This window comes from Wolbachia endosymbiont of Trichogramma pretiosum (assembly GCF_001439985.1).
Taxonomy (GTDB): Bacteria; Pseudomonadota; Alphaproteobacteria; order Rickettsiales; family Anaplasmataceae; genus Wolbachia.
Genome location: NZ_CM003641.1, coordinates 111,441 through 167,929, shown reverse-complemented (window position 1 = coordinate 167,929; position 56,489 = coordinate 111,441). Strand labels below are relative to the sequence as shown.

General features: G+C 32.9%; 67 protein-coding genes and 6 pseudogenes (1 of these 73 only partly in view). 41 read left to right on the top strand and 32 right to left on the bottom strand.

Translation table 11 applies throughout. The features are described 5' to 3' along the window. A protein-coding gene (gene dapB, locus wTpre_RS00795) for a 4-hydroxy-tetrahydrodipicolinate reductase (protein ID WP_068651247.1) crosses the window boundary here: on the bottom strand, positions 1 to 299 show its 5' portion. It extends 490 nt beyond the left edge of the window; only the first 299 of its 789 coding nucleotides appear in the window; the start codon lies at positions 297 to 299; its stop codon lies beyond the left edge, outside the window. 99 nt (positions 300 to 398) lie between these two features. Here dapB and wTpre_RS06150 point away from each other — a divergent pair, with 99 nt between their 5' ends. The 10 genes and pseudogenes from wTpre_RS06150 to wTpre_RS00755 all read left to right on the top strand — a co-directional run bounded on the left by wTpre_RS06150 (position 399) and on the right by wTpre_RS00755 (position 7,939). Further along, the gene (locus wTpre_RS06150) at positions 399 to 719 is read left to right on the top strand and encodes a hypothetical protein (protein ID WP_245609472.1); all 321 of its coding nucleotides are present in this window, start codon (positions 399 to 401) and stop codon (positions 717 to 719) included. After that, on the top strand, positions 716 to 1,072 hold the full coding sequence (locus wTpre_RS06145; protein WP_245609471.1) for a hypothetical protein: 357 nt from the start codon (positions 716 to 718) through the stop codon (positions 1,070 to 1,072). Before wTpre_RS06150 ends, wTpre_RS06145 begins: the two co-directional genes overlap by 4 nt. 188 nt (positions 1,073 to 1,260) lie before the next feature. Beyond that, positions 1,261 to 1,941, top strand: a complete 681-nt coding sequence (gene pyrF, locus wTpre_RS00785) for an orotidine-5'-phosphate decarboxylase (RefSeq protein ID WP_068651246.1) — start codon at positions 1,261 to 1,263, stop codon at positions 1,939 to 1,941. A gap of 956 nt (positions 1,942 to 2,897) precedes the next feature. Then, positions 2,898 to 3,353: a phage major capsid protein gene (locus wTpre_RS06140; protein WP_256359298.1), complete on the top strand. Its 456-nt coding sequence runs from the start codon at positions 2,898 to 2,900 to the stop codon at positions 3,351 to 3,353. A gap of 297 nt (positions 3,354 to 3,650) precedes the next feature. Continuing rightward, positions 3,651 to 4,049, top strand: a pseudogene (locus wTpre_RS06135) (phage major capsid protein). A 146-nt stretch (positions 4,050 to 4,195) separates the two neighbouring features. Continuing rightward, positions 4,196 to 4,546, top strand: a complete 351-nt coding sequence (locus tag wTpre_RS00775) for a hypothetical protein (RefSeq protein WP_157055002.1) — start codon at positions 4,196 to 4,198, stop codon at positions 4,544 to 4,546. A 13-nt stretch (positions 4,547 to 4,559) separates the two neighbouring features. Further along, positions 4,560 to 5,316 (top strand): annotated as a pseudogene (locus wTpre_RS00770) (integrase core domain-containing protein); the annotation flags it as partial. Positions 5,317 to 5,632: 316 nt separating this feature from the next. After that, a complete protein-coding gene (locus wTpre_RS00765) occupies positions 5,633 to 6,163 on the top strand; it encodes a hypothetical protein (protein WP_068651242.1) in 531 nt (176 codons plus the stop codon). 145 nt (positions 6,164 to 6,308) lie between these two features. Beyond that, on the top strand, positions 6,309 to 7,568 hold the full coding sequence (proS, locus tag wTpre_RS00760) for a proline--tRNA ligase (protein ID WP_068651240.1): 1,260 nt from the start codon (positions 6,309 to 6,311) through the stop codon (positions 7,566 to 7,568). Beyond that, the gene (locus wTpre_RS00755) at positions 7,565 to 7,939 is read left to right on the top strand and encodes a holo-[acyl-carrier-protein] synthase (RefSeq protein WP_068651238.1); all 375 of its coding nucleotides are present in this window, start codon (positions 7,565 to 7,567) and stop codon (positions 7,937 to 7,939) included. Before proS ends, wTpre_RS00755 begins: the two co-directional genes overlap by 4 nt. Positions 7,940 to 7,992: 53 nt before the next feature. On the opposite strand, the gene wTpre_RS00750 is transcribed toward wTpre_RS00755, so the two are convergent. The 6 genes and pseudogenes from wTpre_RS00750 to wTpre_RS07355 form a co-directional block, all read right to left on the bottom strand. Continuing rightward, positions 7,993 to 8,727 (bottom strand): hypothetical protein, encoded by a 735-nt coding sequence (locus tag wTpre_RS00750; RefSeq protein ID WP_068651236.1) that lies wholly within the window; start codon positions 8,725 to 8,727, stop codon positions 7,993 to 7,995. A 57-nt stretch (positions 8,728 to 8,784) separates the two neighbouring features. Further along, a complete protein-coding gene (locus tag wTpre_RS00745) occupies positions 8,785 to 9,174 on the bottom strand; it encodes a hypothetical protein (RefSeq protein WP_068651233.1) in 390 nt (129 codons plus the stop codon). Further along, positions 9,149 to 9,319 carry a hypothetical protein gene (locus wTpre_RS06130; protein ID WP_245609470.1) on the bottom strand — a complete coding sequence of 57 codons (171 nt, stop codon included), beginning with the start codon at positions 9,317 to 9,319 and terminating at the stop codon, positions 9,149 to 9,151. Before wTpre_RS06130 ends, wTpre_RS00745 begins: the two co-directional genes overlap by 26 nt. A 410-nt stretch (positions 9,320 to 9,729) precedes the next feature. After that, the gene (locus wTpre_RS06125; RefSeq protein WP_157055001.1) at positions 9,730 to 9,915 is read right to left on the bottom strand and encodes a head-tail connector protein; all 186 of its coding nucleotides are present in this window, start codon (positions 9,913 to 9,915) and stop codon (positions 9,730 to 9,732) included. Positions 9,916 to 10,063: 148 nt separating this feature from the next. Next, complete coding sequence (locus wTpre_RS06120; RefSeq protein ID WP_157055000.1) at positions 10,064 to 10,258, bottom strand: head-tail connector protein; 195 nt, start codon at positions 10,256 to 10,258, stop codon at positions 10,064 to 10,066. A gap of 102 nt (positions 10,259 to 10,360) precedes the next feature. Beyond that, positions 10,361 to 10,655 (bottom strand): annotated as a pseudogene (locus tag wTpre_RS07355) (hypothetical protein). Positions 10,656 to 11,224: 569 nt separating this feature from the next. On the opposite strand from wTpre_RS07355, the gene dut reads away from it, so the two are divergent. From dut to wTpre_RS05570, 3 genes are all read left to right on the top strand, one after another. Continuing rightward, complete coding sequence (gene dut / locus wTpre_RS00725) at positions 11,225 to 11,686, top strand: dUTP diphosphatase (protein WP_068651231.1); 462 nt, start codon at positions 11,225 to 11,227, stop codon at positions 11,684 to 11,686. A 126-nt stretch (positions 11,687 to 11,812) separates the two neighbouring features. After that, complete coding sequence (locus wTpre_RS06115; RefSeq protein ID WP_068651229.1) at positions 11,813 to 12,118, top strand: hypothetical protein; 306 nt, start codon at positions 11,813 to 11,815, stop codon at positions 12,116 to 12,118. A 248-nt stretch (positions 12,119 to 12,366) separates the two neighbouring features. Then, positions 12,367 to 12,618 (top strand): hypothetical protein, encoded by a 252-nt coding sequence (locus wTpre_RS05570; protein ID WP_157054999.1) that lies wholly within the window; start codon positions 12,367 to 12,369, stop codon positions 12,616 to 12,618. Here the strand turns inward: wTpre_RS05570 and nusB are convergent. The 3 genes from nusB to yidC are packed head-to-tail and all read right to left on the bottom strand — an operon-like array spanning position 12,601 to position 15,198. Then, positions 12,601 to 13,083, bottom strand: coding sequence for a transcription antitermination factor NusB (gene nusB / locus wTpre_RS00715; protein ID WP_068651227.1), 483 nt, complete (start codon positions 13,081 to 13,083; stop codon positions 12,601 to 12,603). The two genes, wTpre_RS05570 and nusB, sit on opposite strands and share 18 nt — an antisense overlap. Beyond that, a complete protein-coding gene (locus tag wTpre_RS00710; RefSeq protein WP_068651225.1) occupies positions 13,083 to 13,511 on the bottom strand; it encodes a 6,7-dimethyl-8-ribityllumazine synthase in 429 nt (142 codons plus the stop codon). Before wTpre_RS00710 ends, nusB begins: the two co-directional genes overlap by 1 nt. Next, positions 13,489 to 15,198 (bottom strand): membrane protein insertase YidC, encoded by a 1,710-nt coding sequence (gene yidC, locus wTpre_RS00705; RefSeq protein ID WP_068651220.1) that lies wholly within the window; start codon positions 15,196 to 15,198, stop codon positions 13,489 to 13,491. The genes wTpre_RS00710 and yidC overlap by 23 nt, the downstream gene beginning before the upstream one ends. Positions 15,199 to 15,311: 113 nt before the next feature. On the opposite strand from yidC, the gene wTpre_RS00700 reads away from it, so the two are divergent. Then, positions 15,312 to 15,836: a TIGR02281 family clan AA aspartic protease gene (locus tag wTpre_RS00700; RefSeq protein ID WP_068651218.1), complete on the top strand. Its 525-nt coding sequence runs from the start codon at positions 15,312 to 15,314 to the stop codon at positions 15,834 to 15,836. A 5-nt stretch (positions 15,837 to 15,841) separates the two neighbouring features. Here wTpre_RS00700 and secF read toward each other — a convergent pair whose 3' ends face one another. Then, a complete protein-coding gene (gene secF, locus wTpre_RS00695; protein WP_068651216.1) occupies positions 15,842 to 16,717 on the bottom strand; it encodes a protein translocase subunit SecF in 876 nt (291 codons plus the stop codon). 158 nt (positions 16,718 to 16,875) lie between these two features. Next, entirely contained in the window at positions 16,876 to 18,258 is a 1,383-nt protein-coding gene (gene dnaA / locus wTpre_RS00690; protein WP_068651214.1) for a chromosomal replication initiator protein DnaA, read from the bottom strand. A 326-nt stretch (positions 18,259 to 18,584) separates the two neighbouring features. Between dnaA and wTpre_RS00685 the strand changes: the two genes are divergently transcribed. Beyond that, entirely contained in the window at positions 18,585 to 19,322 is a 738-nt protein-coding gene (locus wTpre_RS00685) for a type I glutamate--ammonia ligase (protein ID WP_068651212.1), read from the top strand. Between the two features lie 3 nt (positions 19,323 to 19,325). On the opposite strand, the gene wTpre_RS00680 is transcribed toward wTpre_RS00685, so the two are convergent. Further along, a complete protein-coding gene (locus wTpre_RS00680; protein ID WP_068651210.1) occupies positions 19,326 to 19,976 on the bottom strand; it encodes a hypothetical protein in 651 nt (216 codons plus the stop codon). A 161-nt stretch (positions 19,977 to 20,137) separates the two neighbouring features. Here wTpre_RS00680 and wTpre_RS06110 point away from each other — a divergent pair, with 161 nt between their 5' ends. The 6 genes from wTpre_RS06110 (at position 20,138) to wTpre_RS06085 (ending at position 22,474) form a co-directional block, all read left to right on the top strand. Then, on the top strand, positions 20,138 to 20,344 hold the full coding sequence (locus wTpre_RS06110) for a hypothetical protein (protein ID WP_245609469.1): 207 nt from the start codon (positions 20,138 to 20,140) through the stop codon (positions 20,342 to 20,344). 14 nt (positions 20,345 to 20,358) lie between these two features. Then, a complete protein-coding gene (locus wTpre_RS06105) occupies positions 20,359 to 20,502 on the top strand; it encodes a hypothetical protein (RefSeq protein ID WP_245609468.1) in 144 nt (47 codons plus the stop codon). Between the two features lie 24 nt (positions 20,503 to 20,526). Continuing rightward, positions 20,527 to 21,066, top strand: coding sequence for an efflux RND transporter permease subunit (locus wTpre_RS06100; RefSeq protein ID WP_245609467.1), 540 nt, complete (start codon positions 20,527 to 20,529; stop codon positions 21,064 to 21,066). 228 nt (positions 21,067 to 21,294) lie between these two features. Continuing rightward, on the top strand, positions 21,295 to 21,618 hold the full coding sequence (locus tag wTpre_RS06095) for an efflux RND transporter permease subunit (RefSeq protein ID WP_245609466.1): 324 nt from the start codon (positions 21,295 to 21,297) through the stop codon (positions 21,616 to 21,618). Positions 21,619 to 21,746: 128 nt separating this feature from the next. After that, complete coding sequence (locus tag wTpre_RS06090) at positions 21,747 to 21,986, top strand: hypothetical protein (protein WP_245609465.1); 240 nt, start codon at positions 21,747 to 21,749, stop codon at positions 21,984 to 21,986. A gap of 155 nt (positions 21,987 to 22,141) precedes the next feature. Next, a complete protein-coding gene (locus tag wTpre_RS06085; protein ID WP_245609464.1) occupies positions 22,142 to 22,474 on the top strand; it encodes a hypothetical protein in 333 nt (110 codons plus the stop codon). A 395-nt stretch (positions 22,475 to 22,869) separates the two neighbouring features. Here wTpre_RS06085 and wTpre_RS06080 read toward each other — a convergent pair whose 3' ends face one another. Beyond that, the gene (locus wTpre_RS06080; RefSeq protein WP_245609463.1) at positions 22,870 to 23,139 is read right to left on the bottom strand and encodes a hypothetical protein; all 270 of its coding nucleotides are present in this window, start codon (positions 23,137 to 23,139) and stop codon (positions 22,870 to 22,872) included. Between the two features lie 109 nt (positions 23,140 to 23,248). On the opposite strand from wTpre_RS06080, the gene nusA reads away from it, so the two are divergent. From nusA to ubiA, 4 genes are read left to right on the top strand one after another with little or no spacing between them, the layout of a single operon-like run. Continuing rightward, a complete protein-coding gene (gene nusA, locus wTpre_RS00670) occupies positions 23,249 to 24,802 on the top strand; it encodes a transcription termination factor NusA (RefSeq protein WP_068651208.1) in 1,554 nt (517 codons plus the stop codon). 7 nt (positions 24,803 to 24,809) lie between these two features. After that, positions 24,810 to 27,131 (top strand): translation initiation factor IF-2, encoded by a 2,322-nt coding sequence (gene infB, locus wTpre_RS00665; RefSeq protein ID WP_068651206.1) that lies wholly within the window; start codon positions 24,810 to 24,812, stop codon positions 27,129 to 27,131. 9 nt (positions 27,132 to 27,140) lie between these two features. Continuing rightward, positions 27,141 to 27,491, top strand: coding sequence for a ribosome-binding factor A (locus tag wTpre_RS00660; protein WP_068651204.1), 351 nt, complete (start codon positions 27,141 to 27,143; stop codon positions 27,489 to 27,491). 3 nt (positions 27,492 to 27,494) lie between these two features. Beyond that, entirely contained in the window at positions 27,495 to 28,382 is an 888-nt protein-coding gene (ubiA, locus tag wTpre_RS00655; RefSeq protein WP_068651202.1) for a 4-hydroxybenzoate octaprenyltransferase, read from the top strand. Positions 28,383 to 28,876: 494 nt separating this feature from the next. On the opposite strand, the gene wTpre_RS06075 is transcribed toward ubiA, so the two are convergent. From wTpre_RS06075 to wTpre_RS05555, 12 genes are all read right to left on the bottom strand, one after another. Beyond that, the gene (locus tag wTpre_RS06075; protein WP_245609462.1) at positions 28,877 to 29,353 is read right to left on the bottom strand and encodes a latrotoxin-related protein; all 477 of its coding nucleotides are present in this window, start codon (positions 29,351 to 29,353) and stop codon (positions 28,877 to 28,879) included. Positions 29,354 to 29,619: 266 nt separating this feature from the next. Beyond that, positions 29,620 to 30,273 carry an ankyrin repeat domain-containing protein gene (locus wTpre_RS06070; protein ID WP_245609461.1) on the bottom strand — a complete coding sequence of 218 codons (654 nt, stop codon included), beginning with the start codon at positions 30,271 to 30,273 and terminating at the stop codon, positions 29,620 to 29,622. A 532-nt stretch (positions 30,274 to 30,805) separates the two neighbouring features. Continuing rightward, positions 30,806 to 30,976 carry a hypothetical protein gene (locus wTpre_RS06065; RefSeq protein WP_245609460.1) on the bottom strand — a complete coding sequence of 57 codons (171 nt, stop codon included), beginning with the start codon at positions 30,974 to 30,976 and terminating at the stop codon, positions 30,806 to 30,808. Beyond that, positions 30,973 to 31,347, bottom strand: coding sequence for an ankyrin repeat domain-containing protein (locus wTpre_RS06060; RefSeq protein ID WP_256359297.1), 375 nt, complete (start codon positions 31,345 to 31,347; stop codon positions 30,973 to 30,975). The genes wTpre_RS06065 and wTpre_RS06060 overlap by 4 nt, the downstream gene beginning before the upstream one ends. 299 nt (positions 31,348 to 31,646) lie before the next feature. Continuing rightward, a complete protein-coding gene (locus tag wTpre_RS05565) occupies positions 31,647 to 31,817 on the bottom strand; it encodes a hypothetical protein (RefSeq protein WP_157054998.1) in 171 nt (56 codons plus the stop codon). A gap of 94 nt (positions 31,818 to 31,911) precedes the next feature. Beyond that, positions 31,912 to 32,349, bottom strand: coding sequence for a hypothetical protein (locus tag wTpre_RS00640; RefSeq protein ID WP_083495754.1), 438 nt, complete (start codon positions 32,347 to 32,349; stop codon positions 31,912 to 31,914). A gap of 197 nt (positions 32,350 to 32,546) precedes the next feature. Next, positions 32,547 to 32,741, bottom strand: coding sequence for a hypothetical protein (locus wTpre_RS00635; protein ID WP_083495753.1), 195 nt, complete (start codon positions 32,739 to 32,741; stop codon positions 32,547 to 32,549). A 20-nt stretch (positions 32,742 to 32,761) separates the two neighbouring features. Beyond that, on the bottom strand, positions 32,762 to 32,926 hold the full coding sequence (locus wTpre_RS05560; protein WP_157054997.1) for a hypothetical protein: 165 nt from the start codon (positions 32,924 to 32,926) through the stop codon (positions 32,762 to 32,764). Between the two features lie 39 nt (positions 32,927 to 32,965). Next, positions 32,966 to 33,256, bottom strand: a complete 291-nt coding sequence (locus wTpre_RS00630; protein ID WP_083495752.1) for a hypothetical protein — start codon at positions 33,254 to 33,256, stop codon at positions 32,966 to 32,968. Between the two features lie 187 nt (positions 33,257 to 33,443). Next, on the bottom strand, positions 33,444 to 33,791 hold the full coding sequence (locus wTpre_RS00625; RefSeq protein ID WP_083495751.1) for a hypothetical protein: 348 nt from the start codon (positions 33,789 to 33,791) through the stop codon (positions 33,444 to 33,446). 488 nt (positions 33,792 to 34,279) lie between these two features. Then, on the bottom strand, positions 34,280 to 35,650 hold the full coding sequence (gene mgtE / locus wTpre_RS00620) for a magnesium transporter (RefSeq protein ID WP_068651198.1): 1,371 nt from the start codon (positions 35,648 to 35,650) through the stop codon (positions 34,280 to 34,282). A gap of 78 nt (positions 35,651 to 35,728) precedes the next feature. Then, complete coding sequence (locus wTpre_RS05555; RefSeq protein ID WP_157054996.1) at positions 35,729 to 35,866, bottom strand: hypothetical protein; 138 nt, start codon at positions 35,864 to 35,866, stop codon at positions 35,729 to 35,731. A gap of 157 nt (positions 35,867 to 36,023) precedes the next feature. Between wTpre_RS05555 and prfB the strand changes: the two genes are divergently transcribed. Beyond that, positions 36,024 to 37,125 (top strand): peptide chain release factor 2 gene (gene prfB / locus wTpre_RS00615; RefSeq protein WP_245609459.1). Its coding sequence is split into 2 segments (ribosomal slippage): positions 36,024 to 36,089 and positions 36,091 to 37,125, totalling 1,101 coding nucleotides; the frame shifts between segments, so codons are not numbered across the junction. A 174-nt stretch (positions 37,126 to 37,299) separates the two neighbouring features. On the opposite strand, the gene wTpre_RS00610 is transcribed toward prfB, so the two are convergent. Then, positions 37,300 to 38,586 carry a Na+/H+ antiporter NhaC family protein gene (locus wTpre_RS00610; RefSeq protein WP_068651196.1) on the bottom strand — a complete coding sequence of 429 codons (1,287 nt, stop codon included), beginning with the start codon at positions 38,584 to 38,586 and terminating at the stop codon, positions 37,300 to 37,302. 193 nt (positions 38,587 to 38,779) lie between these two features. On the opposite strand from wTpre_RS00610, the gene wTpre_RS06050 reads away from it, so the two are divergent. The 4 genes from wTpre_RS06050 (at position 38,780) to wTpre_RS00600 (ending at position 41,656) form a co-directional block, all read left to right on the top strand. Beyond that, complete coding sequence (locus wTpre_RS06050; RefSeq protein WP_068651194.1) at positions 38,780 to 39,097, top strand: hypothetical protein; 318 nt, start codon at positions 38,780 to 38,782, stop codon at positions 39,095 to 39,097. Continuing rightward, complete coding sequence (locus wTpre_RS06045; RefSeq protein ID WP_245609458.1) at positions 39,072 to 39,221, top strand: hypothetical protein; 150 nt, start codon at positions 39,072 to 39,074, stop codon at positions 39,219 to 39,221. The genes wTpre_RS06050 and wTpre_RS06045 overlap by 26 nt, the downstream gene beginning before the upstream one ends. 11 nt (positions 39,222 to 39,232) lie before the next feature. Continuing rightward, entirely contained in the window at positions 39,233 to 40,624 is a 1,392-nt protein-coding gene (locus wTpre_RS00605; protein ID WP_068651191.1) for an ankyrin repeat domain-containing protein, read from the top strand. Between the two features lie 108 nt (positions 40,625 to 40,732). Continuing rightward, on the top strand, positions 40,733 to 41,656 hold the full coding sequence (locus tag wTpre_RS00600) for an RluA family pseudouridine synthase (protein ID WP_068652565.1): 924 nt from the start codon (positions 40,733 to 40,735) through the stop codon (positions 41,654 to 41,656). A gap of 7 nt (positions 41,657 to 41,663) precedes the next feature. On the opposite strand, the gene wTpre_RS00595 is transcribed toward wTpre_RS00600, so the two are convergent. Beyond that, positions 41,664 to 42,926, bottom strand: a complete 1,263-nt coding sequence (locus tag wTpre_RS00595) for an MFS transporter (RefSeq protein ID WP_068651190.1) — start codon at positions 42,924 to 42,926, stop codon at positions 41,664 to 41,666. Between the two features lie 251 nt (positions 42,927 to 43,177). Between wTpre_RS00595 and wTpre_RS00590 the strand changes: the two genes are divergently transcribed. Continuing rightward, positions 43,178 to 43,810: a glycoside hydrolase family 25 protein gene (locus wTpre_RS00590; RefSeq protein ID WP_068651188.1), complete on the top strand. Its 633-nt coding sequence runs from the start codon at positions 43,178 to 43,180 to the stop codon at positions 43,808 to 43,810. Positions 43,811 to 43,908: 98 nt separating this feature from the next. Here the strand turns inward: wTpre_RS00590 and aspS are convergent, their stop codons facing one another. Further along, positions 43,909 to 45,711, bottom strand: coding sequence for an aspartate--tRNA ligase (gene aspS, locus wTpre_RS00585; protein WP_068651186.1), 1,803 nt, complete (start codon positions 45,709 to 45,711; stop codon positions 43,909 to 43,911). Between the two features lie 209 nt (positions 45,712 to 45,920). Here aspS and wTpre_RS07445 point away from each other — a divergent pair. Both wTpre_RS07445 and wTpre_RS06040 read left to right on the top strand, forming a co-directional pair. Next, a pseudogene (locus tag wTpre_RS07445) lies at positions 45,921 to 46,023 on the top strand (IS5 family transposase); the annotation flags it as partial. Between the two features lie 244 nt (positions 46,024 to 46,267). Continuing rightward, positions 46,268 to 46,921, top strand: a complete 654-nt coding sequence (locus tag wTpre_RS06040; RefSeq protein ID WP_245609457.1) for an ankyrin repeat domain-containing protein — start codon at positions 46,268 to 46,270, stop codon at positions 46,919 to 46,921. Positions 46,922 to 47,489: 568 nt separating this feature from the next. On the opposite strand, the gene mutS is transcribed toward wTpre_RS06040, so the two are convergent. Continuing rightward, entirely contained in the window at positions 47,490 to 50,000 is a 2,511-nt protein-coding gene (gene mutS, locus wTpre_RS00570) for a DNA mismatch repair protein MutS (RefSeq protein WP_068651182.1), read from the bottom strand. A gap of 195 nt (positions 50,001 to 50,195) precedes the next feature. Between mutS and wTpre_RS06035 the strand changes: the two genes are divergently transcribed. The 6 genes and pseudogenes from wTpre_RS06035 to wTpre_RS06010 all read left to right on the top strand — a co-directional run bounded on the left by wTpre_RS06035 (position 50,196) and on the right by wTpre_RS06010 (position 52,175). Then, positions 50,196 to 50,411 (top strand): hypothetical protein, encoded by a 216-nt coding sequence (locus wTpre_RS06035; protein WP_245609456.1) that lies wholly within the window; start codon positions 50,196 to 50,198, stop codon positions 50,409 to 50,411. After that, positions 50,399 to 50,494: pseudogene (locus wTpre_RS06030) on the top strand (ankyrin repeat domain-containing protein); the annotation flags it as partial. The gene wTpre_RS06035 and the pseudogene wTpre_RS06030, both read left to right, overlap by 13 nt. Then, the gene (locus wTpre_RS06025; protein WP_245609551.1) at positions 50,480 to 50,560 is read left to right on the top strand and encodes an ankyrin repeat domain-containing protein; all 81 of its coding nucleotides are present in this window, start codon (positions 50,480 to 50,482) and stop codon (positions 50,558 to 50,560) included. The pseudogene wTpre_RS06030 and the gene wTpre_RS06025, both read left to right, overlap by 15 nt. A gap of 408 nt (positions 50,561 to 50,968) precedes the next feature. Beyond that, positions 50,969 to 51,259, top strand: a complete 291-nt coding sequence (locus tag wTpre_RS06020; protein ID WP_369665133.1) for an ankyrin repeat domain-containing protein — start codon at positions 50,969 to 50,971, stop codon at positions 51,257 to 51,259. Between the two features lie 415 nt (positions 51,260 to 51,674). After that, positions 51,675 to 51,905, top strand: a complete 231-nt coding sequence (locus tag wTpre_RS06015; protein WP_245609455.1) for a hypothetical protein — start codon at positions 51,675 to 51,677, stop codon at positions 51,903 to 51,905. 51 nt (positions 51,906 to 51,956) lie between these two features. Further along, positions 51,957 to 52,175, top strand: coding sequence for a hypothetical protein (locus wTpre_RS06010; RefSeq protein ID WP_245609454.1), 219 nt, complete (start codon positions 51,957 to 51,959; stop codon positions 52,173 to 52,175). Between the two features lie 211 nt (positions 52,176 to 52,386). Here the strand turns inward: wTpre_RS06010 and wTpre_RS00560 are convergent, their stop codons facing one another. Beyond that, complete coding sequence (locus wTpre_RS00560; protein WP_458695164.1) at positions 52,387 to 54,468, bottom strand: heme lyase CcmF/NrfE family subunit; 2,082 nt, start codon at positions 54,466 to 54,468, stop codon at positions 52,387 to 52,389. Between the two features lie 252 nt (positions 54,469 to 54,720). Here wTpre_RS00560 and wTpre_RS06005 point away from each other — a divergent pair, with 252 nt between their 5' ends. Beyond that, complete coding sequence (locus wTpre_RS06005; RefSeq protein ID WP_245609453.1) at positions 54,721 to 55,023, top strand: hypothetical protein; 303 nt, start codon at positions 54,721 to 54,723, stop codon at positions 55,021 to 55,023. Between the two features lie 104 nt (positions 55,024 to 55,127). Beyond that, positions 55,128 to 55,418, top strand: a complete 291-nt coding sequence (locus wTpre_RS06000; protein WP_245609452.1) for a hypothetical protein — start codon at positions 55,128 to 55,130, stop codon at positions 55,416 to 55,418. A gap of 664 nt (positions 55,419 to 56,082) precedes the next feature. Here the strand turns inward: wTpre_RS06000 and wTpre_RS05995 are convergent. After that, a pseudogene (locus wTpre_RS05995) lies at positions 56,083 to 56,429 on the bottom strand (JAB domain-containing protein). Positions 56,430 to 56,489 lie beyond the last annotated feature (60 nt).

Sequence of the window (56,489 nt, the reverse complement as noted above, 5' to 3'; positions counted from 1 at the left end):
CCACTAACTAGCGGTTTTTTAAATTTCACGGCCGCCTTAAGGCATTCTAGCATACATTCTTTAGTTGTAAAATCTATTACAACATCGGACGATTCAAATACCTCACTAATAGAACTTGTAATTTTGACTCCTAAATTGCAATTATTTCCTACAATAGGCCCAATATCTAAGCCTATATACTCACTACCCAAGCGAGCAACAGCACCTGCTACTTCCACTTTGGTATTCGTAATTAATTCATTGAGTATTTTCTTACCCATTCTGCCTAAGCAGCCTATTACTCCAACTTTGATTTTCATAAAGCTTTTTCCACTATGTTAGGCTTTTTTTGAAGCTTTGTCATCTTTATAAGCTTAGCATATTTAGCCTTACACTGATAAAACTATAGCTATACATCGATGAATCTATTGAAAATAGATACGAAAATGATCCATATTATTGGAATAATAGACGAATTAGAAAAAGTGACGAAGGAGAAAGATGAGCTTGCTGCACAAGAAAAAGAATTACTCCATAAAATCTCATATTTGTGTAAACAGTTACAGGAAAAAGAAGATAATCTAACTGAGAGGAAAAAACTTATAATCGAATTAAAAAGAAAAATAGACAGTGATAAAGATGAAGAATTATATAAGGAAATAGACAAATTACGTAAAGAGAAATATATACTATATATAAAAAAGAAGAATTACATAAAACAAAAGAAGAACTTTGTATGAAATTAGATGAACTACAATGTAAATTTAAAGAAATTGATCAGAAAAATAAAAACTTATCTCAAGAGTTAAAAAGGAAATTTGAAGAGCTAGATAAAGCAGACGGTTTAATTAAAAATCAATCTTTTGAGTCAGACAGAATAAGACAAGATTGTAATAACGAAGTGAAAAATTTAAGAAATTCTCTTTTAGAGCGAGACAGTCAAATAAAACAACTTCAATATGTGATAGATAAGATAGAAGAATCGATGAGAGAAAATGAAACAATTAAAGATGATAGCAAAAAAAATAGTATTAGGAGAGACTCAGAAAATAAAATTTATATTAGGGCAGCTTGTACAATTCAAGCCAATTAAAGGTTCCAAAACATCGGAGGAAACGTCTGATCCTTTACAGGAAGATCTTGGATATGCCAGTCGTTCACCCACTCCGACCAGATTATCGTGTTCAATGTCTATACAAAGCATTGCAAGTGGACCAATCCCTGAATATGGATTGTAAAATGCAACAATTACTCTTATTATAAATAAAATCATACAAGATAATGAACCCAATAATATGCGCACTAGACACACAAGATTTGAATAAAGCTATATCTTTAGCTAATGTTCTGCGTGATAAGGTTGGCATGATCAAGCTTGGGTTAGAATTTTTTGCTGCACATGGCCCTTCTGGAGTGAGAGAAGTTGCAAAATGCAATATACCAATTTTTTTAGATCTGAAATTGCATGATATTCCAAACACTGTCGCTAGAACGATTGAAGCAATCAAGATTCTAGATGTTGAAATGATAACATTACATATCAGTGGTGGAACAAAAATACTTAAAGAAGCACTAAGTGTAGTGCAAGGAAAGAAAATAAAGCTAATTGGAGTAACAGTACTGACCAGCATGATCAATGAAGATCTGAGTGAACTAGGAGTAGCAAGGGAAGCAAAATCACAGGTAATTTTGCTGGCAAAGCTTGCAAAAAAGATTGGACTACATGGAGTAGTTTGCTCTGCACTAGAAGCTCAAGAAGTGCGCCAAAAATGTGGTAAAGACTTTAAAATTATTACTCCAGGAATCCGTATGAATTCAACTCATAATGATCAAAAAAGGACAGCAACACCAAAAGAAGCAATAAATTCAGGAACCGATTATATCATAATTGGCAGACCCATTACAAAAAGTGACAATCCCGCAAGTAGTGCAGAATTAATATTGAAATCCCTTACTGATTGAAGCAGGGCAGATAAGGTACCATAGAGTAAAAGCAACAAATAGTATGTATCCGTCCGGCAGGGTGGTAAAACAAAGTAGACGAGAAAAGATAACTAAATGGGTGTAATCCCAGCGCTTGACACTGGGATCCAGATATAAAAGGTATTCGCAAATTATGCAGTAAACAATAGTACTTAAGGACATATGTCAAAAACAATGTCCAAAAACCAGATCCCAGTGTCAAGCACTGGGATGACATCATAGACACGCAAAGCTACTTATTTCGAAAACAGTATGTTAAACTAATTTTGCCTCGAACACAAAGGCAGTGCTTGACACCGTTTACTATGCAAATTGCCACAATGTTCGTACAGCTATGAATAAAATGATAAAAAGATGATAATTAAAGGATAACATTTATTGTTTTAGCAAGTTTGTACAGCTACGTACTTTATTTGCACATTCTTCTGAACAGATACGCAGCGAAAAAATGCTTGACACAAAAAAAATTGATGCTGTATAGTGCCAACATTTAAGTATAATATTTACCGTGGTGTAATACTACACTACCTTTTTTTACTTCAACAAGTAATCATTATGATTTTTTCTCACTACCAAGTAGCTTACGTTCATTTCTATCTACCATAAAGCTAATGCTAGAATCCAGAAAAAAGACCAGTGAATGGCAGGCGCTAGCATTATACGTATACAGTTGTATGAACGTTGTTTACCATAAGGGCAACATCTCAGCACTGGGATCCATGTTGTAAATAAGCGTTTGAGTTATAATAAGCTGCCATTCACCGGTCTTGTTTCTGAATGCAGTTTACATGATAACAAAAAGGTACTGAGATGAAAGATTACCTTCAAATTACAATACTATTCTAATTACTCCTTTAAAGGAGGCTATTATCTCACTTGCTGATATCGCTCACCGTGTTAACGAACTCGCTTCATCATGAGAGCAATTTAAATTAATAAATGATCGCAAACTAAAAGAAATCAAAAGCAAAGGACCTGCAACGATCGAGCAGCTATGCAAGATAAATAGTAATATTGACAATTGCAAAGAGCGCTTAGATTTTATTGAAACCTCAGCTCAACGCCCAGAGATTAGCACAGATTTTAATACAGGTGATAAATATTTTTCTGATTATATTCGCAAAGGAATGGAAAACAGGTTATCACATAAAACCCTAAGTGAAGATGACAATGATATTGGAGGGTATTTAGTTATTCCTCATATTGTAAAACGCATAAACAAGCGTGTAACTGATTCATCTCCAATGCGGCAGATATATTCCAATCAAAGAATCTCTACTAAAACGCTGGATTATATTATAGAAGATTGTGACCGTTCTGGTGCAGGTTGGAGTAGTGAAGTAGCATACGACGAAGATGGTAGCTATAAATCCAAGTATGATTTTGCATAAGACACAAGTACACCTAAAATTCAAAAGATTTCCATCACAACTTATGAGCTCTATGCTCAGCCGCAAATATCACAAAATTGCTCGATGATGCATTTGTCAATGTTGAAAATTGACTTGTAGAAAAGGTTGTCTAAAATTTCAGTAAGAAGGAGAACTAAGCCTTTATTAAAGGTGATGGCACTTTTTAGCCTAAAGGAATTTTAACTTACGAAAATGGAAATGGTCATAATAAGATAGAGCAAATTAAAGCTGATAAGCTAGACATCGACGCTATAATGATATTGTACTACTCTCTAAATGAACATTACTCTAAAATTCATCTTTTTGATGAACAGGAGTACGTTAAAGGACGTGATGCTACTAAAATCTGAAACAGGTCAGTATCTTTGGCAGCCGAGTTTATCACTTGAAACACCAGATACTTTAATGGTAATACCAGTATATCAATCTGCTGATATGCCACCTACAATGATTGCAGTACGGATTTTAAACAAGCTTATAAGATCGTAGATAATAGAGAAATGAGAACTACTTAGAGACCCTTATACAAACAAACCTTATGTTAGATTTTTTGTCACTAAGCATGTTGACGGGGAGGTTGTCAACACCAGTGCTATTAAATTGTTGAAAATTGCGAGCAAGTACTTTCATTTTTATGAAATAATTGACATATTATACTTTTTATATAATAATTAAATTATTATTAATTTAAAGAGTAAAATATGTTAAAAAAAATAAAAGAGTCTTTTAAGTGGATTGCAGGAAGAATTACATCAGTCTGGAACAGCATTAAAAACTTGTGGTCTGGTCAATCGGATCAAAAGATCCTAACAAGAAAAGATATGATGACGAAACTAATAAATGTTAAAGCCAATTTTTCTTTTGCTATTGTAGAAGATAATAGTAAGCGGTTAGTAATCCATATAAGGGACAAGGACATACTAGAATCTCTGGATTGGAGAAATATTAATTATGAAGATCAATCAAAATATCGTGTATGTGTCAAACGTGACAAAGGTATATTCAAAATTACTTACAGCGTACTTATTGCCGTAAACAATAATTTTGTATCCTTTATAGTGAACTCGTTAGAAGATGGTAAAACTTCGTTTTATGAGTTAGAAGGAATGAAAAAGATGTTGGGTTTAAATAGTAATCGTGAAGTTATTTATAATAGTTTAGACTTGATCTGACAGATTAATAAAGAATGAATTAAAGAAAAAAGGAATTCTAATATCTGCTAGTGGTATAAGGTCAATATGGCAAAGAAACGATCTCGAAAATTTTAAAAAGAGATTGAAAGCCCTGGAAGCAAAGGTGGTCCAAGACGGTATAATTTTAACAGAGGAGCAAGTTGCTGCTTTAGAAAAAAACTAAGGAACAAAAAGAAGCCAATGTTAGAAACAACACCCTGGATACTTAGGTAATCAAGATGCCTATTATGTAGGCAATATCAAAGGTATTGGAAGAATTTATCAACAAACTTTTATTGACACCTACTCTATAGTGGCCTTCGCTAAGCTTTATACGGAGAAAACTGCTATCACAGCTGCAGATCTTCTCAATGATAGAGTTATACCATTTTTTGATAAACAGAAAGTTCCATTGCTACGCATTTTAACTGATCTTGGTACATAGTATTGTGGTAAACTAGGGAATCATGCGTACCTGTTATGTTTGAGAGTAGAAAATATTGATCATTCTAGAACCAAAGCTTATTCTCCACAGACTAATGGTATATGTGAAAGGTTTCATAGAACTATGCAAGATGAATGTTACAATATTATCTTTAGGAAAAAGATTTATAGTACTTTGGAGGAGCTTCAATTAGATGTCGATCATTGGTTGCATTCTTATAACAGAGATAGACCTCATTCCAGTAAGTATTGCTATTCCTATGCAGACCTTTTTTGATAGTATTCATATTGCTTACCAAAAAAAAATATTGATAACATTAAAATAGATTCTGATGTCGGTTTTGACTTCTTCGATTCTTCTGTCAGGTCAAGTCTAAACTGTTACAGGTACTAATTGCTTTGTAAGTTCTAGCAACCACAACTTTGGTTTTAGTATTTCTTCTTGTGTTATACTCATATCTGACACTTCTTTAAAATTTATTTATATTTTTATCTTACTTTATTGATCTGTCAGATCAAGTCTAAACTATTACACAAGATAGTAGTTTACAGAAAGCAAAAGGACTTGAACATAGCAATACTCATACATCATCACTTCCAGTAACTCCTGGAACATCCAGTACACCTACACTACCATCTCCATTGCCACAAGGTGCTTTTTCACCACCATCTCCTCCTTCAGCTCCAGGTGGAATTAATTCATTAAAAAAGACCAATTGTTCTGATAAGCCTGGTGCTGAAGTTAGTAATAACGATAATCAATCGGATGATAGAAATGATTTGTTGGAACAAATAAAAAAGAAGGATTTTACGTTGAGAAAAGTTTCCGATCAGAATAAAAATGATAAAAAGCTAAGTAATAACGAAAATACAAATTTGATAAAGAACGCATTTGAGAATTTGCATAATTCTTCTATGCTAGAAGTAACTAAATCCTTAGATAGCGAAAGTGATGACAAAGATGATGATCAAAATCGTACATATGATAGTGAGTGGGAAGATTCAACACCTTCAACTCCGCAATCAGAAGGTAAGCCACTGGTACCGCCTAAGACTGCTGGTTTACAAACGAAATCTGAAGCTTCTCCTGGAGTACAAACAAATAATGTTGACCAAGTGAATAGTGAGGTGCAAAAACCATCTTCTTTTGTTATTCATAAGGTTAATCCATAAGGTTAATCTTTTTGGTGGAAAAGCAGACCCATGTCAACTTAAAAGTGTCACAGATCGAGGTAAGAGCAGTAGTGCACCCTTCTGAAATAAGTTTACCTATGAGTCTAATTGTATTAAGATTACTTAGTACAATCAGATTTATCAAATGCGCTTATCTCAATATTACCTGCCAACTTTAAAAGAAACCCCTGCTGGTGCTGAAATTATTTCTCATCAATATTTGTTACGTGCGGGCTTAATCAAGCAGACAGCATCTGGAATTTATTCTTGGTTACCTCTTGGCCTTTTGGTGCTTAAAAATATTGAAAATATTATCAGAGATGAAATTGGTGCTATTGAAGTGTTGATGCCTTGTGTGCAGCCAGCAAGTCTTTGGCAAGAGTCAGGACGTTACGATGATTACGGCAAAGAAATGCTGCGTATTAAAGACAGGCATGAAAGCGATATGCTTTTTGGTCCAACACATGAAGAAGTGGTAACTGATTTGATTAGAAATACAGTAAAAAGTTACAAAGATTTGCCACTTTGTTTATATCAAATTCAGTGGAAGTTTCGTGACGAAGTAAGACCTCGTTATGGCGTTATGAGAGGTAGGGAATTTCTGATGAAGGATGCATACAGTTTTGATGTAGATTACGAAGGTGCACTGAATTCATATAATTTGATGTATAAAACTTACATAAAAATCTTCAAACGCATGGGACTTACTCCAATTGGAGTGAGGGCAAATACAGGACCAATTGGAGGAAATTTAAGTCATGAATTCCATATATTGGCAAGCACAGGTGAGAGCACTTTATATTATGACAATAAATTTTCTGAACTGCTAGAGAGTGAAGATATTGAAAGACTGAAGACCATATATGTAGTTGCAGATGATATGCATGATCCTAAAATTTGTCCTATACCGCAAGAACAGTTAAATGTTAGCAAGGGTATTGAAATAGGGCATATTTTTTATATTGGTGATAAATATTCAAAACCTATGAAGGCAAGTGTTACTTCTCAAGATGGAAAAAATGTTAACATACATATGGGTTCATATGGCATTGGAGTTTCAAGGCTTGTTGGCGCAATAATAGAAGCTTTCCATGATGATAAAGGAATTATCTGGCCAGAGGAAGTGGCTCCTTTTAAAGTTGGTTTGATCAGTTTACAAACGAAAGTAACAGAGGCTGCAGATAAAATATACAAAGCTTTGAAAAGCGATGAAGTGCTTTATGATGATACGGACGAAAGTGTAGGAGTGAAATTTGCCAGAATGGATCTGATAGGCTTGCCGTGGCAAATAATTCTTGGAAAGAAAGCAGTAACTTCAAATATAGTTGAAGTAAAAAATAGGGCAACTGGAGAGGTAAAGGAAATACAAGTTGAAGAAGCAATAAATCGTTTTAGCGCAAAATGATATACGGTATTGGTACTGACATAGTATATATACCCAGGATATTGAGAATATCACAAAAATACGGAGAGAAATTTCTCAATAAAGTCTATACTAAGAAGGAGATAGAGATAAGCAAAAAACATAATAGCCAAGAAGTAAGAGCAAAATATTTTGCTAAACGCTTTGCTGCAAAGGAAGCTTTTGTTAAAGCGCTAGGCACTGGATTCAGCCAAGGAATTATAATGAAAGATATAGAAATATACAGTAATATCAGGGGAAAACCCCATCTTGTTATGACAAAGGATTTCATCTCGAAAGACTACAAGATACACCTTTCTCTAAGTGATGATCAAGATTATGCTACTGCGTTTGTTGTAATTTGCGTTGAATAGATATTGTTTATTACATACGATTTCAAAATTTTTTTTAAAAATTATACTTTGACCTACACAGATCGACCTTTTTGTGAATCCTGGTTTCTGCTTTCTTCAACTTGTTTTGCAAAAGACGTCTCTTGTGTGTTCATATGTTGAAGTGGTTTAGCAATTTCGCGCATAACAGCAGCAACTGCAGTTAAAAATGCCTTGAACAATCCACCTAAAACTCCACCAACTGCTTCTCTACCATACATACGAGCTTGCTTTTCATTGTCATCAGCAGTTTCCCCTGCCCTCCTTCTTGGATCCATTCTATGAGCAATAACTGAAAACAACACCCCCTTAATTGAAGATTTCACTCGTGCTTTTGCCTTCTGAACATCCCCATCACTTACTACTTCATGTTTTTCCCTACTATTCATTAGCTCCTTTTGTTGTTGAAAACTTAAGATCTCTTCCATCAGTTGTTTCTTTCTCTTTTCCAGAACTCTTTTCTTGGACTCTGATTTATCGCTAGTGTGTTTTGTGGTTTCAAGTTCTACATCAATATCCTCAGATGCTGCTTGGCTATATAAGGTTTCTATGAGCCTATCTATACTTCGCTTTACTTGCATAGTCCTTTCGTAGCTATCTAAATTATCAACTCCTTCATCAATTTGACTTAAAATATCCTCTAAAGGTTTTAAATACTCTTTGCACTGCTCTTCAAGCTGATTTTCATTCTTCAAATTCCTTTCTCTTCTGTCATCGCTATTCTCTTCAACATTATCATCAACTTCTTCGAAAAGATCCTCATCGTTCATAATTTTTTTAATGTATTCCCACTTATTGTTATTGTATATGAAAAAATTAAATTAACACTAATGAAAAGTGTTCACAACTTCAGCACTAACTAAAACTACAGTAAAGTTGTCAAAAGTGGCAGGATCATAATATCTCTCATATAATTCAACCGAACACCTGAGTTTTATCTTCTCCTTAACATTAAAACTAATCCCATAATCACTATTAGAGTTTAACATTGCAGAATTACGCAATAATTCATCAGCCAATACTGAATTTAAAATGCCATTGATTTTTATTGTAATCTTTCTACTTCCAGCACAATCAAGCACTTTTCTACAGCCAAAAGAGGAAATATCTTTCATCTCTTCTTTGTTATTACGCAAAGTAAACCTTAAGTTTCGTATATTATTCAGCACAACAAAATTATTGTCATGACCTTTAATTTTTAGCTGTAATTTGCCCATCGCTACCTCCCTGTATTATAATATCAAAATTAATTGTTGAATATAAAACTTCATCATGCTGATTTATAGCACAATTACTTTCCAAAATGGTCTCACTACTAATGCTCTTTACCACCAAGCTAACATGCTTTATAGCAGCAAGCATACCAGCTTATATGATAAGTATATATGTCGCATGAAAATCTTACTTTTGTAGCAAAGTTAGATAGCATATGCAGGTTAATATAATTTACTATGCGCAATCTCAAATAAGGAATAGTAACCTGCTTAGGCAGGTAATCATACATGTTAGCAACATATTTTTTTAAATCAGAATTTGCTTTTAATTCTGCATAAATACTATTATACAACTCATTTATAATTTGAATTTTTCCATCTCACAGATACGGTTACGAAGATTGCAATTTGTAGGTACAACAGATGGTGTCATCCCGTGCCCAGACACTGGTTAACTTTATAATGATGTCATCCCAGTGCTCAGACACTGGGATGACATCGAATGGGATACTCGGATGACACCATCTGTTGTATCTGCTATTGAATGAAAAACAGGAGCTACAAAACAACCTTTTGTTCGCGAAATGGAGAATACACCTTCTTCACTTCAGATAAATGGCTACTTACTTCTGATTCACGATTTTTATAGAGAGCAGAAACATGCTGCATAATACCTAGCTTTATTTGCTCAGGAACACTATCATAACCAGCTTCATATACAACGTCAGCTCTTATTATGCTCAAATAATTGAAAATTCAATATAGCTTCCTATATCACGAAAATAATAACTAAGTTTTTTATTCTTATCAGTAGCCAATATTATTTTATTCACAGGACATAGCTTAAATAGATTCTACGAGATATATAACCTTCATATGAAACTTGCCACGTTTACTTTACTAGAGACTTTTCCATATGCCACTGAGCATAATCATTTGCCATAAAAATAAAACTTGAAATCAACTTATCATCTTGATCATTTTCAATTCGTAAAAAAGATTTAACCTCTCCTAAAGTTACTGGAAAGGATTTAGGCTTAGACTTACGTTGTATGTTTATGATTGGATACTTTAGTCTTGTTGACATAACAACCCTCCTTTTATATATATAGCTAAAATAAGTAAGACTTATCCATAAAAAATCTTACTTATTTTAGTTATCACTTAATATTAAAGTGCAGCAGCAACTCTATCGTACAAGTATATTGAGAAGAAAACGTATTAACGCTGTTTCTCATTTTTATTGATCAGGTTTACTAAGCCGAATTTTAGTAGATTGACATTCTGAGAATGAGTGTTATTGAAAGTGGAGTTTATTTCTTTCGCAAGTAGACTGCAAAATTTCTGCACACTTTCACATGCGATATTTTCAAGTTGGTGTGCAAACTTATCTTGAGCTACAGCTGATATGTCTTCTACTTTCTCATTGAACTCTTCTAGCTTTTTTTTTCCTTACCTTGAAAATTTTTCGCAAAAGTTTTCATATTAATTGGCCTCAACTATTCTTGTAATTATAATGACAATAAAAAGACTACCTAAATAAAAAATTAGCACTACAATACTGCAAACAACAGCAGCACACCAAATAGGTTAACTTTATAGTGTAAATTCAAGTGTGTCATTCAAGTAGCCCTTTTTTTTCTCATCCCAGTGCCCAGACAGTGAGATCCAGGAACCAGCGTCACGCTCTGGAATGACACCCTCTGTATAAACATTAATAAATTTACCAAAAAAAAGGCAAAAGCGTTAGCCAGTTGTTACTCTCTAATCCTAAAAATTGGCGTTCTATACTGTATTTAAACATTTTATGAGCCCGGTTCAGCTTATATTAGGTAAAAACCTAGAAATTATTGTGAGGACACAAAGTGCACATAGCGCATTTATAAGAGGCCAACTGTATAATACTCTTGTCGTTTAATCTGCATAGATTGAAGGCAATAAAATTGCTTCAACTTTATGGTAAGGAAGCTGAAAAGTTTGTCAAGTAGTTTTCTTATCTTTTACAGCCATAATTTACATGCTACAATAAAATTTTCATAAATAGTGAATAAAAATGCAAAGAGATAAAATTAAAGTAGAAATAAAAAAGTTATTATATGGCGAAAGCCTACCTCTTCCCTGTTATGCAACTATGCAGAGTGCTGGTATGGATCTTTATGCTGCATTGGACGACTCTGTTATTTTAAATCCACTTGAAAGGTTACTTATTCCAACTGGCATTGTAATTGCAATACCAAACGGTTTTGAAGGGCAAGTTCGCCCACGTTCTGGACTGGCTGCAAAACATGGAATCACTGTCTTAAATTCTCCGGGTACTATAGACTCCGATTATCGAGGTGAAGTTAAAGTTTGCCTAATCAATCTAAGTAATCAACCATATGAAATAAAAAGAGGAGATAGAATCGCACAAATCCTCATTACTCCTGTATCTCAAGTAATTTGGGATGACAGAGAAGAATTCTATACAGAAGAAACCGTCCGCAATGAAGGGGGCTTTGGCTCAAGCGGTAGGTAGTTCATTTTTTAAGAGGAAATTATGTCAATTTTAAAAAACCACTGTCACAAAACGAACATTGCACTTGTAGCGCTTACTTCTCTGTATGTTATAGGCAAAGCAGCAGTACTTTCAACACCTTATTGAGTGTCTTCAACTTCGCTTTTAGTGCCACTTGCAGTTTTTGCAGCTGCACCACTTGGAATAAGTGTTTTAGCATTTGCTGCTGTTGCACTGGTTAGTTTAGCAATATATTCCATCATCAAAAACAATAAAATATCTGAGCCTAAAACTCCGAACATTGTTATGAGAAGTAATAAAGGAGATCTATTTTTGAAAGTAAAAAATGAAGATTTTGGGTATATCAAAAAACACAACCAAAATAAGAATCAAGATGGCAGTGTTATCCTCGATGAGGATCTTATAGATTTTAGCTTAGAAAGTAGAAGATGAACAAAAGTTAAAAACATTAGGTTTAGGCTTTGAAGAAAATGGTCCTAAAAAACTCATTATTAGACTTGTGCCAAGCTCAATTATTAGATCACCAGGAATTGAGCAACAAAAGGAAGAAAGATCATTATCCAACTAAGTATAAAAGTGGTAGACTAAATAAGTCTGCCCTTCATTTTTTAGTGTTAGTTATTTAAGCTTATTATAGAAGCTGTCTCAAAGTATCCGTTCAAGTGGTGTCATCCCAGTGCTTGACACTGGGATCCAGTTTTCTTGATAAATTTACCAAAAGTGTTTCATTCTATAACGCAAAATCCATATTTACCAAACCGAATGCATTACTTGCAATCTCGATTCCAGTGTCAAGCACTGGGATGACAGAAAAAGGAGCACTGCTATCATATAGGATAACACCATTTATTTCTATAGATGTCTTTTCTATCTTATTTTGCCATCCTACTGAACGAATACCTTACGAGAAGTTACTAAGGATTTTTATTTAGTCTGACTGCATCCTTTACCTTATCTAACAACCCATTAATAAAGCCAATTTTGTTTGGAGCATCAAGTAAATCAGATGCAATGTTAGTATATTCATTAATAACAATTGGTGCTGGTGTATCAAAATCAATTAACTCACATACTGCAATACGCAAAATAGATAAGCTTATAAGATTTAATCGTGAAAGTGACCAGCTTGGGTGTAAATAAGACTCTATTATTTTATCATATTCTTCACTGCTTTTTATAACCTTACATAACAAGTTTTCTAAGAACTGGTGTTCAAATTCTTCACATTCAAATATATCTTTCAACGTACTTATGTAGTCCTTAAGCTCACAATTTTCCAATTTAAAAGTGCTTTTGTTGTAACTTACAAAAATATCTGAATAAGCAATTTGTACAGCAAGAAATCTTGCCGTACTTCTTTTTATGCGCCACTTTTTATCTACTGGTTTTTCCTCCATTATTTTAATTTATTGTGTAGATCTATCATATGCAAAACAGTTGAGGCTGCATGGCCACCAACATTCTTTTTATTTTTGTCAGCTCTAATTAGTGCTTTATCTTTTCTGTCAGTGGTAATTACGCCCATACCAAGGGGTATTCCATAATGCATAATAACTTCATTTAAGCCTTTTATTATTCCTTTACAAACATATTTATAATGATCAGTTTCACCTCGAATCACGCACCCAAGAGCTAAATAACCGTCATAATTAGCATTCTTGCTTTTTACTGCAAAGAGAATTGTAGCTGGTATCTCAAATGCACCAGGAACTTCAATTATGTCATAGCTTGCATGACTTTCTTTTAATCTATCAACTACACCTTCAAGCAAAAGTTTCGCTATTTCAGTGTGGTAAATTGAATTAACTATTAGTATTTTCGACATTCATCCCCATTTTTCTTGTTAAAAGCAACTTTATCAATGATTGTTGAACCAGAGTTATAATATTACTAAATATCCAATATATTACCAGGCCAGCAGGAAAAGAAGAAAAAATAAAGACAGAAATGTAAGGTAAAAACTTCATAATATTTACTTGAATATCATCTTTACTGGTTTGATCTTTCTCACTTAGCTTCTGTTGAATTATCATGGTAGCGCCGAAAATTATAGGTAAAATGCCTATAGAAATAGGAAAGTTATAATTAAACAACCCAAATAATGTAAAAATGTTTGTTGGATCAGAAGCTGAAAGATCCTTAATCCACAAATAAAAAGGGGCGTGTCTCATCTCTATAGTAACAAATAATACTTTATACAGAGCAAAAAATACTGGTATTTGTATGAGCATAGGGAAAATGCTCGACATTGGATTTACATTATTTCTCTTGAACAACGCAATTGTCTCTTTGTGCTGCTTTAAGCTGTCATTTTTGTACAACTCTTTTATACGAGTTAATTCAGGCTGCAGGCTTTTCACCTTGAACATCGAAATATATGATCTATTAGATAAGGGAAGCATCAAAAGTTTGATTACTAAAGTTAACAATAATATTGCCAAGCCAAAATTTTTCAAAACAAAGTTAAAATATTCAAGCAGTAAAAACACCGGCTTGGTTATAAAATAAAGAACACCAAAATCTACAGCCTTATCAAACAAAGGTATATTGAGAGTGTCTTTATAAGAATCAAGTAAATTCAATTTCTTTGCCCCAGCAAAAAAGTAGTTCAGAGTAGAAGCACTTGTACCAGGGAGTACGTGTATGTAAGGTCTAACAAAATCTGCTTGAAACTTATCAATGTTATTAACATTCGTGTGTTTAATGCTCACATTTATTTTATCTGATTTCTCAGGTATGATGGCTGTAAGCCAGTATTTATCAGCAAAACCAAACCAATTTTTTCCACTCGTGCTTGCCTTTATTAAACGCTTCTTAGAAATACCCTTATATGTCCACTCCTCTAGCTTATTGTTAAATGCACCTAGTACTCCTTCATGTGATATCCAATAGGATTCGTTAATGTTATCACGTTTACGATTGATTTTACCATAGGGAACCAAAACCACATTACCTTTTGTATTGTTTTCAATAATTTGCTCAACTTTAAACATGTAGTTATCGTCAAGGATAATTTTCATTCTAAATAAAATGCCATTTTCATTATCCCAAAATAAATTGACCTCTTTTTGATTGAGTTTATCCGCTTGCCATACTGTTTTAGAATCTGGAACTTTAATTTTTTCACTCGGATCGAGCCACCCAAATTCTGCGAAATATACATCTTTTGATTCTGCAGGTGACAGTAACACCACTTGTGGAGAAGAAGAACTCGGTTCTAAGTGGTAGTTAGCTAAGATTAAGTCATCAAACCTTGCACCTTTCAGATAAATTGATCCTTCAAGCATGCTATTGGTTAAATTAACTCTCTGTTCTCTAGTAGAATTAATAATTTCAGAACGATTTTGGTATACCACAGGAGCAAGGTCGTTAGAAGATTCGATATGTTCAATATTTTCAACCGATGGTTGGCTTTGACTCGTGTTAAGAAAATTATCATAAATAATATACCATAATACTATAATCAATATAGAAAGAATTATTGCTAAAATTAAATTTTTTGCTTCTGACATGAAATTAAATCGAACACAGCTCCTTAAACAATATATTAAATATTGTACTAAAACAATAAAATTTACCTATTTTTAATAATAGCTTTTAACGCTAATCTTAAAAATTCACTCTTATGGCTTCAAATTTTCATAATATGAATGCAGCAAAAAATCTAGTTATTTGGCTACTGATAATAGTCATTACTGCAATGTTTATTGATTCACAAGGGGATAAACTAAGCAATAGGTTTCTAAGCACTTTTCTACCGTACAAAGGAAGGGTTCAAAATGGCGGAAGTATTGAATTTACAAAGTCATACGATGGACACTTTTATATTCAAGCTCAAGTCAATGATCGTAATATAACGTTTTTGCTTGATACCGGAGCAACTGATATTGTTCTATCACAAAAAGATGCGTTACATGCTGGTATTAACTTACAAAACATTCAAGACTTTAAAATATATGAAACTGCAAAAGGTCAAATAAAAGCTGGAGTAGTTCAAATACCTCAAGTTAAAATAGGAAATTTTTTAATTAATGATGTGCACGCTAGTGTTAATACTCACTCTATGTCCCATTCATTACTTGGTATGAGCTTTTTGAGATATTTTCATTTCACTATTAGGGATAACAAGCTAATATTATATCGTAGTTAAACGTTCTATACTCTACTTATCAACGCTCTGCAGGTCAATATAGGAGCAGAGATAAATATTGCGGAACAGGTTCCGATTGCAATGCCAAAAGAAATGATTAAGCAGAAGTCTCTGACCATACCTGTACAAATTAGCACTAATGGAAGAGCGGCAAGAAGAGTAGTACCTGAAGTTAACATAGTGCGAAATAGCGTCGAATTAATGCTGGCATCAACTACTTCATCTATTTTTGTATTTTTTCCACTTTTTTGATACTCTCGAATTCGATCATATATAACCACTGAGTTATTGATTGAGTAGCCAATCACGGTAAGGAGAGCTGCAACTGATGAAATATTAAACTCAATACTCGTTAAACTGATAAAGCCAAGAGTTAAAATCACATCATGGATCAGTGCTATTATTCCACCAAGTCCACACTGCCAGTTAAATCTAAGCCAAACATAAAAAAATATTCCAATAATTGCAGTTAACATGGCTGATATCCCCTCAAATATCTGCGTTGAGCCTATTTGTGGACCAACATAATCTATTTTGCGATAAGTTACTAAATTACCTAATTTGCTCTCTAATATACTTTTAACCTTTTTAATTTTATCTTCATCTTCCTCATCTTTAAACCGCACAACTAAGTTATCACCAGCTTTTGAACTCTGTATCGTAAATCCACTCTCTTTTAATATACTGAGAATAGCATCATCCTTGCTTGAAGATTGTATCTCTATCAAAATTCCACCTGTAAAGTCTATACCCAAATTCATTCCACGCAGCATAAAAGCAAGCATTGAAAAAATGATAAGAATAACGCTAACAAGTGCTGTCAAATTTCTGTATTTACTAAATCTTATATCAAGATTATCTGGAATAAGTCTAATTGCCATACTTCCTACTTAAATTGTGATTTTATACACTTTTTAAGCAATCGACTAGCTATTTTCTCCTAACTTATATTGATAATGATCTTTGATTTACTTAATCTACTTGAAAAAGATATTTGATCAAAAAAAATGAAAACAGCTTGGTTGTCATTAATAAAGTGCTACTTAAACATCTTTTTTAATCGATTGATTTCATCAGCAAATTTTGGGTCGGTTCTTATGAAATTTTCCACTTGTTTGACTGCGTGTATAACAGTAGCATGATCTCTACCACCAAAATTTCTTCCAATATCTGGTAAACTTTTTTGCGTAAACTTCTTTGCAAAATACATAGCTATTTGTCTCGGCCTCGCAAGACTGCGAAGCCTTCTATTAGATTGCATATCTGCAACCTTTATATTGAAAAATTCAGCTATTTTTCTCTGTATTTCTTCTATTGTGATTGACCTATGATTTGACCTAAGAAGATCAATTAGGGTCTCACTAGCTGATTCTACTGTCATACTTCTTCCAATTAAAGAGGTATGAGCAACCTTATTTAATGCTCCTTCTAGTTCTCTTATATTGGATTTTATATTCCTTGCCAAAAATTCTAGGACATCCTTTGGAACATACATATTCATTCGTTCCACTTTCGCCTGCAATATACCAAGTCTTAATTCAAAAGTTGTTTCATTAATATCTGCAACTAGTCCCCAACCAAGTCGCGATTTTATTCTTTCTTCTACTCCATCGAGATCACTAGGAGACCTATCAGCTGATATAACCAATTGTTTATTTTGGTCTATCAACGCATTGAAAGTGTGAAAAAATTCTTCTTGTGTACTATCTTTACCACTGATAAATTGCACATCATCTACCATCAATACATCTACTGATCTAAATTGCTCTTTAAATAACATAATATCTTTGCTCCGCAGCGCTGTAATATATTGATACATAAATTTCTCTGCTGATAAATATACCACTTTTCTTTTTGCTGACAGAGAATTGACTATGTACCAAGCTATAGCATGCATTAAATGTGTTTTACCAAGTCCCACTCCACCATATAGAAATAGAGGGTTACTTCCTGATATTGGATCTATAGATTCCGCTACACGCTTTGCCGCTGTAAATGCTAACTCATTTGACTTTCCTACCACAAAATTATCAAAAGTGAATCTGGTATCTAGTGGTGAACCAAGATTATGATTATTTTCCTCTCTATTTTTTAGTATCGTATTAGAATTTGAATTTCTTTCTTCAATTAGTTGAATATCAATAGAACATACACTTTGATCTTCGCTTTGCCATAATAATAATATTTTCTCCATGTAGTGAACTGTAATCCACTCCTTTATAAATCTTGTTGGCACAGACAACAAAACTTCTCCATTTCTGTTACTGATAAATCTTAGTGAACTCAGCCAGCTGTTATATGTTGCTTCTCCATAGAGATTATGGAGATAATTTTGGATTTTTTCCCAAGTAACATTGTGGTCCGTTACTGTAATAATCCGATCAAAAAACATAGTAGAAGCCTTAGGGTTAGTCAAGTTCATATACCACACCAAGAAAGAACAACAATCAGAAAGATGCAAGATAATCAATAGCTTATTGCAAGATAAAAAGCTAACACTACTTAATACACACCTAAAATTATGTGGATTTTTTGACGAGTTGTAAAGAGTATAAAAGCACTAAAATTGATCATTTTTTTGAAATAAAAACAATCAATTTGTAAATGTCGCTTTTACCAAGGATTAGAAGTATATTTAAAAAAAAACAGTAATATATTATGTATAAATGAGATATTAAATTGACTGATAAATAAGTAAAATACTTTATAAATACAGCTGATTTAGTATAAATTTATTGAAGTAAATTTGTGATTATATTAAGTAATTTGAGTCATAATATTGTATTCGGTATTGAACTGGAGTTTTACACTGAGGGAATAAAAAAAGAATATTTATTTCTGAATAGCATCAAAAATAAAATAGCTTCTCTTGGATTTTTTTGTGAGAAAGAGAGTTCTTTAAACCAATATGAGATAAAAAGTGACTGTTATACGAGCTCTGATAATTTAATTATGCATTTTGAGTTGGCAAAACAATTACTTACTGAAGTAGGACAAAAACTTGGGGGCAATGTTTCTTTTAAAGCAAAACCTTATTTGGACAGAGCAGGCAGCGCACTAAATGTAAATTTTAGCCTCATGGATTCAAATAATCATAACTTATTTTATGGCAATAAGCAAAAATATAGTGACCACCTGATTCACAGCATAGGTGGATTATGTGCAATGATGAAAAAACATATGCTATTTTTTGCTCCAAATGGTGATTCATATTTAAGATTTCAGCACCCAGATATTCACACTCCAACTACAATTAGTTGGGGAGTAAATAACAGAACTGCTGCGATAAGAATTCCCTATTTTGGCAACGATTCCAAAAGATACCGCCTAGAGCACCGTGTTCCTGGAGCAGATTGTAATCTTGAAAAAGTACTGACAGCAATAATTGAAGGTATAGTTTTTGGTATAGAGAACAAAATTGCCCCGCCAAATAGAGTATATGGCATTGCATCTGATCCTCAATATAAGATGGAGAGTTTGATATAGCAACTACCTGTTAAACCCTAATCCATTAAAGTCCTTTGAGATAATTGTCAATCCCAGCACTTTCCTCACATCATTATTTATGTTCCCATGCTGTAATAGCCATTCTGCAGCATATAGTTTCCGCGTACTTTCAGATGATCCAAGCCCTATATTGGTAAGGTTGCTCGGTGGCTGCTCAGGAAGTGGATTACCAAACACATCAATGTGTTTAGATAAAGGTTCTATAACAATATTTGTAGCACTAGAAACGAAATGACTATCTTTAGTATCAGCACTTTTAGAAAGTGAATTACCTGCGAAATCCATACGTTTAGGTAGTCCATTTTTCATTTCTTCTTCTGCTCTTTTATTTTTTAATCCTCCTTCTAGCTCAGTTTCAGTTATTTTTAGTTCTTTTATGGTATCTTTTTCTTCACCTTCATCAACACTGCTATACCCTTCATCTTCTGACATATCATCAGTTTTAACAGACTTAGGTCCTAATTTATTAAGCAATGAAAGTAATGCATAAGCAACTGCAGTAGCAGTGACTATAATGGCTATCTTTGCAGCAATGTGAATCACCGTCAAAAATACTAAAGTTGATAAAACACCAACCAACCCAGATACGATCACTTTATTCTTGCCTTCTGTCACACTTAAAACTGCTGCCATAATAACACCTCAAATACCACACTAAAGTCATATTATATAGAAATTTTCTCACGCTTGCAAAGCAATAAAAATTTTAGTCATTTACATAAAGAAATATAAGGATTAATTAACATATAATTTATCTTAGCTATAATATGATATAAATATGCATAATGTTTGGCATGAAAAGCTTACTTGTAGAGAGGAATAGAACAGCAATATTATTGCTTATCGTGATTTTTACCTTCAGCTCATACACTCATATAAAGATGCCAAGAGAAAGTAATCCTGATATACAGATTCCTATAATTAGCGTATTTGTTGAGTTTCTTGGTATTTCTGTAGAGAATAGTGAAAAGTTATTAGCTATTCCAATAGAAAAGAACTAAGTTCCATTTAGGGCATGAGAGAGCTAAAGGCACTTGCAACTAATGACGTTGCTCATATGATAATTAAGTTTGGTACAGAATATGATAACAAAGAAGTGCTTGATAACGTCCGTTCAAAGCTTTTAAATATAAAATCAAAATTACCTATTGAAGGATAATCTCCGATAATCAATTAAATAGACTTGAGCTTATTTACGATACTAAACGTTGGCTTGATTGGTAATTTGCCGGAAAGAGCTTTAACTGAGATAGCACTCAAACTAAAGAAAGAAATAGAATCTCTGCCAAATGTTCTTAAAGTTGAAGTGGTAGGTATGCATAAAGAAACAGTGAAAGTTATAATTGAACCTACAGTTCTAACAAAATATAACATTCGGTCAAATGAGATATTTCAAGCTATATCAAACAACAACAGATTGGTATCAGCTGGATCACTAGAAAATGATACCGGTAAATATTCGATTAAAATATCAGGGTTATTAAAAGACATAGAAGATGTTATGAATATTCCTATTAGATCTCAAAGTGATGCAGTTTTGAGAATCACATATATAGCAAAAGTATACTTTGGGTTTGAAGATCACCAAGGATTTGCTCGTATTAATGGACTACTTAGTATTGTGCTAGAAATTTCAAAATGTAATGGAAAAAACATAATAGACACGGTAAATCAAGTAAAATACTTAATGGACAAAGCAAAAGATCAATTACCTGAAATTTAAAAGTAGTTTATTTGAATGACCAGTCAAAAAATGTACGTGATGTGCTTGAAGACTTGGAAAATGGCATGTATTTGACGTATTACTAATACTAATCATAATAATGCTCTTTATGGTAAAAGGGCTGCTATTCTTGTTGCACTATCAATACCTGGCTCCTTTCTCATAGGAATAATGGCTCTTTACCTAATGGGTATTACTCTAAATATAGTTTAGCTCTTCAGTCTAATTATGGCAGTTGGGATGCTGGTTGATAATGCAATTGTAATCAGCGAATATGCTGATAGAAAGATGATTTGTGGCATGGATAAAGTAGAAGCCTTTTGCACCTCAGTTCATGATATGTTCTATCCAGTTTTATCATCAACATTAACTAAATTAGCAGTGTTTTTCCCTCTATTACTCTGGCCCGATACAGTCGGTAAATTTATGCAGTACGTACCAATTACAATAACTCTAACTTTAACTGGATCGCTAATTATGGCTTTGGTTTTTATACCAACACTTGGTGCAATATTTGGTGAACCTTCAATAACTTCAAAAAAAAAGAAATAATAAGAATGAGTGCTATAGAAAGTGGTGAGGTAAAAATACTGGGCTTATAATAAGTACTTATGTACGTATGTTAGAGAAAGTCTTAGATCACCCCAAAATTTGTATGTGTTATTGTATTTGTTTTATTTTTGTCTAGTATATTATATTTTACTTTTGGTCCTGGATTAAAGTTCTTTCCGAATGTAGATTCAGATAACATTTTAATCAGCGTTAAAGTAAAAGAAAGCTTATCAGCCAAAGAACGAGATTTGATACTTAAGAAAGTAGAAGAAAATATTTGGGTGTTAAAAAAGAAATTTTATGTTTTTATGCTCGATCAGGAAATTTTTCAGATAACGTTATTGCCAAAATTCAATTGGAACTTGTAGGTTGGCGCTGCAGGCGCAAAGCTAAGCAAATACTAAATGATATAAGGAGTAGTGTACAAAACATAAAAGGAGTAATGATTGATGTATAGGAACAAAAGTCAGGACCATCAGCTGACAAGCCAATACAAATTAACTTAAGCGGAAGTGCATCCAACTTGAATTCAGTAGCAGAGAAAATCCTAAAAATTATGGACCAACCTTCATCTGGATTTATAAATATTCAAGATAGTAGATCAGCACCTGAAATAGAGTGGAATATGATTATTGATAAGAGTAAGGCTACAAGCTTTGGAGTAAGTATTGCAACCATCGGTGATTCTATAAAGATGGTTACAAATGGAGTATTAATTGGAAAATATAGACCAAATAACGTAGATGAAGAAATTGATATTGTACTACGCTTTCCCAGAAAGAATCGCAACATAAAAACTATAGATAACCTTTTTATTAATACAGCAAAAATACAGCAAATGGACCATATTCTATGAGAAGCATAGTAAAATACGTTCCCGAAAAAAAAGGCAAACACAATAAGTAGGATTGATGGATCACGCACAGTAACAATCTCTGCTGATGTTGATACTAGCTATCTTGTTGATGAAAGAGTTAAGTTCATTCAAAATTCGATTACTCAAGACTGTAGTGAAGGAGTAAAGATTGATTTCAAACGTGACAAGGAAGATCAACAAAAATCAGGAGCATTTTTATTAAAGGCTTTTATATTAGCAATTACAATGACAGCGGTGTTTTTATCAACAACATGTGTATTTTTCATTTTCTTTCTTATTTAGAAAATTTTTGTAGTTGTCATGTGTGGAGTGGGGCTAATTGCTTTAGCAGGAATTATAGTGTATAATAGTATACTGTTGCTTTATGCCTTTAATTAGCAAATTAAGGTGCGCAAAAATAAAATTAAGCAATGTATAATAAACGCTTTAATTTCTTGTATCAGGACAATACTACTTACCGTTGCAACTACAGTTCTTGGTTTAGTACCGATGATTACTAGGTTAAATATCAGTTTTTTTACGCTACAAATCACATATGATGTTCCATCAAGCCAGTGGTGGGTTAATATTTCAGCAACCATAGCAAGTGGAATATTGGCTGCAACGGTCTTAACTTTATTCTTTACTACGGCATTACTTATCATACAAAGACATGAAAAAACTTGACTTAAATTAGCAATCATCTAAGATTTAGGATAGCGTTCTTTACCTGTTGAAGCTATAATTATAACTAATTAAATTGGATTTATTTATATGATTGCTAATCGTAAAAGCAGTGTTAAGCAGAAAAGCAACAAAAATAACATAGTTGGAAGCCTTGATGTAATAAAAACAGCGGGGGAGCTTTCACTTCAAAAAGGTTTAGATTTTAATATTATAATAAATGCACTTAAAAGTGCTATCGAAGCAGTAGCTCAACAAAAGTATGGTAGCAAAAGTAAGATTGTAGTTAATATAGATAGAAACACAGGCAAAGTTACCTCGTATAGACAACTAAAAGTCATTAATGATGAATCAAATGAAAGTGAGTGTGACTTAATTAAGCTGACGCAAGCTAAGTTAATAGAAGAAGATGCAAAAGTTGGAGATACTATTAGTGAGTTGATTTCTCTTAACACTGATCTTGTTTCAGCAAGAATTGCCCATCAAAAGATTTCTGAAATAATCAAAAATGAAGAGTTAAAAAAGCAATATGAGGAATTTAAAGATAAGGTGGGAGAAATGAGATATGGCATCGTTAAACAAGTAGAATATTCGGATCTTATTGTAGACATAAATGGAATTGGAGCATACCTCCCTTTACGAAACTTAATTGGTGGTGAGTCATTTCGTGAAGGTGATAAGGTTAAAGCTTACATACAAGCTGTTAAGCGCTCTGACGATGGACGTCAAATCATTCTTTCTAGGACTCATGAAGGCTTTTTAGAGGCATTATTGAATCAAGAAGTACCAGAAGTTGCTGACGGATTGATAACAATTAAAGGTATAGCTAGAGACGCTGGTTCAAGATCTAAAGTTGCTGTTTTTTCATCTGATAAGAATATCGATCCAGTAGGTGCTTGCGTTGGAGTTAAAGGAGATAGAATAAAAACTATTATACACGAATTAAACGGTGAGAAAATCGACGTCGTACATTACTCATCAGATTTGGGTCAATTTGTTATTAGAGCCATTACTCCTGCAGAAGTATCAAAGGTCATTATTGACGAAAATGAAAATTGTATAGAGTTAATAGTTGCTGAAGATCAATTGAGCTTGGCTATAGGAAAAAAGGGTCAGAATGTAAGATTAGCTTCAGAGCTTGTTGGATGGAAAATTGAGATATTAAGCACTCAGCAAGAATCAGAAAGAAGAAATAAAGAATTTAGTCAATGTTCAGTTTTATTTGCTGAAGCTTTAAACTTAGAAGAGATTATGGGCCAATTATTGGTAACAGAAGGTTTTTCAAGTGTAGAAGATATATCTAATACTTCAATTAAGGAACTTGCTTCAATAGAGGGATTCAATGAAGATATTGCAAATGAACTTCATAATAGAGCAAATGATTACCTGAAAGCGGAGAATGATAGAAAAATAGAAGAACTAAAAAGTTTAGGTATGGAAGACGATGTAATCAACTTAGCCTTATCAATAGATAATAAAATTACTCTTAGTAAACATAATATTAAAACTTTAGAGGACATAGCAGATTTATCAAATTATGAATTTTGTAGCATAATCTCTTCCTCAACTAATAATAAAGAAAATCTAAAAGATACAGCAGATTTAATAATCATAGAAGCACGTAAAAAGCTTGGATTAATATAAAAACAATATGAATAATGAAGATATCAGTAATAAAAAATTAACCCTACAGGGCTTAAGCAAGCTTAAACTAGATATTAATTTAAACTCTTTAGACAGTCAAAGTACTGGTACTACAATAGTAAAAAAAAGAAGAAAAATTCATTCTGCAGAAGAATGTAGTTTATTTGACGAGAGTAAATTAGGCTCTTTAACTGAAAAAGAACAAATTTCTCGCATTAATGCTGTACAGAATGCTACTTTGCTGAAAGAAAGGAATCAGAGAGAACAAGAAGAAAAAATAAAAAAAGAAGAAAGTAATCAAGAAGCTGAAGACAAAAATGAATCACACTCTTTACCTAAAGAAGTAAATAAGGAAGTTTTAAGTAATACTAACTCAGTTAAACAAAAAGAAGATAGTATTGAATATGAGAACAATGATAAAAAGTCTTTCAAAGCTAGCAAAGATATATATTCTAAGCATTCTAAGCTAGTAATTACACAGGCAATAGATGAAAGAAATGAACACCTCCCTGTATTTAAGCAAAAATTTGGTATAAGAAGTAAACAATCAAAGTTTGCTAAGGGTAAAAATATATCAAGAGAAGTTATTATACCAGACAAAATAACTATCAGGGAGTTATCTATTCGTATGGCAGAAGATAGCATGAGTGTGCTAAAAATGCTCAAAGAAGAAGTTGGTGAGAGCTATAGAGTAGATGATCTAGTAGATCCAGATATAGCATGCGAAATAGCAAAAAAATTTAGTCATACAGCTAAACGATTGAGTGATGCTGATAAAGAAAAGAATTTACTCTTCATAAGCAACAGAGAAAACTTACCTAAAAAACCAAAACCACCTATCGTTACTTTTATGGGACATGTGGATCATGGTAAAACATCATTGCTCGATGCATTTCGTGAATCTAACGTTGCAGAAAGAGAGTCAGGTGGCATCACTCAACATATAGGTGCTTATCAATTAACGACAAAAAATAAGCAAAAAATTACTTTCATTGATACACCAGGGCATGAGGCGTTTACTGCAATGCGTGCACGTGGTGCAAATATTACTAATATAGTTGTAATAGTAGTTGCAGCTGATGATGGAATCATGAAACAAACAGTTGAAGCAATAAACCATGCAAAAGCAGCAAATGTCTCTATTATAGTTGCCATTAATAAAATTGATAAATCACAACCTGGCGATGTAGAAAGAATAATTAATAGTTTGCCTCAGTATGACCTTATCCCCGAAGAACTTGGTGGTGATGTTATAATTGTGCCAGTATCGGCAAAAAAGAAAATCAACTTAGATAAACTAGAAGAGGCAATTTTATTAATTGCTGAATTAATGACGCTAGAAGGAATAGAGGATTGTCGAGCACTTGGATGGGTGATAGAGTCGAAAATAGATAAAGCTAAAGGAATGTCAGCTACATTAATAGTTGAAGAAGGAACATTAAAGATTGGTGACATATTGATAGTTGGTACAACATACAGCAAAGTACGCAGTATGATTAATCACCTTGGTCAAAGAGAAAAAGCGGCACTACCTTCTACTCCAGTTGAAGTTACTGGTTTAAATGGTGTACCAAATGCTGGAGATAAATTTGTTGTTGTAAACTCTGAAAAGCAGGCTCGTGAAATTGTTGGATACAGATTAGAATTAATCAAGAAAAAAAAAGAAGATTTAGACAACAATAATTTAGATATATTCAGTCGTAATGATAGTGAAATAGAAGAACTATCTGTAGTTTTAAAGTGCGATGTCACTGGTTCTATTGAAGCAATATCAAGCTCAATTGATAAGCTTGGTAAAGACCAAGTGAAACTAAATATTCTACACAAAGCAGTAGGAGGAGTAACAGATTCAGATGTGCTACTTGCAGAAGCATCAAGCGCGGTAATTTTAGCTTTTAATGTAAAAGTGGATTCAAAAATAAGAGAATTAGCAAAACAAAAAGGTATAGAAATACATACTTACAATATAATATATGAGCTTATTGAAGACATGAGGATGTATCTAACTAAAATGTTAAAGCCTGTTACACGAGAGGTTCGTGTTGGTTCTGCATCTGTAAGGCAAATATTTAATGCATCCAAAGCCGGTAATATAATCGGATGTTATGTCACTGATGGAGTTATAAAAAAAGATTCTTTAATTAAGGTAGTACGTAGCAGCAAATTGGTACATGAAGGAAAATTAAAAGCACTACGTAGATTTAAAGATGACGTTAAAGAAGTAGGTGTAAACTTTGAATGCGGAATATCGCTAGAGGGTAATATCGATATTAAAGTTGGAGATATTTTGGAAGCTTATCAATTAGTGCAAGAAGAAAGGACGTTATAGTAGTTGAATATGAAAAAGGAAATTAGAAACCTAAAGGTAGCATCGGTATTACATAGGGCAATATCAAAAGTCTTAATGGAGGGTAATATTCTTAATCAAAAAGTAGTAGTATCTGATGTAAAGCTAAGCAAAGATTTGAAGAAAGCAGATGTATATATTGTGTTATCTTCATTAAACATCCAAAATGATAATGATGATGTCAGCACTGTTGTTAGTGAAATGAACCAATCTGCATGGTCAATACGTAAATCTATATTGTGTTATGTTGATTTGCGATTTATACCTGAGTTGGTTTTTAAGCCTGATTTAACATTCGATAATTTTGTCAATGTAAGCAAAATATTACATAATCACACTTAATTAATGTATTTCAACCATTATTTCTCATTAATGAGAATACACTGTTTAACAGGTTTATGGCTTCTGCTATTTTCTAGCTTAAGCGGCATTCTTTTAGCATCAACTTCTCTATCGTATCAAGCTCTTTTTCTCCTTGTTTTGTTTACTATAGGTGCATTTTTAATGAGATCCGCAGGGTGCATAATCAATGATATCTTCGATAGAGAAATAGATGCACATGTTGAACGAACAAAATATAGACCACTTGCAAATGGTGCATTAAGCATAAAGCAAGCTTTGGCTTTACTTTCACTGTTACTGTATATTGCTCTGGTAATCTTATTATTAACCAATAAAACTACTCTTATACTTGGAATAGTTTCAATGTGCATGATAGTTATCTATCCCTTGCTAAAGCGTTACGTTTGGTGGCCACAATTGTTTTTAGGGTTTACTTTTAACATGGGATCACTCATGGGTTCAGCAGCAATAACAAACCAGATTAGCATAGAATCCTTGCTATTTTATATAGGATGCGTCTTTTGGACGCTTAGTTATGATACTATATACGCTCATCAAGATAAAAAAGATGATGAGAAATTAGGAATGAAATCTACTGCATTATATTTTGGCAATACAACAAAGTCTTGGTTGAAAAAATTTTACTTAATATCCTTAATGGCATGGTTGTACGCTGGTATACTATCATCATTAAATAACATCTTTTATATTGCTTTACTTGCCATAGGATTCATATTTCACCACCAACATAAAAATTTCAATCCAGAAGATTCTAATCAATGCATGTCCATATTTAAAAATAATTCCCAGATAGGACTCTTGCTCTTTTTTGGTATCCTTTTAGATAGAATTATAAATTCTACTTTTGTATACGTTCAGATGCATGGCTAATGTGTAAATATCGAAGCAAAAATGTTGTCATTCCAGTGTCAAGTACTGGGATGACAGACAAAGCATCATATTGGAATGACACCATTTATTTCTATGGCTGTCTTTTCTATCTTATTTTGTCACCCTGCTGAACGGATTCTACTTTTTAGAACATATCTTGAAAGGAAATCAGAAAGATAATATGATAGGATCAATAAAAAATATATCCAAGTGACAAAGAATGGAAATTTCTTAAGCCAAGAAGAGTTGCACAAGGTGTGGCCAAGAAAGCACAAAATAAGAACAATTATTAATGTTATACAATGCATAATGAAAGGTATTTACCAGTAGAGCAAAAGATTTTCCTCTATGGAAGAAAGTATATGATTATTTTTTTAGGTTGCGTAATAGTCACACATTGCTTGAATGCATACAAAGTAAAGGCTGGTGTGCCCATTGATGTTATAAGATCAAATTACCAACCTTTTACTAGATGAAATCAAAAAGCTAAGGAATTAATCCTTACCTTGATTTATTAAACCTCTATCCTGAATTAAATGACCTTGAACAGAAGTATTACTTAAATAACTTTGAGGCTCTAAGTTTATTTGCTGTTCTTCAACTTCTAATGTACTATCTCTATTGTATAATATCCGTTGCATTGATTGATTTACTATATATGAGTTAAAAAATCCTAAAATCTCATTAAACTTACCACCCGTGATTTTTTCAGTAACCTCTTTCTGCATTTCTACACAATCAATATTTAACCTATGCATTGATATCCCACTTTTTAATGCAGCTTGCTCTACTACTTTCTCAAATTCCTCTATAATACTTAATGCATAGCCCTGTGCTTCTAATGGTGATATAGACTGAATTACTGTGGAAATATACTTCTGACCTGTGATTTTCCTTATAAATACATCTAATAAAAGAAGTATACCGTTGTTATCAATACCCTGAACTGTAATAGCTTTAGAAGGTTCCATACTTATAGCAGCCTTAAAAGGAGAAGAAACAAACTAAAAACACCTTTAATAGCATCTGCCGTAGTGTAAGCAAAAATATTGATAAATGAAGATGGCTTACTTGTTCCTCTTGTAACTCCTATTTTATTAGGGCCTATCTTATCATTTTTCAATGAATTTTCATCTTCTTTTACAATACTACGGAGATTATGGACACGTGTTGATAGGGAGCTGCTTTTTTCTTGTAAGTTAAGATGTTGGGTGATTTCTTCATTTATTCTTATTCTTCATTCTAGAAGGTTTCGTATTTCTAAGCTGTCTTCTTCATTAAGCGTATTTGCCACGACTAAAGCTCCTCTAGCATCAACATAATCACTTTGATCAAGAATGAGCTTAACTACATTTAAATTGCCATAAGCAACTACAAGGTGCAAAGATGTCCAACCATCTTTATTTTTAGCGTTAACGTCAGCATGATTACTTATAAGAAATTTAGCTACTTCTAAATGACTGCTTTTAACAGCCCAATGCAAAGGAATACTGCCATTATTGTTCTTAGCATTAATATCAGCTCCTTTCTCTATAAGCTCTTCTACTATACTTAACCTACCATAACTTACAGCCCATTGTAAAGGGATATTACCATATTTATTTCTTTCATTAACATTAGCTCCTTCCTTTATGAGCTTTTCTATTACACTTAAGCTACCATAACCTGCAGCATAGTGCAGATGGATATTGTCATATTTATTCTTCTCATTAACATTAGCCCCTTTCTCTATAAGCTTTTCTACTACCTGTAATTTATCTGCAAGAACAGCTAAATGTAGAGGAGTATTGCCTCTATTGTCCCTGGCATGAATATCATGCCCTTTATTGATAAGATCCGCAACTTGATTAGCATCTCCACTACGTACAGCAGCAAATAATTCATTAATCATTTAAACCTCCATAAAAACCACTAAATTTCAAAGTAAGAAAAAAATCTTTTTCTGAATAAAACAGCTACCTCATAATATAAAGAAAAATATTTTCACTATCATATTTATGATACATAAAAAATTAATAGCTCAATATACTTTTCATAAAGCACTCCATCTCTAAAACTTGTCAATCCCTATTTAGAAGTTTTTTTGATAATCTTTAATGAAAGTTCTTAACGAATTAATATTGACTTAATAGTATATATTACTAATAACTTAGATAATACAATCACTTCCGCAACCAAAACTAGCTATTGTAAGAAGATTTTATTTTGAGATCGTATGGTCTACCATTTGTTCTACGTGAATTTATATCAATTTATTACTTTATTTCTCTTTTTTTTGAAACTCCCTTCATAAATTAAATAGCTTACTGTAAAATTATAGTCTTAAGTCCTTGTTTGCAGGTTGTACAGAGACGCTATTAAATGAAGATATAGGTGACCTATGAGTTAAGTTAACCGTGCTTTTATCTTCAAATTGCAATGCTTCACTTATATTTTTTAATTTTCTTTTTTTTAGGTAGTGTATGTTCATCAAATGTCTCTAGGTTTCTTTTATGTGATTGTGTTTTTAAGTCTGGAGATAAGTGCATATCTTCAAGATAATAAATAATTTCTTCTGAGTTAGAATATACAATAACATAGTCCAAGGGACTCATATTTTTTCACCTTGTCTATCTATACTAGCTCCTTTCTCTATAAGGTGTTCAACAATATCTAACTGACCATGCATCACAGCAAAGTGCAAAGGACTCTCAAATTCTTTGCTACATAGATTTATATTAGTTCTTTTCTCTACAAGAAATTTTACAATATCCGGTCTACCATATATAACAGCAAAGTGCAAAGGACGCATACTATCTTTGTTTAATAATTTTATTATAGCCCCTTGCACTACAAGGTATTTAGCACTATCTAAGTGACCATATACGGCAGCAAAGTGCAAAGGATTCATACCTTTTGTGTTATTTAGATTTATATCATCCCCTTTCCTTACAAGATGCTGAACAGTACCTAAGTGACCATGTATGATAGCATAATCTCAAGAAGTAAAATTCCTTTCATCAATAGCATTAATAATTTTGCTTAATTTATCAGGTTATATTTTCTCTAATATCAGCTTAATAACTTCTTCATTACCATCTTTGGCTAGTAAATGTAAGATAGTACTTCTATCATAAATAGAATCAATAAATTCATTAACTAATCTGTCATATTTACTTGCATGACTCCAAACAGATATAATGTCATTTGGATTTATAAGTCAGAATGATGTCATCATTTCTCTTAAAGTTTCTTCTTCTATTCCTGTTCGTTCTTTCTCTACTCTTACTGTTTTTTTATCCCTTTATGAACTCTTGCTATTGACTCCTCTATCTCAATCACTAAAAACTTATTGAGTAGATTAAGAGAATCCAAAACTTGTTGCTTACCTTTTTCTGATTTCTTCTGGAGGAAAATTTCTTCTATATCAATTTGATTGGGATCCAAGTAAGCCATATATGATACAATATCATGCGATTGCTACCCAACATTTTTCTCTTCTTATTTTATTGAGACCTAGAGCCTCAAGATAATCAGGATTCGGTTTTTTTCATTTCTTCATTATAGAGTTTGAGATATTCACTAACATTAATCTTTTCTTGTTTAATATACATGCTGTTGCTTGTGTCAAAGCTAATGGAAGATAGCCCAATATTTGTGCTAACTCTACTAGATAGTAATCCTGTAACCTATCTTTTACTTCTAAGGTTCTTTCAATAAATGTTATAGCTTCTCCTAGAGAAAATCCATCATTCAACTGTGTCTTTTCTATTTCTTTTTCCCAATTCTTGCTACGAGAAGTAATTAAAACGCAAGGCTTTTCTCCATGAAAAAACAAATTAGGAAAATAGGATGGTAAAAATTTTTCGATCTCCTTATACTTAATGGTGTTATCAAAGATGAAAAGACTTTTTACGTCTCGAAAATACTGGTACACATCCTGGACAATAGATTCTATTTCTCTATCTCGAACAACATTAAAATCCATATCATTATCATTTTCTGTAGGAATTTCTAATTCTTTAGCTAAATTACGAAATGAATTGAAAAGAGTGTCATATGTTTTAGCATTTATCCATATAACTTTTGTCCAAATATTACTCTCCTTACTATATGCTTAGCTTCTAGCTAATTCACTTTTTCCTATTCCATATTCTCCATTAATCAAGACCATTCGTGAAAGTTCTACTTCTTGATTTTACTATCTAATTTCTTTTTTAATTCGTCTGACATCACTTCTCTTTTTAGAAAGAATTTTGGTAAATAGCCCAAATTAAAGGAAAATGTATTTTTACCTTCTTTTTCATGAAGTATTCTTAAATTTCTGATTTCTTCACGCAGTCCTTGTATATCCTTTTTTTTTTGCTGAATCGTTTTCATTGATCTCTTTTAATATACTACTAGCCAATCCTTTCTTTTTTTTCCTCATCTAAAATACGCACATACTCTCTTTTTTTAGATTTTTCACTAAGTACATATTTTTGTTCTAACTCTTCCAAATTTTCTAATTCCCCCTTAAAGGGAAGCCGATAGCCGTATTTTTCAGCAAAGTCATGCTCCTTCAATTTATAATACTTAATAATCTCATCCTCTGCTTTCTCTATTTACACCTTTTCATATAACTCTGAAGTCATCAACATTTCACCACTTTGTTTATCTTTTACTTGATGTCCAGTACGTATAGTAAACGGGTACTTTCTTTTTGATTTACCTAAAATAACACCTTTAGTTATGTGAAGATTGGAAAATTCTCCTTTCTCGTTGCAAGATGTAGTGTAATTTATTACACTGGATACAGTATCCATTGATAACTTCTCAATCCCCCTATTACAAGACGACTGATTAGTATCCACAATTTTAGTGAATTGTTTCTCAAAACTTTGAAAAACTTCCAAGCCAGCTTCTATTAAAATCTTTCTTAAGTTAGCTTCTGAAGGCGCAACTATTGTAGAAAATATTTTTGCTTTTTTTTCCTATGTTGGTTTATAGAAATAAAACTCACACACTCCATAACTTGAGAAGCACCTACTTTCTCCACACTTGGTGGAATATAATTACCCACAGTTGATACAACCTTAGCTACTACTTTACCTGTTTTACGTACTTTTGAACCTGGTTTCGCTTCTTTAGAACATTCAGATAGTTTTTCCTCGAATTCTTTAACAAAAGTCGTAACAAAAAAAAACTTGCTTTTTTCACTATTTCATCACTTGTAATGCTTATACAGCTAAACATTTCTTCATCATCAGTCGATGTACTACTGCTGCCTATAGATGAAGATCTTGTTACTCTAGGTCTCTCTTGATTTCGTCCACACTGAAGTTCTTCACTAGATAATATATTTTCATAATCAACTATTGCTGATCCAGCATCTACATAATCCATTTGATTATCTGCTACTTGTTCTCCTATATTTTCTTTACCTAACATAAAGCCGCCTATATTTTAATATTCATATTTTGATTGTTTTGTCGTAAACCTCTTTTCTGAAGATTGATTTCAACATTTGATTCTTATGTAGCTGTACCAAACCAAATTGCGGTAGAAACCTTACGTTAATCCTAAGTAACTTTAATTGCTGAGTAACAGTGTGCTTTTCTTTTGACTTCTGACTAAAATAGATATATGCTCAAAAAATCCTTAGTTGCTTTCTGAGTGATATGCATAATACAATACATCTAACCCACACCCCATGTATTCTTTACATTGCGCTGCATTCTAGCTAAAGAGACCTAGTAAAGCAAGAATTTTTTGCATACTTTAGTATTTTATTTTAGTTTTTATTTTAAAACTAAAGCAGCTCAGTTTCATGTACTTTTATTTTCTTATCGACTGTTATTTTTCTTCTTCAATGCATCTATGAGCAATGACAACGTGGACGGTAAAGCTTGTAAAGCAATTTTTTTATATAGCAAGATTCAGCTATTTAATAAAAAGATCGTGGCTAGACCAAAAAATATAAGAGCTGAGAGAATATCAGTTGTTGCTGATGTTAAGATTGAAGACGAAACAGCAGGATCGGATCTTAAACGGTGAAGCATTATAGGAATGAAAGTTCCAATGAACGTTGCAATAATTGACATCATAATCATGGAGACCACAAAAATCATCTCCACTTTGACATTGTGAAACCTTATTGCTAACACTACTAATGAAATAGTAGATAAGATCACCCCGTTTATAAGACCTATTAAAAATTCTTTCATCAGTATTCTTTTTGCATTTTGCTCAGTTAGATATTTTGTTGCGATTGCCCGGATAGTTAGTGTTACTGTTTGGGATCCTGCATTTCCGCTCATCGATGCAATGATTGGCATAATTATTGGCAGTACTATAAAACTTTGTATTACGTTATCGAAAAAGCCAACTACTACAGAACATATTGTTGCAGCCAAGAGGTTAAACAGCAACCAAGGTAGTCTTTTAATTATAGTTTTATGTATAGGGGCATTTATATCAGATTTAGAAGATACACCGCTTATTTTAAGCACATCCTCTTCTGCTTCTTGTTGAACAATTTTGATTACATCTTCAATAAGTATTACACCTGTAATTTTACCATTCTTATTTACTACTGGAGCTGATAATAGAGCGTAATCTTTAAATATTCTTGCTACTTCTTCTTGGTCCATTCCAGTTTTAATTATTTTTATATCTTGACTCATTATCTCTTTTATTGTTGTTTCTCCTGAGTGAGATATTACCTTATTTAAGTTAAAAATGCCTATGGGTTCTAATTTTGAGTTAATGATGAAAATTTGATAAAATGTTTCTGGTATTTTTTTATAGTTGCGCAAGAATTCCATTAGCTGATTTATCGTCCAATAATATGGAGCTATAACCATATTTTTATGTATCAACCTTCCTGCACTTTCTTCTGGGTATGACAACAATTCCTCTACTAATTTTTGAGTTGCATTGGGTAAGTAGTTAAGTATATTTTCTATAGATTTCCTATCTAAATCTTTCACTATGGCTACTATATCTTCTATATCAATAAGCATTAGTAACTTCGCTGTATTTTCTATTCCCAATATTTCTATGATCTCTACTTGTAAATCTGGTACTACATGTACTAAGGCATCACTTAACAAGTGTTGATCAAGTATATTAACTAATTTCTCCCTGTGATCACTGATCGAAGTAGATAAAAAATAAGCTAACTGAACGCTATCTATCGTTTTTACAATATTACGAACGTTCTCTAATTCTTGATTATCGAGAGACTCTATTAAATCATCAATAGCCTTTTTGTCTAAACCATAATGAGAACTTGTTTTAATATTCATTACTTTACCTTATTTATTTTTAATAAATATACACACTTGATTTTATTGAACATTCAAGTATAATGAAATTGTTTTGAATTAACTATTATACTGAACGCTATCTATCGTTTTTACAATATTACGAACGTTCTCTAATTCTTGATTATCGAGAGACTCTATTAAATCATCAATAGCCTTTTTGTCTAAACCATAATGAGAACTTGTTTTAATATTCATTACTTTACCTTATTTATTTTTAATAAATATACACACTTGATTTTATTGAACATTCAAGTACAATGAAATTGTTTTGAATTAACTATTATATGGTTAAATTTCTATTTTGTTTGCTGTTATTGTTAGTGATAATAAATATATTAAAGTCTAAGGTATAATGAAAACCCATCCAGAAATCCTTGAATACTTTCAAGGCTTAAATAAAAGTATTTCTCTCATTAGGAGGTGTCTTTGACATAGAAAAATTGAAGTTGCGTCTTGAAGATCTGGATTATCAAGCGTCTAATGATAATCTGTGGCAAGACAATCAAAAAGCACAAGAAATTTTAAAAGAACGCTCTAAAATTAAGCATGACATAGAGTCGTTTTCAAAGCTAGAAAGCGATTACAACGATGCTATCAGCTTGATGAAATCTTCTATTGATGAGAATGATGAAGAATTTTTTTCTGAAGTTAAAGGTGAGTTAGTAAAGCTAGAGAAATTAATCAAACTTAAAGAGACAGAATCCTTATTTACTGGTGAAGCAGATAACAATAACTGCTTTTTAGAAATCCACTCAGGAGCTGGTGGAACAGAGAGCAATGATTGGACTGAGATGCTCATGCGCATGTATACAAGATGGGCAGAAATTTATCACAATTTTAAAGTTGAAGTTGTAGAAAAATTAGATGGTGATGCAGTTGGTATAAAATCTATAACAATAAAGATCATCGGAGAAAAAGCTTATGGGTGGGCAAAAAGCGAAAGTGGAGTTCATAGATTAGTTAGAATATCACCATTTGATGCAAATGGTAAACGTCATACCAGTTTTGCAAGTGTAGGAGTAACTCCAGTGATTGAAGATTCAATAGATATTGTTGTGGATGAAAAGGATTTAAAGATCGACACTTACCGTGCTTCTGGAGCAGGTGGTCAGCATGTAAATAAGACTGAAAGCGCGGTACGTATTACGCATATTCCAACAGGCGTTGTAGCTCAATGCCAAAATGGTCGTTCTCAACATAAAAATAAAGATGAAGCACTTAAACTACTTAAAGGGCGTTTATATCAAATTGAATTGGAAAAAAAAGAACAGAAAATGGCCGAAGAATATGGCAAGAAATGCGATATAGGTTGGGGCAGTCAGATCAGATCGTATGTTATGCATCCATATCAAATGGTAAAGGATTTAAGGACTGGACATGAAGTTGGCAATATAAATTCCGTTTTTGATGGCAATATAGATTGTTTCATAGTTAGTGTATTGGAGTTAAAATGAGATTTATTAAAAAGCTAAGTTTTATGCTCTTCTAATAAGGGAAAAAGAAAACCAAAATCTATTGAGAAAAATAGAACAATTTTGTGAATATATCTATTATCTAAGTAGCTGATGAAAATGGCAACTCGTTTCTTATGGGAACAAAAATGTAATATAAAGAGAAATCTTCGTACATTAAGTTGTAGCCACGCAACGTCTGCCATCGATGATTATTTCACCTACTGTAACTGCTGCTAAAATAAAGCAGTAATAAATTTGTGTTAACAAAGTAATAGGTGAGACGGAAGCAATGCTACCTGCTAACAGCAGCTGGGAACCATAAGGCAAAATGCCTTTTGTAACACAAGCAAAAATGTCTAACAAGTATGCACTACGGTATGAAGGAATACTATGCTTTTGCGCGAGCCTTTTTGCAATATCGCCACTTAACAAAATAGCAATGGTATTATTAGCAACTAAAACAGTAAACATAGATGCTATGCCAGCTATTACAAATTCAGCTTTAGTTTTTGTGATATTGCTTTCATCGATAAGTTTGTGTAATGCCTTTTGACCCTGCTTGTACATTATATGACTCAATCCGCCAATAAATAGAGCAAATATCACTATCTCGTTTACTTTTTTGAAACCGTAATATATGTCATGAGAGAGTTGAATGATAGTATAGTCAAAAAAAGTCATCCCTAATACACTAGCAACAATTATATTTATAGTTATTGTTACTAAAGTAGTAACTTCAAATAATCCCATGATTATTAAAGAAATATAAGGAATAATCTTTATTACTGACAAATAATCTAAATTTGATGTAGGAATAATTTTTGTACTATCTGCAATAATTGCCAGATAGACAAGCGTTATAATGCTGGCAACAAATGCTACTTTATAATTCACTTTAAGTTTATCCTTTATCGTGGCCCCCTGTGAAGACACAGATGCAATAGTAGTGTCAGATATTATTGAAAGATTATCACCAAATACGGCACCTCCAACTACAGTTGCAGTTCCTATTTCAAGACCAAAAGCCCCACTTTTTGCCAAGTTAACAGCTATTGGCACCATTAATACAATAACCCCCATAGACGTACCAATTGCAGTTGATATAAAAGCGGAAGCCAAAAATACTCCAGGCAGTAGTAATCTTGCGGGAAGGAAATTGAGAATTAAATCAGCAACAGTATCTGCACTACCAATTGATTGAGTCACCACAGAAAATGCTCCAGAAAATAGAAAAGTTAAACACATAGTAAGGGTATTTTTATCGCCCATACCCTCGATGACAGTATCGATATTACGTTGAATTTTACCTGCACTGCATGCAACAGCAAAAAATAGCGCCGGTAGTAGGCAAATTACTGGTGAAACTTGGCTAAGAGGATTATCAATTCCAATAAAGGAAAAATAGACACCACTTCCAAGGTATAAGATCAAAAAAATAACCAAAGGAAAAAAAGCTGTCATTTTACTGCCTTAAAACCTGTGATTATAATCAATTAAGTGCTTTCAGGCAAGCTTGGTTTTCTGTAAGTTAATAACAGTCCTTTTAGACTATAAAGTTACACTATGGAAAACGCGTTGGCTATTCTACCATAATATATAGCATCAAAAAATACTCTATAGTATGAGGTAAAGCTATGGTAATGACATATGAACAGTGGAACACAATATTAGGTTAATTGATCAAGAGGTAAATTTAAGTAAAGACAATGTAATTGAAAGAATAAGAGAGCTCTTAAAGGAAGTAAAGATACTAGGACAAGCAGAAACATCAAGAATGTTAGAAGAGATATCGCATGGATTGGAAGTATCAAGCAAGAGTACAAGAGACACAAGAGTCATTAAAAAAGAGACTAAAAAAGAAGTCAAGGGTGTCAAATGCTCAACAGATGGTAAAAAGAATGCTAAAAAGGTTAGGTGTACAAGAGAAATCAGAAGAATCAAAAACAGTGGCTCTAGAGGATGTGCTAAATGAACGAAAGATCTCAGAAAAGGTGCCAGTGATGCTAGATACACAAAAGATATTAAAAACATTAAATAGACTAAAGAAAGTAAAAATGTGTATTATGAAGCTGCCAGGAATGGACGTAAAGAAGTAGTAAGGTTCTTAATGAATAATGGAGCAGATGTTAAGAATAATGGGGCGCTTAAACTTACTCCTTTACATATTGCTGTTGCAAATGTTGATAGAGCGATGGTGGATTGTATAATAAAAAACGACAAGAATATTGACAAAAATATTGAGATGGTAGATGTATCTGGATGGACTCCTGTATATTGGTCTGCTACAAAAAACGATATTTCAATATTAAAAGCCCTATTAAAGGGCATATCAGAATATGGAGCAGATGTTAATCTAGAGGATAATTTAATTGGACGATCTCCCTTACATATTGCTGCTACGAATGTTGATGTGGAAGTGGTAGGGCTCTTAATAAAATATGGAGCAAATGTTAACCATAAGGATGCATGGGGGTGGACTCCTTTTAATTGTGCTGCTACAAAAGGCAATAGAAAAGTAATGTATTATCTAATAGCCCATGGAGCAAGTATTGAGACGAATGATCCACAGAAAATATTACTTTCTATTTGTCCATATAATTATCGAGAAGCAGTAACTACTATGATACAACTTGGAATATGGAAGGATGTGATGAAATTGATGGGAGCCGAGTTTTTACGTTGTTCTGCCGGAAATGGTGATACACTAATAGTACATGCCCTATTAGAAGCTGGAGTAAATGCTAATGCAGATAATGACTTAGGATCAACTGATTTACATAAAGCTGCCAAGTATAACCATCAGGAAGTAGTAAAGATCTTAATTTTATATAGAGCAAATGTTAATGCGCAGAATGACTTAGGGGAATCTCCTTTAACTTATGCTGTCGAACGTAGAAACTGGATAGTAGTAATAACCTTACTATGCTATGGCGCAAATCCTTCATTGCCTGATAATTATTATAAAACTGTAAGAGATTTAGCTAAACGTCAAGGTATAAGTAATCTTCTAGTGGAAGCAGAACAAAGAGCACTAGCTATACTTACACAGCTTGACTTAGAATCAAGTATACTCAGAAACACAGCATTAATGATAGTGCAACACATAGCATCACATATGTTGAGAGAAATAGAATTACATCTATCTATCAACTTTGAACGTATGATAAGAGATCAAGCTAATCAAATTGAACAATTACAGTATAACGCTAAACTTAATGAAAAAGGAGTAGAACTTATAACTGACCGCATTAAATGTGTGCAGTTAGGGACTAACACTAAAGTGTATCCAACTGAAATGGATGGAATAAAAGAACAAATATTACATAGTACTTGCAGGTGGTCATATCGCACTAAAAATGTTAATGTAGGAAGAGTAACATCTTTAGCTAATGGCATTGAGTGTATGAAGTCAGGGCCTAACACTGAAGCGTTTCCAGGCCCTAGTATTAAAGAGCCTAATACTCACCTCTCTATGTATGAAGCTGTTATAAATAGTTAAATAATCCTCTAAATTCCAGCACGTAGCACTCGATGCAAGTAGCTGAAACTGAGGAGTAAATTGGCTATGTTAGATTTTAGTTTACACAATAAAATTTTTATAAGTAAGATGTCAGAAGTTATCAAAACTATATTAGTAGAAGACAATAACGTTAGGCTAGACAGGTACATCAGAAGAATTTTTCCCAATTTGAAACAATCTTCAATTGAGAAATCTCTAAGGAAAGGATTAATCAAGGTTGATAATTGCACGGCAAAATCCAGAGATAGGGTAAGTTCTGGGCAAGCTATAATGATAAGATACTTAGACTATATTGAGAACACTAATTCTGACTACAAATATAATGAAAAGTTAGTGAATCTACTAAGAGAGAACATATTATATGAAGACGAATATATACTAGCTATAAACAAACCCGCAGGGGTCATTGTTCAAGGCGGCATAAAGGTAAAAATTAGCATTAGTGATTTACTTGACCAAATAAGAGAGAGAGAAATATTTAAAATTGTTCATAGGCTAGATAGGGATACAAGTGGAGTAATAATATTCGCACGCAATGCTAGCGTTGCAAGATACCTTATGGAAGAATTTAAAGGACGGAGGATAAAAAAAACTTACCTAGCATTAACTTCTGGTATACCGAGCAAAGATAATGGAACAATAGACTATCCGTTGGTGAAAAAATATATTTCAGGACAAGAAAGAGTGGTCATTGATGAAGACTCACTACATAATGCCACTACACACTTTTCAATTGTGTCAAGGCTAAAACACAATATCTCTTATCTAGAATTACAACCAATTACTGGTAGAACCCATCAGTTGCGTGTACATTTAGCTCATATAAATTGCCCTATTCTTGGTGACGGTAAATATGGCGGTAAAAAAGCTTTTATTGATGAAGTAGCAAATCAGATTCACCTGCATTCATATTCTTTGTCTCTAAAATTGCCAAATAATAAAGAAGTCACTATTACTGCTCCTGTCCCTAAACATATCGAAAAATCTATTGAAGCGCTATCTTTTGACTGAAGCGATTTCACCAATCAATTTTTTTGTCTTTGGCTTTAATTTGAAGTACAGATATTAGGCTAATTAATGCACAAACAGTAAGGTAAATCCCTGCTGCAAGTTTTGTTTCAGTTTTTTCTATAAGCCACATGCATATCGATGGAGAAAGGCCACCAAAAATACCTGCTGATATGTTATGAGCTAAGCTGAAGCTAGTGCATCTAACTTTCGTTGGAAATAACTCACAGGCGAGAGAATTATATATTCCAAAAGATGCACCTATTGGTATGCTCATCAACAGAAAAGTGAATGTTATAATATAATGATTATTACATGATAATAGCGAAAGTACAGGCAAGCTAACACAAGCTAAAGTTACTAATGTAGGAATTATCACATTTTTTCTTCCAATTTTATCAGAAAGTATTGCAAACAGCACTGCAGACGTTCCAAATGTGATTTCAACCATGATCCTTACTAGATTTTTAATATCAATGCCTGAGAAGGTAAGTTCTTTGACAGATATGTTATAAAACATAATTACCGAATAAACGATTGCATTTTGGGCAATACCAAGTCCAATTGCTAATATAAATGCTTTTTTGTAGGTTTTGATTAGTTCAAAAAATGGAGAACTAGATAAGCTTTTATTTTGGTCATGAGTTTTGTACGCTAAACTCTCTTCCATTATGTATCTTATTAAAAAGCCTGTTACACCCATAATAGAGCAAAAATAGAATGGCAGCCTCCAACCCCAAATTTCATAACTTTCACCTGTAAACTTTTTGCAAATAGCTATCATTACAAAGCATAGAATAGAACCAAGAGCACCACTAAAAGCTTTCATGCTACCTAAAAAGCCTAGATTTTTTTTATCGCTTGAATGCTCTATTAAAAAAGCTGAATTGATACTTGTTTCTCCACCTGCTGCCATTCCTTGTATCATTCTACAAAGCAGAAGCAATATAGGAGAAAATATTCCTATTTCTTTAAAGCTTGGTATAAGCGCAATTGCAGTAGATGATATCGAAGCTAATATTACGGAAGTCAGCAAAATTTTCTTTCTGCCGTATTTATCTCCAATGTAACCAAAAATAAATGCACCAAGTGGTCTAAATCCAAATCCAATTGCAAAACTGCCAAGAAATTTGATTGTGCTTAAATAATCACTTTCTGAAGAAAAAAAAACGCTGCTTATTATATGCGTTAAAACTCCGAACAGAGTTATTTCATACCATATAATCATATTGCAGATTATACTTGATAATATTGCTTTTTGAATATTGTTCATGATTTTTAACCCACTATAATTCAGCTTACTAATAATAAGTTTTTTTTGTCTGTAGATTGTAGTTTACAACTTTGTAACTGTTTTAGTATAAAATGGTTTACAATATGCTCAAAAGATATTCGTTAGATTTTCACTATTATATTTTATGTTAAACATTTATTGTAATCATGGGGTTAGTATGAGTGAAAAAGGTATAGACGTATCTCAAGATTTTCACTATAATCAGCATTTATTATGGTTATGTGGTTATTATGAGTCAAAAAGGTATAGACGTATCTCATTGGGATGGAAGGATTGATTGGTCGAAAGTTGCAAAAGATGGGGTAAAGTTTGCATTTGCCAAAGCAACTGAGGGAGAAACTTATCAAGACAGTAAATTCGGACAAAATTTTCAAGGTATGAAAGATAATAATGTGCAAGGTGGGGCATATCACGTATTTAGGATGACCTCGACACCTGAAGGTCAGTTGAATAACATAGTTAACGAACTTAAAAAAGCTAATTTTGAGCCAGGTACAAATAAGCTAGCTGTTAGTTCTACAACTGGTATTTGCACAGGAAGAACAACAAAATGTGATGATCCTACAAAACACACTAACACACAGAGAGCCGAAAAACTTCATTCTTTATTGACTCAATTGGATGAAAAAGGATACAGTCCAATTGTATATGCTTCACCAAAAATGTGGGATGATTACTATACACAAGAAGAATATAATTTTTCTCACTACCCATTATGGGTTGCTGATTGGAGAGGAAGATCGGAGCCTGAACTACCTAAAGATTGGAAGGATGCGGGTAAAAATTATACTTATTGGAATTATACCTCTCAAGGAGAAGTAGACGGAATACATGGCCAAGTCCCGCTAGACCAAACGTTTTGATATCCTAAAACTATAAAGTAGTGCTAAGCCCTAGCACTACTTTAACAGAACTCAATATTATTGTTTTTTTTCCACCCAAACTCAAGTTATACGTAACTTTATTCAACAACCTTTAAAGACAACTCACGTAAATGCTTATCCTCTACTTTAGAAGGAGCACCCATTAGAACGTCTTCACCTTGCTGATTCATAGGAAAACAGATTACTTCACGAATACTAGGCTCATCAGCAAGTAGCATAACCATTCTATCAACTCCTGGTGCTATTCCACCATGAGGTGGCACTCCAAACCTAAATGCACGCACAAGCGCACCAAATTTTGCATCAACTTCTTCTTTACTGTAGCCTGCAATGGCAAAAGCTCCGTACATAATATCTAGTCTGTTATTACGAATTGCTCCACTTGATAGCTCTATTCCATTGCAAACAAGATCATATTGGTAAGCAAGGATATCCAGTGGATTCTTTTCTTCTAAATCTTTCAAGCCACCATGTGGCATAGAAAATGGATTATGAAAGAAATCAATTTTTTTACTTTTATCGTCATACGCAAAGTAAGGAAAATCAATCACCCAACAGAATTTGAAGATATTGTCATCTATAAGACCTAGTTCTGATCCCAAAAGAATACGCACTTTCCCTGCAATTATTGCTGCTTCATTTTCCTTATCAGAAGCAAAAAATACACTATCTCCAGGTTCTACATTTGTTATTTCTTTTATGGAATTTAACCTATTGTCATCAAGGAATTTAGCAATTGGTCCTTTTGCAATTCCATCTTTATCAAACGTTATATATCCAAGACCTTTAGAACCGAATTCCTTTTGTGCATGTTCTATTTTTTTATCAAAAAAGCTACGAGGTTCCTCTGCTGTTTTAGGAGCAGGAATGGCTCTCACTACCATACCGCGTTCAATATTGCTTTTGAAAATATTGAACTCTGAATCACGGAAAATTTCTGTTACATCGCTAATTAATAATGGATTACGCAAATCTGGCTTATCAGATCCATATTTGAGCATTGCTTCTTTGTATGTAATACGTGGAAAATCTTTATCGACAGACTTGCGAGAAAATTTCGCGAATACTTTATATAAAGTAGATTCAATAACTTGAAATATATCTTCTTGAGTCACAAAAGACATTTCAAGGTCGAGCTGATAAAACTCTCCAGGAGAACGGTCAGCCCTTGCGTCCTCATCACGAAAACAAGGTGCAATTTGAAAATATTTATCAAACCCTGAAACCATGAGCAACTGCTTAAAAAGCTGTGGAGCTTGTGGTAATGCATAGAATTTACCAGGATTTAGTCTGCTTGGCACTAAGTAGTCACGTGAACCTTCAGGAGAAGAGGCAGTAAGTATTGGAGTTTGAATTTCCAAAAATCCTTGCTCTATCATGAACCTCCTGAGCTCTAAAATGAGCTGTGAACGCAGAATGATGTTATTACGAACCTTTTCACGTCTTAAATCAAGAAAACGGTATTTAAATCTCATGTTTTCTGGGTATTCTTGCTCACCAGAGATACTTGCTAATATACTCCTTTCTTCTTTTGCTATTTCTTCATCACAGTGGAACTCAACTTCCGATTCAACTTGTAAATTACTAACTATTACTTCAATTTCTCCTGTGTAAATAGAGCTGTTTACCGTATCTTCAGTTCTAGCTTTGACTGTTCCTGTGACAGTAATCACACTCTCTGATTTTAAATTTGAAATTTCATCAAAAAAGTCTTTGTCATTATTGAATACCAGTTGAGTAATTCCATAAAAATCTCTTAAATCAACAAAGATTAGGTTACCATGGTCACGTTTACGGTACAGCCATCCAGAGAGAGTAACTTCCTTTTCTACATCATTCTTCCTTAATTCATTACACGTGTGAGTTTTATAGCAGTTCATTTGATTGAAATTTTCTAGAATACATAAAGATTATAAAATAAATTAACCTTTGGGCAAGATAATATCTAAAGATCCTTTACAAACAATTCCGGATGGCTTTGTTTCATGGCTAGTGTCGTTAGAGGTTGTTGTAAGAAGAAAAGCTTTTCAATATATGACTACTAACGAATTTAGTTGTAGAATAGGCATTTTCCAAACAAGTATAACTTATGCCGCAAAAAATGAGAGTAAGTAACCAAAGAGAATATAACGAATTTCTCAAAAAAAAGAGGAAATATTTTTCATTTTGTTAATCAAGCTATAGAAAATTGGATATAATTTCTTTGATTGTATGTGTTGAGGTGTATTTATGAATCCTGAGGAACTACAGAAAATTATAGCTAAAAATAAGAAGAAAGATTCTGTATTAAAAAAAGCTTCTTAGAGTTGTTAAGGAGAATGACTTAGAAAAAGTAAAATTAATTTTGAGAAAAACAGCTCTATTATTAAAGATGTTGTTGCTGAGATTAATTCCCAAAATGGTACAAATTGATTAGGTTATGCTGTTGATAGTAAAATGGACAAATATCTAATAGAAAAGGTTATAAGCTTTAGCGCTGCAGTCACAAAGGAAATTCGAAGAAGAGATTTAGAGTCAGTAAAATCAATCTGTCAGGTGAGTAGATTAATAGCTAAAGATGAGTTACAGCAAAATCCTGAGCCAATACAATCTGCAACTTATGATCACAAATTTAATGATAAAATTGCAAGGTACTTGATTGAACAAGGTGTAAATCCTAATGCAACTGATCATCTTGGTTGTTACTTACTTCATCTGCAAATTGCAAAAAGCAATTTCAAAGGAGCTAAGGCTTTAATAGAAAACGGCGCGGATGTTAACTTAATAAATCAAGGGGTAAAAAGCTATCAGACATTAATTATGGGTGGTAGTGAGTTAAAGGGTGAAACTGCGTTGAATTTTGCAATTATAATATATTACAAACATAAAGACATAGACAATCAAAAATCTGATAAAACCTTAAAATTTATAAGTTATTTAATAGAACAAAAAGCAAACTTAAATATTAAAGATTGTAATGAGATGGTCCCTTTAGATATTACTATATTTCATAATTCTCCAAAGATAGTAGAATTATTGATAAAAGCTGGTGCTGATCTTAATATTGGAAGAAAAAAAAGCAGAAGGTGTTTTAAAGTATGCAATTACTGAAGTGCATATAGATATAGGGAAAGCTACAATTAGATATATTTTGGAACATGACTCACACTTGTTAACAACTTCAAATAAACCAGATCTTCTCAATGACCAATAAGAGTTATCAAACTATTGGGATGAATATAAAGCTCAAGTTAAAGAGCTTCATGATATAGTGGGAGATAGAATTTACTTGACTAGTGACCGATCTATCCATCCTATAATGAGAACAGTGAGTGGCTTTTTAGATCACGAAAGTAGAAAAATCTAGTAAAATCATCATTCATATCTAGTGCTGAGTCACCAGAAAATTTTTGTCCGAGAAAGCTGGCTGTTATAAGTGTAGCTGCAATAACTTGCGCTTTAGCATTATATTTTCTTACTTCCTTAATTATTTGATCTTCTGCTGGAATTGGTACTCAACTAGCATTAGGAGCTGTAGGTGCAGTTGTAGGTGAAGGAATTGGAATCTTGACCAATGTGGCAATAGATCAGTGCTACATTAATTCAGCTATTCAGAAAGCTGACTAAAATTAAAGCGCCATAGATTGCTAAAACCCCATAATTGTGGAGTAATATAATGTTACTTTCCGCAAGCCTTTATCTCCTCAAATACTTCTCTTGCTCTGTTTAAAACAGAATCAGGAAACCCAGCAAGTTTTGCTACATGTATTCCATATGACTCATCTGCAATGCCTTCAATTACTTCATGTAAAAAGATGACTTCTCCTTTCCATTCTTTTATTTTCATACAAAAACATTTTACATTTTCTAAGTATTCACCTACTTTAGTCAATTCATGATAATGAGTTGCAAAAATGGCGCGGCACTTATTTATGTTGTGAATATGTTCAATCACCGCCTGTGCAATAGATAATCCATCATATACCCCTGTGCCCCTACCAATTTCATCAAGTATCACCAAGGAACGATCTTTTGCCTGATTTACTATCGTTGCTGTTTCGATCATCTCTACCATGAAGGTAGAATAACCAGCTGTTATGTTATCTGTTGCACCAACCCTGCTAAATATCTTGTCAATCACTCCTATATGCGCACTCTCTGCTGGCACAAATGACCCCATGTGAGCTAAAACTGCAATGAGAGCGTTTTGCCTCAAAAAAGTGCTTTTTCCCGCCATATTAGGACCAGTAATTAGATGTATACCAGCTAAATTGATGCTATTTGAAATGAATTTATCGTTAACTTCAACCACTGGATGTCTTCCACCACAGATATTGAACTCTTTACTGTCATCGATAATGGGTTTTACGTAATTATTTTGCACTGCAAGCTCCGCAAACGTGGCTCTAATATCAAGTTTTGCCAAAGCATTTGCAGCAAGAGCAATTTTTTCAGATTCTTTAGCGACTTTACTACATAGTTCACTAAAAATTTTCACTTCTAAGCCGATTGCAGCATCACGTGCCGTAAGAATTTTATTTTCTAGTTCTTTCAATTCATTAGTAGTATAGCGCATGCTATTTGCTAAGCTTTGCCTATGAATAAATATATTCGAAGTTATTTTGTGATTTGCCGATACTTCAACGTAGTAACCAAGTATATTGTTGTGTAATATTTTGAGTGCAGCAATGCCAGTTAGGTCGCGATAAGACTCACGGAGCTTAGTTACCAACTTGTTACTGTTGTTCAATATACAGTATAATTCGGATAATTCTTGATCATATTTTGGATTGATAAATCCTCCTTCTTTTACGGAAATGAGGTTGTTACCAAGTATAGCACTGTTTAGAAGCTCGAATAGATCTTTATGATTACCAAGACTTTTATGTATTGTGCTTAGTTCACTTTCGTTACTACTTATCACCTGAGTAGTAGACTTTTCTCTGTTCAAGCATTTGAATGACATCTGAGAGTTAGCTGCCGGTTCTTCACTTAAACAATAATTATGCAAGGTAGACAGAAAATCAGATAACTCTAAAGTTTTTCCTAGGCCTATTTTTAATAGGTTCATATCCTTTGGCGAACCACGTCCTAGTATTAAGCGCGATAAAGACCTCTCAATATCCGGAATGTTAGATAATATCTCTCGTATTTTTCTACGTGTCTCATAATTATTTACAAAAAATTGAGTGGTGTTGAGCCTCAAATTGATTGCCTTGGAGCAAGTAAGTGGTGAAGCAAGCATTTGTTTGAGCAGGCGTCCACCAGAAGCTGTAACTGTGTGATCAATAACTGAAATTAGTGAACCTTTCTTTTCACCAAATTGAGTTGAGAATAACTCAAGATTTCTCCTTGCTGAAGCATCAATAAGCATGAAATTTTGTTGCTTATAGGTTTTCGGGAATTCAAGCCTTGGAATGGAGCCCCTTTGTGTTACTCTAACATATTCAAGTAGTGCACCGCACGCCATGATTTCTACTTTGCTGAAATTTCCTATACTTCCAAGTTCCCTGATTTTATAAAACTCGCATAACGTTCTGTGAGATTTACTATACTCAAAAAAACTCTGTACGTGTTGTGTAATTGATATTTTATAATTTTTTAAAATCGATCTAATTTTTTCGTCCTCAATGAATTTTTCAGAAATTAATAATTCTCTTGGTGATATACGCAACAAATCACTATCTAGAGCTTTCAAACTCGTTAAAGTGTGAAAAAATTTTCCCGTCGATAATTCAAGCCAACTAATAGCATATTCATCATTTTGTTCAACTATGGATGCAAGATAATTATTGCTTTTATCCTCCAGTAGTGAATCTTCTATAATTGTACCTGGAGTTACAACTCGCACTACATCACGTTTTGCTATGGATTTATAGCCCCTCTTTTTTGCTTCATCAGCAGTTTCTAATTGTTCACAGATTGCTACTTTGAATCCTAAATCTATTAGCTTGTGCAGGTAAGATTCACTACTGTGTGCTGGCACTCCACACATTGGTATTTCTTGTCCATTTGAATTGCCCCTCTTGGTTAGCACTATATTCAGCAATTTTGCAGCTTTAACAGCATCATCGAAAAACAATTCATAAAAATCGCCCAGTCTATAAAACAATAGATGATCCGTGTATTGAGCTTTCAAATTTAAATATTGCTCCATTGCAGGGGTATTTTTTTCTCTTATCAAGTTCATAACATTTTAAATATGTTAGCAGCAAACCACTTACCCTGGTATTGGTTATACTATAATGGATAAATAATTTTTTTTAGCTATAGTACAAAAACAAATAGTTTGAGGTATAATTATGGAATATGAACGGTTATTAAAATATTAAGGACAATAAGTGACTTAAATAAGAACAATATAATCGAAAAGGTAAAAGAGGAATTGAAAAAAAAAGATCCAGAAAAGTATAAAAAGTGGCAAGATAGTGAATTTAACATAAATTATACATTCGATGATCAAAGTACATTGTTACATATAGCTGCTAGAAATGATCTTGTAAAGATAGCAGAACTTTTAATAAAAAAAAAGTTAATGTTAATACAGCAGATCAAGATAGATGGAATTCCTTATACTTTGCTGTTGCAAGTGGCAGTATAGGAGTGGTAGAGCTTCTTATAGCAAACGAAGTTAATGTTAATGTAGCAGATCAAAATGGGTTTACTCCTTTGCATTGTGCTACTATCAATGGACATGAAGAAATAGTAGAACTCCTATTAGAGAAAAGGGCTAATGTTGACGTAGCCTGAATACAGGCGTACTTCGTTATGCTGAACTATTAGAAATGGCTATTCAGAAATGGCAAGAATTCCACTTGAAAACAAAGCAGATCCTTCATTGGGACGTAAAAGTTTTAACACATTAAAGCTTTTGATTGAATGAATAAAAAATGATTTTGAGCACTCTAAGAAAGCAGAAAAAACACAGCAACAAAAAGATGATGAATATGAATTGACTAAATACTCGTTGCTACTTCGCAATGACTGCTCCTTAACGGATGTTGTCGAAAGAAGTGCATTTGGTAAGATGATATCTACGTTGCTTGTTAACATGTCCAACTTAACAGAGAGTCAGAAGGAGTTGAATAAAAATTCTTAAGTACTTTTAAAGACTTTCCACGTGTTACTTATAAGGATAATAAGAACGATGTTGAAAAAATTAAAAAATTTTTACTAGATCATAAAAGTAATCAAGATCTAAAAACCATTCTCAACCTTAAAAGAGGAGAATCTAAACTGACAATACTGCATATTCTATCAAGTATGGAATGTAGCAATTCAGAAGAATGCATAGATTTACTGTTGAATTCAGGTGCTGATCCTCATGAAAAAAACGACACAGGAAGAACGCCTTTGCATTATACTACTCGTTCTGGTCATTGTGATACAATTATCAAATTGCTTCTAAGGAAAGGAGCTAATCTTGATATAAAGGATAAAAAAAGGTAAAACCCCAATAGAATTTGCAGTTAATAATCCCAACCTTAATATTGAAGAGTAATTTTTAACTGATGATGTTATTTATGGAGCTTTTCGTAAAAAAACACAAGTTGACTATAATGGAAAAAAGTATTTGTACAAAAGTGTAAATCTATGGGGAGAGGATTTTCTACTAGATGAGTAAGATCCAGATAAATATTTTTGTAAATTATATGAAGTTCAAAACATAAATCAGCTAGAACAGGTTGTAAATGAAGCTATAAAATCTAGGGTAAGGTTCAATCTTACTTGTGAGGGAAATATATATGAAAATACTTATGAGAGTAAGTATAATTTTACAGATTATGTAATAAGAAGAATTAGTGAATTAAAGATTTTTCAAGGTGAAAGGGACATAGAAGTTGCTAGTCGCATAGTATGTAATTTGGTAAAAAGAGGTGCAGTATTTGAAACTCTAAGTAGAATAATTGTAATTGATAAACTAGAGAAGTTTAAAGACCACAAAGCTAATCTTAAAGAAGCAAGTAAAAGCTATATACATTACTCTCTAAGGTTTTTGCAAGCTGCAAAAAACGCAACTACTGGTAAGGTAAAAGAGGCAAAAATGGACAACTTCACTTTCTACTTGAAATACTCAAAGAATAGTATAGTCTAGGTTGCAAAAATCATAAATGGAACAGATGAAAGCACAGAATTTCGAAGAGAAGTGATAACAATAGGTGAAAGCAAGACAGAAATTTTAACAGAAGGTGGGGTAAGAAATTATACTGACCTTATAGGTAATATAGTACTGACTTTTCATACTGATTTGGGAAAAGTAGATGCTAGATTGTATTCTGATGTGCAAGATGAAGGAAAAATTATAGTAGAAGTGAGTAACAAGGAGGAAATATTGAAAAGTTTAAAAATTATAAAGAAGAGTTAGGTGAGAACTGCTTGCTTGGTGGTTCTTCTTTCTACGACGCTATTAAGCAGGGATATTTTAAAAGGCCTAAGGAAGTAGATTCCATGTATCATGTAAGCTCTTCGTTAGAAAATATATCTTTATTGCCTACTGTACAACAGAACATAGAGAAAATTCGCTAGCAAGGTTAGTGTTGCTTAACTTAAGTTTAAATTGCCAAAAAATGCAAACTTTATGATACTGAAGGAACTACTTTTTTGCTAGAAGGCAAAGCAGCAAGGAGCGAACCAAAAGCGATAAGAAAGGATCCAAGCCAGATTATAGACATTCCAGGTTTATAGTGCACTTTAGCTGCGATTTTGCTCTTACTCTTATCAATCTCTCCAATTACAACATAAATATCAGAAAATAAATTATGGCAGATACTGCTTTCAACATTTTTCTGACCTTCCACAAGGTAAAATCTATATTCAGGAGTTACTTCACCTAATATCTTATAATTCAGCAAATTCCTGATATCCATTGTACCCCTCACTGCATGGAAATTTTTTTCTTTTATTAGCTCAATATTTCGTAAAGTAACTTTAAATTTATTGACTGTTATGCTGTCTCCTATTCCCAAGTAGTTTTCTTTTTTCTCCTGCCAACCAACTGAATAAGATATACCAAGTACTAGAATTGCCACTCCAGCATGAGCAAGCATCATTGCATAGTAGGACTTAGACACTCTTCTTACTAATAAAAGTGATTCACAAAATGCTACCTTAAATAAACAAATTCTTTTACTATATGCTTCTAAAACAAAGATTAATAATGCTATGGAGATGGTAATTGATAGTACAATCATTAGCTCCATGTGAAAGATAAACGGCAAAATAGCTGCAGCACTACAAAATGAAAATCTATATTCATGGAATATTGGCAATAGACTATTTCCCTGCCAACTGCAGTATTGCCCTATCATGGTGAGCACTAGAATAGCTAGTGCAATAGAGTTAAATAAAGAATTGTAATATGGTGCTCCAACTGAAATTAATTCACCTGTTAAATACTCAAGCATTGTAGGGTATAAAGTACCAACGAACACGATGAAAAAGGCAGTGATGAATAATAAATTGTTCATCAGCATCATCGTAAGGCGTGAAAAGAATCTTCTACCTTCTGTCACTTGAGTAGCAGATTTCTTTTCAGATTCCAATATCGAATACTGGAAAGATGTGTGCTTCTTTCTCGTAAACACTACAAATATTACTAAGCTACTGACTGTAATTACACCAAGTAGAGCTAATATATACAGTCCATATCTTGGGTCATCTGCAAACGTGTGCACTGAGGTAAGTATTCCTGAGCGGACTAGAAATGTTCCAGTCACACTCAATATAAAAGTTGTGAGCGTAAGTAAAATAGTAAAATTCCTTAAAGTATTGAAATTTCGTACAACGAGCAACAAATGTGTCAGCGCCACTGCAATTAGCCACGGCATCAAAGAAACGTTTTCCACTGGATCCCAAAACCAAAATCCACCCCAACCGAGTTCACGATATGCCCACCAGCTACCCAAGCTGATGCCAAAAGTGAGCAGCGACCAAGAAATAAGTACCCAAGGCCTGACAATTTTAGCCCAAACATTTCCTTCAGTATTTAAAATTAATCCAGCTATAGAGAGCGAAAAAGGAACGCTAAATCCAAGGTACCCCAAATATAATACCGGTGGATGAATAGCAAGGCCTATATCCTGCAATATCGGATTAAAACCCAGTCCATCTGTTTCAATGCCTGGCATTTTAGTGAAGGGGTTGGATTCAAGTAAAGTGAACAGTAAAAAACAAAAGCAAAGCAAGCCTTGGGTGATAAGAGATATTTTTTTTAATTTACTACCATTAGTTCGTTCTGGTGTCATTCCAGTGCTTGACACTGGAATCCAGTTTTTATTACACCGCCGTTTGATGTAATCACTTGCAATTAAATTGTCTGGATCCCAGTGTCTGGGTACTGGGATGACAGAAGGTATATAAATATCCATTAGTAATAAATACATGACAGGCACTAAGGTCCAAAGCAACATAGACCCTTCTTTATTTCCCCAAACACCACAAATCTTATAGATCAAAGGTTTTGTTGTGTGTGAGTAGTAATATACGTTTTCAAGTGAGAAATCATTTTTAATGTGGCAGTAGATCAAAATAGCCATTGATGCTGACACACAAAAAAATATGGCAGAGGAAACGAATCGGTAAAAACTAAACGGTAGAAACAAATACGTTAAAGATAACAAACAGGCTACCAATAAAAATATATTCCCAAATTCAGGCATAAGATTCATATAATGATATTACTAATAATAAATTGGGAATTAAAGTTTTAATATAGGAACAAAGTTAATCTTCAATTATATTAATAGTAAGTAAAAATTAAGCATTAAGCTTTTATACTTTATATTATATAATATCAATATTGTGAGGTGATATTATGGGCACAACTAAGATTAGTGAATTTCTATTCGATATAAAAGGTAAAGTGGTAAAACAACATGCTTAACCAATAATTGAAAAATCTCTATACTATTTTGGGATTCAAAGATGTAGAAGATTTAGAACATAAAACAAGTAAGTCCGTTAACAAAAAAAAAATTTGGCATCTATTTATTGATTGCTTTACAAAGGAAATAGATTATGTAGCAACTAAGCAAGTTGTAAAAGACGTTGTTTGTAATATTGCCAAAAGTGCCCAAGGCAATGCTTTTACTGAGGCTGAAAGCTTAATCTTAAACGAAAAACAAGATAATAAAAAGAGAGAAAGAACGATTAAAAAACTACTAGTATTTAAAAAAAAATCAATCCAGAAAAAGCCTTCAATGAACTTTCAGTAATAAAAAAATAAGCCGAAGATTCTTTACAAACCGATTTTTATAAGGCGCAGAGCAAACCACTGCCATGATTTGCTATATCTGATACGCAGCTTTTTGCGTAAACTTTGAAATATATAGAAATACTAAAAAAATTATCAAAAGTGAAAAAGGAAGATTTAACCAATAGTTTCCTATTAAATTATATTAGTTCACTGAACAAAAAGTATCCTAAATCACAAGGTAAAAGGGAAGATGCTATACGAATACTATCAAGCGATGAGTTGAAGAATTTTTATAATAAAGGTGTAGAGGAAGGAATACTACAACCGCTGGTATCATATAAAGAATGCAGAAATCTGTATGATAAAATGAGCCATAAAAAGAATAAATGTATAATCAAAAAAAGAAGAGCATGAGAAAGTAAGTAAGTCAATAACCAATATAATTAGTGACATAAAAATGTAGAGAAGCAGTCCTTAATTGCAAAAATTTTCAGAGCTCCTACATAAAGGAAAAAGCAGAATAACCATTTAGAGGTAGTACATGTCAAAAAATGATTGATATATATCAAGAGAGAATTGCTGTATATCAGGAAATTTCGTCAAAACCCAACCAAATAAGCGCAATATTAAAAGATACGCCGCAAGATGTGGAATAATTTAAGAAAATAATCAATTGTGTAAATGAAGCAGAGCAGTATGATGAAATTTTTGATTCATCTTTAATTTGCTTACCGAACATACAGAATAAGCTAGATCTTCAACCAGAAAACCCCCTAATAGAACTCAGAGCTTCACAAATTAACGTTGAATTTGAACTAACTAGGCTATATGAATAAAATATCAGAGTAAGCATGTGAGTGCTTCAACAAAATTCAAAAACCCAATAAAGACCTCATAAGTCTTATCAAAACAGGAGATTTCTAATAGTGGCAAATACCATGTATTTCTTTTAATTTGCAACTATTACGCCACCTAAATCACACATTGTCTTCCAGAAGGAAAATTTTGTTCCACTGGCAACCACCTCATGTATAGCTTTACTTCCACAATAAGAAAAATGGCAAAAGCAATTTTAGATCTACTCTAATAAAAGCCTATTTTCCTTAAAACTAAAATAGCTACTAAGTGTGATAATAATATGATCTATTAGTTCTATTCCTATGCTTTTGCAAGCTGTCTGATGAGAAACACATCGCTACTTGAAGGTTGTATATCTCCACTTGGGTGATTGTGGGATATTACAATGGATGTTGAGCCAATCAAAAGAGCTCGTATTATGATCTCTCTAACGTAAATAGGAGTTTGATCTACTGTACCAAATTTCTGTAGATCTTCAGCTATTAGACTATATCTTTTATTCATATAGATGACGGAAAAATTTTCTTTATTAAGGCTTGCTATACTTGCTTTTAAATAAGCAAGCAAATTTCCAAGTTATTGATTATAGGTGGGTCCTTTACTTCTTCTCGTACAGAACGAACAAAA

What these genes read in the sequence shown, in the direction of transcription:
- wTpre_RS06150 (WP_245609472.1), top strand. Translation starts at nt 399, where the DNA reads ATGAATCTATTGAAAATAGATACGAAAATGATCCATATTATTGGAATA.
- wTpre_RS06145 (WP_245609471.1), top strand. Translation starts at nt 716, where the DNA reads ATGAAATTAGATGAACTACAATGTAAATTTAAAGAAATTGATCAGAAA.
- pyrF (WP_068651246.1), top strand. Translation starts at nt 1,261, where the DNA reads ATGAACCCAATAATATGCGCACTAGACACACAAGATTTGAATAAAGCT.
- wTpre_RS00775 (WP_157055002.1), top strand. Translation starts at nt 4,196, where the DNA reads ATGATGACGAAACTAATAAATGTTAAAGCCAATTTTTCTTTTGCTATT.
- proS (WP_068651240.1), top strand. Translation starts at nt 6,309, where the DNA reads ATGCGCTTATCTCAATATTACCTGCCAACTTTAAAAGAAACCCCTGCT.
- wTpre_RS00755 (WP_068651238.1), top strand. Translation starts at nt 7,565, where the DNA reads ATGATATACGGTATTGGTACTGACATAGTATATATACCCAGGATATTG.
- wTpre_RS00750 (WP_068651236.1), bottom strand. Translation starts at nt 8,727, where the DNA reads ATGAACGATGAGGATCTTTTCGAAGAAGTTGATGATAATGTTGAAGAG.
- wTpre_RS00745 (WP_068651233.1), bottom strand. Translation starts at nt 9,174, where the DNA reads ATGGGCAAATTACAGCTAAAAATTAAAGGTCATGACAATAATTTTGTT.
- wTpre_RS06130 (WP_245609470.1), bottom strand. Translation starts at nt 9,319, where the DNA reads ATGCTTGCTGCTATAAAGCATGTTAGCTTGGTGGTAAAGAGCATTAGT.
- wTpre_RS06120 (WP_157055000.1), bottom strand. Translation starts at nt 10,258, where the DNA reads ATGTCAACAAGACTAAAGTATCCAATCATAAACATACAACGTAAGTCT.
- dut (WP_068651231.1), top strand. Translation starts at nt 11,225, where the DNA reads ATGCAAAGAGATAAAATTAAAGTAGAAATAAAAAAGTTATTATATGGC.
- nusB (WP_068651227.1), bottom strand. Translation starts at nt 13,083, where the DNA reads ATGGAGGAAAAACCAGTAGATAAAAAGTGGCGCATAAAAAGAAGTACG.
- wTpre_RS00710 (WP_068651225.1), bottom strand. Translation starts at nt 13,511, where the DNA reads ATGTCGAAAATACTAATAGTTAATTCAATTTACCACACTGAAATAGCG.
- yidC (WP_068651220.1), bottom strand. Translation starts at nt 15,198, where the DNA reads ATGTCAGAAGCAAAAAATTTAATTTTAGCAATAATTCTTTCTATATTG.
- wTpre_RS00700 (WP_068651218.1), top strand. Translation starts at nt 15,312, where the DNA reads ATGGCTTCAAATTTTCATAATATGAATGCAGCAAAAAATCTAGTTATT.
- secF (WP_068651216.1), bottom strand. Translation starts at nt 16,717, where the DNA reads ATGGCAATTAGACTTATTCCAGATAATCTTGATATAAGATTTAGTAAA.
- dnaA (WP_068651214.1), bottom strand. Translation starts at nt 18,258, where the DNA reads ATGAACTTGACTAACCCTAAGGCTTCTACTATGTTTTTTGATCGGATT.
- wTpre_RS00680 (WP_068651210.1), bottom strand. Translation starts at nt 19,976, where the DNA reads ATGGCAGCAGTTTTAAGTGTGACAGAAGGCAAGAATAAAGTGATCGTA.
- wTpre_RS06110 (WP_245609469.1), top strand. Translation starts at nt 20,138, where the DNA reads ATGAAAAGCTTACTTGTAGAGAGGAATAGAACAGCAATATTATTGCTT.
- wTpre_RS06105 (WP_245609468.1), top strand. Translation starts at nt 20,359, where the DNA reads ATGAGAGAGCTAAAGGCACTTGCAACTAATGACGTTGCTCATATGATA.
- wTpre_RS06095 (WP_245609466.1), top strand. Translation starts at nt 21,295, where the DNA reads ATGGCAGTTGGGATGCTGGTTGATAATGCAATTGTAATCAGCGAATAT.
- wTpre_RS06080 (WP_245609463.1), bottom strand. Translation starts at nt 23,139, where the DNA reads ATGATAAGTAATGCCGTAGTAAAGAATAAAGTTAAGACCGTTGCAGCC.
- nusA (WP_068651208.1), top strand. Translation starts at nt 23,249, where the DNA reads ATGATTGCTAATCGTAAAAGCAGTGTTAAGCAGAAAAGCAACAAAAAT.
- infB (WP_068651206.1), top strand. Translation starts at nt 24,810, where the DNA reads ATGAATAATGAAGATATCAGTAATAAAAAATTAACCCTACAGGGCTTA.
- wTpre_RS00660 (WP_068651204.1), top strand. Translation starts at nt 27,141, where the DNA reads ATGAAAAAGGAAATTAGAAACCTAAAGGTAGCATCGGTATTACATAGG.
- ubiA (WP_068651202.1), top strand. Translation starts at nt 27,495, where the DNA reads ATGTATTTCAACCATTATTTCTCATTAATGAGAATACACTGTTTAACA.
- wTpre_RS06075 (WP_245609462.1), bottom strand. Translation starts at nt 29,353, where the DNA reads ATGGAACCTTCTAAAGCTATTACAGTTCAGGGTATTGATAACAACGGT.
- wTpre_RS06070 (WP_245609461.1), bottom strand. Translation starts at nt 30,273, where the DNA reads ATGATTAATGAATTATTTGCTGCTGTACGTAGTGGAGATGCTAATCAA.
- wTpre_RS06065 (WP_245609460.1), bottom strand. Translation starts at nt 30,976, where the DNA reads ATGAGTCCCTTGGACTATGTTATTGTATATTCTAACTCAGAAGAAATT.
- wTpre_RS05565 (WP_157054998.1), bottom strand. Translation starts at nt 31,817, where the DNA reads ATGGCTTACTTGGATCCCAATCAAATTGATATAGAAGAAATTTTCCTC.
- wTpre_RS00640 (WP_083495754.1), bottom strand. Translation starts at nt 32,349, where the DNA reads ATGGATTTTAATGTTGTTCGAGATAGAGAAATAGAATCTATTGTCCAG.
- wTpre_RS00635 (WP_083495753.1), bottom strand. Translation starts at nt 32,741, where the DNA reads ATGAAAACGATTCAGCAAAAAAAAAAGGATATACAAGGACTGCGTGAA.
- wTpre_RS00625 (WP_083495751.1), bottom strand. Translation starts at nt 33,791, where the DNA reads ATGTTAGGTAAAGAAAATATAGGAGAACAAGTAGCAGATAATCAAATG.
- mgtE (WP_068651198.1), bottom strand. Translation starts at nt 35,650, where the DNA reads ATGAATATTAAAACAAGTTCTCATTATGGTTTAGACAAAAAGGCTATT.
- wTpre_RS05555 (WP_157054996.1), bottom strand. Translation starts at nt 35,866, where the DNA reads ATGAATATTAAAACAAGTTCTCATTATGGTTTAGACAAAAAGGCTATT.
- wTpre_RS00610 (WP_068651196.1), bottom strand. Translation starts at nt 38,586, where the DNA reads ATGACAGCTTTTTTTCCTTTGGTTATTTTTTTGATCTTATACCTTGGA.
- wTpre_RS00605 (WP_068651191.1), top strand. Translation starts at nt 39,233, where the DNA reads ATGAATAATGGAGCAGATGTTAAGAATAATGGGGCGCTTAAACTTACT.
- wTpre_RS00600 (WP_068652565.1), top strand. Translation starts at nt 40,733, where the DNA reads ATGTCAGAAGTTATCAAAACTATATTAGTAGAAGACAATAACGTTAGG.
- wTpre_RS00595 (WP_068651190.1), bottom strand. Translation starts at nt 42,926, where the DNA reads ATGAACAATATTCAAAAAGCAATATTATCAAGTATAATCTGCAATATG.
- wTpre_RS00590 (WP_068651188.1), top strand. Translation starts at nt 43,178, where the DNA reads ATGAGTCAAAAAGGTATAGACGTATCTCATTGGGATGGAAGGATTGAT.
- aspS (WP_068651186.1), bottom strand. Translation starts at nt 45,711, where the DNA reads ATGAACTGCTATAAAACTCACACGTGTAATGAATTAAGGAAGAATGAT.
- wTpre_RS06040 (WP_245609457.1), top strand. Translation starts at nt 46,268, where the DNA reads ATGGACAAATATCTAATAGAAAAGGTTATAAGCTTTAGCGCTGCAGTC.
- mutS (WP_068651182.1), bottom strand. Translation starts at nt 50,000, where the DNA reads ATGAACTTGATAAGAGAAAAAAATACCCCTGCAATGGAGCAATATTTA.
- wTpre_RS00560 (WP_458695164.1), bottom strand. Translation starts at nt 54,468, where the DNA reads ATGCCTGAATTTGGGAATATATTTTTATTGGTAGCCTGTTTGTTATCT.